Annotated in this window: 52 protein-coding genes (2 of these 52 cut by a window edge); 46 read left to right on the top strand and 6 right to left on the bottom strand. The window is 47.7% G+C overall.

The genetic code is table 11. From position 1 onward, the window contains the following. The 4 genes from ACAN54_RS20290 to ACAN54_RS20305 all read left to right on the top strand — a co-directional run. Positions 1 to 664, top strand: partial view of a SagB/ThcOx family dehydrogenase gene (locus ACAN54_RS20290; RefSeq protein ID WP_379159485.1) — the 3' portion only. It extends 98 nt beyond the left edge of the window; only the last 664 of its 762 coding nucleotides appear in the window; its start codon lies beyond the left edge, outside the window; it ends in the stop codon at positions 662 to 664. Positions 665 to 920: 256 nt separating this feature from the next. Then, entirely contained in the window at positions 921 to 1544 is a 624-nt protein-coding gene (locus ACAN54_RS20295; protein ID WP_379159488.1) for a hypothetical protein, read from the top strand. 70 nt (positions 1545 to 1614) lie between these two features. Continuing rightward, a complete protein-coding gene (gene lepB, locus ACAN54_RS20300; protein WP_379159491.1) occupies positions 1615 to 2067 on the top strand; it encodes a signal peptidase I in 453 nt (150 codons plus the stop codon). Positions 2068 to 2128: 61 nt separating this feature from the next. Next, positions 2129 to 2896, top strand: coding sequence for a hypothetical protein (locus ACAN54_RS20305; RefSeq protein ID WP_379159494.1), 768 nt, complete (start codon positions 2129 to 2131; stop codon positions 2894 to 2896). A gap of 177 nt (positions 2897 to 3073) precedes the next feature. On the opposite strand, the gene ACAN54_RS20310 is transcribed toward ACAN54_RS20305, so the two are convergent. Further along, complete coding sequence (locus ACAN54_RS20310; protein WP_379159497.1) at positions 3074 to 3949, bottom strand: MORN repeat-containing protein; 876 nt, start codon at positions 3947 to 3949, stop codon at positions 3074 to 3076. A gap of 379 nt (positions 3950 to 4328) precedes the next feature. On the opposite strand from ACAN54_RS20310, the gene ACAN54_RS20315 reads away from it, so the two are divergent. From ACAN54_RS20315 to ACAN54_RS20360, 10 genes are all read left to right on the top strand, one after another. After that, the gene (locus tag ACAN54_RS20315; RefSeq protein ID WP_379159500.1) at positions 4329 to 4880 is read left to right on the top strand and encodes a hypothetical protein; all 552 of its coding nucleotides are present in this window, start codon (positions 4329 to 4331) and stop codon (positions 4878 to 4880) included. Further along, positions 4881 to 5288, top strand: coding sequence for a hypothetical protein (locus ACAN54_RS20320; RefSeq protein ID WP_379159504.1), 408 nt, complete (start codon positions 4881 to 4883; stop codon positions 5286 to 5288). A gap of 125 nt (positions 5289 to 5413) precedes the next feature. Next, positions 5414 to 5962, top strand: a complete 549-nt coding sequence (locus ACAN54_RS20325; protein WP_379159507.1) for a GNAT family N-acetyltransferase — start codon at positions 5414 to 5416, stop codon at positions 5960 to 5962. A gap of 40 nt (positions 5963 to 6002) precedes the next feature. Beyond that, a complete protein-coding gene (locus ACAN54_RS20330) occupies positions 6003 to 6797 on the top strand; it encodes an aminoglycoside phosphotransferase family protein (RefSeq protein WP_379159510.1) in 795 nt (264 codons plus the stop codon). Between the two features lie 135 nt (positions 6798 to 6932). Next, entirely contained in the window at positions 6933 to 7349 is a 417-nt protein-coding gene (locus ACAN54_RS20335; RefSeq protein ID WP_379159514.1) for a hypothetical protein, read from the top strand. Between the two features lie 45 nt (positions 7350 to 7394). After that, a complete protein-coding gene (locus ACAN54_RS20340) occupies positions 7395 to 7847 on the top strand; it encodes a GNAT family N-acetyltransferase (protein WP_379159883.1) in 453 nt (150 codons plus the stop codon). A 420-nt stretch (positions 7848 to 8267) separates the two neighbouring features. Next, a complete protein-coding gene (locus tag ACAN54_RS20345; RefSeq protein WP_379159517.1) occupies positions 8268 to 8771 on the top strand; it encodes an SF0329 family protein in 504 nt (167 codons plus the stop codon). A 28-nt stretch (positions 8772 to 8799) separates the two neighbouring features. Then, positions 8800 to 9297: an AAA family ATPase gene (locus ACAN54_RS20350; RefSeq protein ID WP_379159520.1), complete on the top strand. Its 498-nt coding sequence runs from the start codon at positions 8800 to 8802 to the stop codon at positions 9295 to 9297. A gap of 219 nt (positions 9298 to 9516) precedes the next feature. Then, on the top strand, positions 9517 to 10284 hold the full coding sequence (locus ACAN54_RS20355) for an SPL family radical SAM protein (protein WP_379159524.1): 768 nt from the start codon (positions 9517 to 9519) through the stop codon (positions 10282 to 10284). A 65-nt stretch (positions 10285 to 10349) separates the two neighbouring features. Next, positions 10350 to 11006: a DUF4085 family protein gene (locus tag ACAN54_RS20360; protein ID WP_379159527.1), complete on the top strand. Its 657-nt coding sequence runs from the start codon at positions 10350 to 10352 to the stop codon at positions 11004 to 11006. Positions 11007 to 11081: 75 nt separating this feature from the next. Here ACAN54_RS20360 and ACAN54_RS20365 read toward each other — a convergent pair whose 3' ends face one another. Further along, complete coding sequence (locus ACAN54_RS20365) at positions 11082 to 14408, bottom strand: S-layer homology domain-containing protein (RefSeq protein ID WP_379159530.1); 3327 nt, start codon at positions 14406 to 14408, stop codon at positions 11082 to 11084. A gap of 226 nt (positions 14409 to 14634) precedes the next feature. Between ACAN54_RS20365 and ACAN54_RS20370 the strand changes: the two genes are divergently transcribed. Both ACAN54_RS20370 and ACAN54_RS20375 read left to right on the top strand, forming a co-directional pair. Continuing rightward, entirely contained in the window at positions 14635 to 16959 is a 2325-nt protein-coding gene (locus tag ACAN54_RS20370; RefSeq protein WP_379159534.1) for a helix-turn-helix domain-containing protein, read from the top strand. A 12-nt stretch (positions 16960 to 16971) separates the two neighbouring features. Continuing rightward, positions 16972 to 18576 (top strand): extracellular solute-binding protein, encoded by a 1605-nt coding sequence (locus ACAN54_RS20375; RefSeq protein ID WP_379159537.1) that lies wholly within the window; start codon positions 16972 to 16974, stop codon positions 18574 to 18576. A gap of 103 nt (positions 18577 to 18679) precedes the next feature. Here the strand turns inward: ACAN54_RS20375 and ACAN54_RS20380 are convergent, their stop codons facing one another. Continuing rightward, positions 18680 to 18865, bottom strand: coding sequence for a hypothetical protein (locus ACAN54_RS20380; protein ID WP_379159540.1), 186 nt, complete (start codon positions 18863 to 18865; stop codon positions 18680 to 18682). Positions 18866 to 19243: 378 nt separating this feature from the next. Here ACAN54_RS20380 and ACAN54_RS20385 point away from each other — a divergent pair, with 378 nt between their 5' ends. The 11 genes from ACAN54_RS20385 to ACAN54_RS20435 all read left to right on the top strand — a co-directional run bounded on the left by ACAN54_RS20385 (position 19244) and on the right by ACAN54_RS20435 (position 32520). Next, positions 19244 to 20959, top strand: a complete 1716-nt coding sequence (locus ACAN54_RS20385) for a cellulase family glycosylhydrolase (protein WP_379159543.1) — start codon at positions 19244 to 19246, stop codon at positions 20957 to 20959. A gap of 140 nt (positions 20960 to 21099) precedes the next feature. Beyond that, positions 21100 to 22521 carry a spore germination protein gene (locus ACAN54_RS20390; protein ID WP_379159546.1) on the top strand — a complete coding sequence of 474 codons (1422 nt, stop codon included), beginning with the start codon at positions 21100 to 21102 and terminating at the stop codon, positions 22519 to 22521. 21 nt (positions 22522 to 22542) lie between these two features. Continuing rightward, the gene (locus ACAN54_RS20395) at positions 22543 to 23619 is read left to right on the top strand and encodes a GerAB/ArcD/ProY family transporter (protein WP_379159549.1); all 1077 of its coding nucleotides are present in this window, start codon (positions 22543 to 22545) and stop codon (positions 23617 to 23619) included. Further along, on the top strand, positions 23612 to 24709 hold the full coding sequence (locus tag ACAN54_RS20400) for a Ger(x)C family spore germination protein (RefSeq protein ID WP_379159552.1): 1098 nt from the start codon (positions 23612 to 23614) through the stop codon (positions 24707 to 24709). Before ACAN54_RS20395 ends, ACAN54_RS20400 begins: the two co-directional genes overlap by 8 nt. Positions 24710 to 24970: 261 nt before the next feature. Then, a complete protein-coding gene (locus ACAN54_RS20405; protein WP_379159555.1) occupies positions 24971 to 25954 on the top strand; it encodes an ABC transporter substrate-binding protein in 984 nt (327 codons plus the stop codon). After that, positions 25935 to 26711: an ABC transporter ATP-binding protein gene (locus ACAN54_RS20410; protein ID WP_379159558.1), complete on the top strand. Its 777-nt coding sequence runs from the start codon at positions 25935 to 25937 to the stop codon at positions 26709 to 26711. Before ACAN54_RS20405 ends, ACAN54_RS20410 begins: the two co-directional genes overlap by 20 nt. A gap of 50 nt (positions 26712 to 26761) precedes the next feature. Next, entirely contained in the window at positions 26762 to 27457 is a 696-nt protein-coding gene (locus ACAN54_RS20415) for an ABC transporter permease (RefSeq protein ID WP_379159561.1), read from the top strand. A gap of 124 nt (positions 27458 to 27581) precedes the next feature. Next, a complete protein-coding gene (locus ACAN54_RS20420; protein WP_379159564.1) occupies positions 27582 to 27833 on the top strand; it encodes an FAD/FMN-containing dehydrogenase in 252 nt (83 codons plus the stop codon). Between the two features lie 105 nt (positions 27834 to 27938). Beyond that, on the top strand, positions 27939 to 28646 hold the full coding sequence (locus ACAN54_RS20425; RefSeq protein WP_379159567.1) for a response regulator transcription factor: 708 nt from the start codon (positions 27939 to 27941) through the stop codon (positions 28644 to 28646). Then, a complete protein-coding gene (locus ACAN54_RS20430) occupies positions 28639 to 29973 on the top strand; it encodes a sensor histidine kinase (RefSeq protein ID WP_379159570.1) in 1335 nt (444 codons plus the stop codon). Before ACAN54_RS20425 ends, ACAN54_RS20430 begins: the two co-directional genes overlap by 8 nt. Before the next feature lie 177 nt (positions 29974 to 30150). Further along, on the top strand, positions 30151 to 32520 hold the full coding sequence (locus ACAN54_RS20435) for an S-layer homology domain-containing protein (RefSeq protein WP_379159573.1): 2370 nt from the start codon (positions 30151 to 30153) through the stop codon (positions 32518 to 32520). A gap of 85 nt (positions 32521 to 32605) precedes the next feature. On the opposite strand, the gene ACAN54_RS20440 is transcribed toward ACAN54_RS20435, so the two are convergent. Continuing rightward, complete coding sequence (locus ACAN54_RS20440) at positions 32606 to 33433, bottom strand: TerC family protein (protein ID WP_379159576.1); 828 nt, start codon at positions 33431 to 33433, stop codon at positions 32606 to 32608. Positions 33434 to 34075: 642 nt separating this feature from the next. Here ACAN54_RS20440 and nifB point away from each other — a divergent pair. The 14 genes from nifB to ACAN54_RS20510 all read left to right on the top strand — a co-directional run bounded on the left by nifB (position 34076) and on the right by ACAN54_RS20510 (position 50296). Next, entirely contained in the window at positions 34076 to 35443 is a 1368-nt protein-coding gene (nifB, locus tag ACAN54_RS20445) for a nitrogenase cofactor biosynthesis protein NifB (RefSeq protein ID WP_379159579.1), read from the top strand. Positions 35444 to 35449: 6 nt separating this feature from the next. Then, positions 35450 to 36316 (top strand): nitrogenase iron protein, encoded by an 867-nt coding sequence (gene nifH, locus ACAN54_RS20450; RefSeq protein WP_074084154.1) that lies wholly within the window; start codon positions 35450 to 35452, stop codon positions 36314 to 36316. A gap of 134 nt (positions 36317 to 36450) precedes the next feature. Beyond that, positions 36451 to 37908 carry a nitrogenase molybdenum-iron protein alpha chain gene (gene nifD / locus ACAN54_RS20455; protein ID WP_379159583.1) on the top strand — a complete coding sequence of 486 codons (1458 nt, stop codon included), beginning with the start codon at positions 36451 to 36453 and terminating at the stop codon, positions 37906 to 37908. Further along, on the top strand, positions 37905 to 39464 hold the full coding sequence (gene nifK, locus ACAN54_RS20460; protein WP_379159587.1) for a nitrogenase molybdenum-iron protein subunit beta: 1560 nt from the start codon (positions 37905 to 37907) through the stop codon (positions 39462 to 39464). Before nifD ends, nifK begins: the two co-directional genes overlap by 4 nt. A 179-nt stretch (positions 39465 to 39643) precedes the next feature. Continuing rightward, on the top strand, positions 39644 to 41008 hold the full coding sequence (nifE, locus tag ACAN54_RS20465; RefSeq protein ID WP_379159590.1) for a nitrogenase iron-molybdenum cofactor biosynthesis protein NifE: 1365 nt from the start codon (positions 39644 to 39646) through the stop codon (positions 41006 to 41008). Then, complete coding sequence (gene nifN / locus ACAN54_RS20470) at positions 40998 to 42326, top strand: nitrogenase iron-molybdenum cofactor biosynthesis protein NifN (protein WP_379159593.1); 1329 nt, start codon at positions 40998 to 41000, stop codon at positions 42324 to 42326. The genes nifE and nifN overlap by 11 nt, the downstream gene beginning before the upstream one ends. Beyond that, entirely contained in the window at positions 42301 to 42711 is a 411-nt protein-coding gene (gene nifX, locus ACAN54_RS20475; RefSeq protein ID WP_379159596.1) for a nitrogen fixation protein NifX, read from the top strand. Before nifN ends, nifX begins: the two co-directional genes overlap by 26 nt. Then, the gene (locus ACAN54_RS20480; protein WP_379159599.1) at positions 42695 to 43270 is read left to right on the top strand and encodes a DUF269 domain-containing protein; all 576 of its coding nucleotides are present in this window, start codon (positions 42695 to 42697) and stop codon (positions 43268 to 43270) included. The genes nifX and ACAN54_RS20480 overlap by 17 nt, the downstream gene beginning before the upstream one ends. 39 nt (positions 43271 to 43309) lie before the next feature. Beyond that, positions 43310 to 44062 (top strand): HesA/MoeB/ThiF family protein, encoded by a 753-nt coding sequence (locus ACAN54_RS20485; RefSeq protein WP_379159602.1) that lies wholly within the window; start codon positions 43310 to 43312, stop codon positions 44060 to 44062. Beyond that, positions 44059 to 45201, top strand: a complete 1143-nt coding sequence (locus ACAN54_RS20490) for a homocitrate synthase/isopropylmalate synthase family protein (protein ID WP_379159605.1) — start codon at positions 44059 to 44061, stop codon at positions 45199 to 45201. Before ACAN54_RS20485 ends, ACAN54_RS20490 begins: the two co-directional genes overlap by 4 nt. Before the next feature lie 219 nt (positions 45202 to 45420). After that, positions 45421 to 46194, top strand: coding sequence for a Cof-type HAD-IIB family hydrolase (locus tag ACAN54_RS20495; RefSeq protein ID WP_379159607.1), 774 nt, complete (start codon positions 45421 to 45423; stop codon positions 46192 to 46194). A gap of 190 nt (positions 46195 to 46384) precedes the next feature. Next, on the top strand, positions 46385 to 48109 hold the full coding sequence (locus tag ACAN54_RS20500; protein ID WP_379159610.1) for a glycoside hydrolase family 13 protein: 1725 nt from the start codon (positions 46385 to 46387) through the stop codon (positions 48107 to 48109). Between the two features lie 268 nt (positions 48110 to 48377). Then, the gene (locus ACAN54_RS20505; RefSeq protein WP_379159614.1) at positions 48378 to 49124 is read left to right on the top strand and encodes a class I SAM-dependent methyltransferase; all 747 of its coding nucleotides are present in this window, start codon (positions 48378 to 48380) and stop codon (positions 49122 to 49124) included. Then, positions 49121 to 50296, top strand: a complete 1176-nt coding sequence (locus tag ACAN54_RS20510; protein ID WP_379159617.1) for an MBL fold metallo-hydrolase — start codon at positions 49121 to 49123, stop codon at positions 50294 to 50296. The genes ACAN54_RS20505 and ACAN54_RS20510 overlap by 4 nt, the downstream gene beginning before the upstream one ends. 192 nt (positions 50297 to 50488) lie before the next feature. Here ACAN54_RS20510 and ACAN54_RS20515 read toward each other — a convergent pair whose 3' ends face one another. After that, positions 50489 to 51292: a hypothetical protein gene (locus ACAN54_RS20515; RefSeq protein ID WP_379159886.1), complete on the bottom strand. Its 804-nt coding sequence runs from the start codon at positions 51290 to 51292 to the stop codon at positions 50489 to 50491. 94 nt (positions 51293 to 51386) lie between these two features. Beyond that, positions 51387 to 51992, bottom strand: a complete 606-nt coding sequence (locus ACAN54_RS20520) for a phosphatidylglycerophosphatase A family protein (protein ID WP_379159620.1) — start codon at positions 51990 to 51992, stop codon at positions 51387 to 51389. Between the two features lie 175 nt (positions 51993 to 52167). Between ACAN54_RS20520 and ACAN54_RS20525 the strand changes: the two genes are divergently transcribed. The 5 genes from ACAN54_RS20525 to ACAN54_RS20545 all read left to right on the top strand — a co-directional run. After that, positions 52168 to 53292 carry a GerMN domain-containing protein gene (locus ACAN54_RS20525; protein WP_379159623.1) on the top strand — a complete coding sequence of 375 codons (1125 nt, stop codon included), beginning with the start codon at positions 52168 to 52170 and terminating at the stop codon, positions 53290 to 53292. Positions 53293 to 53603: 311 nt separating this feature from the next. Next, the gene (rph, locus tag ACAN54_RS20530) at positions 53604 to 54362 is read left to right on the top strand and encodes a ribonuclease PH (protein WP_379159626.1); all 759 of its coding nucleotides are present in this window, start codon (positions 53604 to 53606) and stop codon (positions 54360 to 54362) included. Position 54363: 1 nt separating this feature from the next. Further along, the gene (locus tag ACAN54_RS20535; RefSeq protein ID WP_379159629.1) at positions 54364 to 55008 is read left to right on the top strand and encodes an XTP/dITP diphosphatase; all 645 of its coding nucleotides are present in this window, start codon (positions 54364 to 54366) and stop codon (positions 55006 to 55008) included. Positions 55009 to 55515: 507 nt separating this feature from the next. Further along, positions 55516 to 57174, top strand: a complete 1659-nt coding sequence (locus tag ACAN54_RS20540) for a glycosyl hydrolase family 18 protein (RefSeq protein WP_379159632.1) — start codon at positions 55516 to 55518, stop codon at positions 57172 to 57174. Between the two features lie 292 nt (positions 57175 to 57466). Next, a protein-coding gene (locus ACAN54_RS20545) for an NfeD family protein (protein ID WP_379159635.1) crosses the window boundary here: on the top strand, positions 57467 to 57671 show its 5' portion. Its footprint extends 218 nt past the window's final position; only the first 205 of its 423 coding nucleotides appear in the window; it begins with the start codon at positions 57467 to 57469; its stop codon lies beyond the right edge, outside the window.

Genomic DNA, 57671 nt, shown 5'->3' on the forward strand with positions numbered 1-57671 from the left:
CATTGTTAAGCCTTATGATTCGGAATCCCTAATTATTGATTTGCCTAAGGTCAGCAAAGACGTTGTGTCTAAACAGAACATTTTTGATGTTATAGATCAAAGAAGAAGTACAAGATTTTATTCGGCGGAAACGTTGAGTTTGGATGAATTATCCTATTTGTTATGGGCTACCCAAGGAATTACAGGTATGAATAAGAACGGACTTACGCTGCGTACGGTACCCTGTAGTGGGGCGACACACACATTTGAAACCTATTTAGTGATTATGCGGGTAGAAGGCATTGAGCAAGGGATCTACAGATACCTTCCTGTAGAGCATAAGCTATTATTTATGTTTGAGTTAGATGAACTTGAACAGAAGGTGGATGCGATTACATTAGATCAGCCATTTGTCCCTAACTTTGCCAAAAAAGCTTCTGTACTGTTTGCATGGAGTACCACACCTTATCGCTCTGAATGGAAGTATGATATTTCCGCTCATAAAAAAATCCTCATCGATGTTGGACATGTATGCCAGAACCTGTATTTATCCAGTGAATCGATCGGTGCAGGCGCTTGCGCCATTGGAATCTATGATCAAAAGCTGATTGACGAAATATTACAATTAGATGGTGATGAAGAATTTGTGATCTATCTTGGTGCGGTTGGGAAGAAACGGGATTAGTTGAGCTGTTCAAGCTTGTTTAATATATTTTCTCAATACAATGACAGCATTATAGATGCTTCCAAAAGCATTGGAGCCCTTGAGGTTAACAACCCTGAGGGCTCCTTTTTAATTTCCATTATTTTGAATGGCTGATATACTGGAGGAGAAAGTGTGGAAAGTCTTTTAAAAGGGTAGTCATAAGGTTCAGAGACATCCGTTATGAAGTTGGTATACGAGCTCGTAAAAACAATCGTGGATATGAGGTTATATGAAAATGCCGGCAAAAGATAAAAACCTCCATAGTAAGGTGTTTGTGAAGAATATATGGTCATACAGTTTTATCCTGTTGCTCTTACCAACCATATTGTTGTTAGTGTCATTAATCTACCTTTTTCCCTATACAGGATTAGGAAGAATTGTATCGATTCCAAGTACAATAATTATCAATTCATTAGTTATTCTACTCTGTTTATTTATTTCTAATAAAGTCCTTTGGATTAATATCTCAAAGACTTTAATAACGAACTTAATAACGATATGGATAACAATTGCTGGTTATCCGCAAGAATCTGACCCACCCGTATTAGTACAGAGCAAGAACGCAATTCATGCTATTCAAGAAATTGATAACATTACAAAAGAAGATCTAAATGTTAACGGAGATGTTAGTCCAAGATATGTAGTGGCCTTGTACAAATATAGAGATGAAATACTCAGTGATGGCACATATCAGCTTTATCAGCGAGATAATGAATATTTTTATGATTACAGTATAAATGATGTACATGAAATCGGTTCAAAGTTGATCGGATACCATAAGGTCATGTGGTGGTATTTAAACCATATAGCCCTTGGGTCCGCGAGGAGCATTTTCAAAGAAGCATATCCGTTTCACTGAGCAGAATACTCCATACCGCAAAATTCGGCTGTGTGAAATTGTTTAAGAAACTCAAGAAAGGGCGGTAAATATGAAAAAATATATATTAGCGTTATTTGTTTTTATGATCATTAGCGCTTGTAATGGCAGTACAAACTATAAAAAAATGGAGATCATGGGTCCTTCGATGGAACCGACATTTAAAGATGGTCAGATTGTTAAGGTAGACACAGATTATTATAATCAGCATGAAGTAGAACGTAATGAGCTTGTTTGCTTTTATACAGATCAGAAAAATAAAATGTATGTCAAACGAGTTGTAGGCTTACCTAACGAAAAGATAAAAGTGATGAAAGACAGGATACTAATTAATGATGTTCCAATTGATTTACCCGTTAAAATGGTCGATAACTCCAGAGTTGGTGAATACAAGACAGGAGCAGATGATTTTTTTATCATTGGCGATAATTATAACGACAGCTTGGATAGTAGAACTATCGGCACGATTAGAAAAGAACAAATTGTTGGGAAGGTCATAGATTAATTTGACTGTAAATTGAAGCGGGGGCGATCCCTCGCATAACAAAGGGGAGTAATCTGACTCCATGAAGAAATTAATTTTAACTTCTATTGGTGTTGCTGCACTTTTAAGTTGCATAGTGGGGTGTAATGAAAATCCACACATTCAAACAATTGAACAGGAAGCAACTCCATCCAATACACCAGCGGCCAGTATATCTCCAAGCACAAACAAAGAAACAATAGAAGTGGAAACTCCACAGCAAAGCAATGAGCAGAGGGAAACTAACATCAATGCATTGATTCCAGAAGGATGGCACATTTTAGAACTTATCAAAGGAGAGTCAGTTATCGCAGAAGGCGATTTAAATAAAGATGGTATCTCAGACATTGCAACAGTAATTGAGAAGGAGGTGGTTGATCAAACGGCGTCTCCGAGATCACTATTCATTGCATTTGGCGGTAAAAACAACACATATTCCGTATCCATCATAGCCGATAATGTCATTTTGAAAGCTGATGAGGGTGGAGTATGGGGCGACCCTTTTGATAGCCTAATCACTGATCGGGGTTCTGTCCTTGTTAGCGATTACGGGGGAAGCAATTGGAGATGGTACAATAAATATAGATTTAGATATCAAGATAATGACTGGTTTTTAATAGGAGCAACGATGGGAAGTTACAATACAGGGATAACGACAATTGATAAGTCTGACGAAGATGATATCAATCTATTGACCGGAGAATTCATCCAGCGAAGAACTGACGAACAAGGAAATACAACAACGAAAAAAGGAAATCGGGGTAAAAAAGCATTGATCAGGCTGAAGGAATTCAACTTAGAAAACATGTAAGGTTGTACATTTTAAAGAAATGATTTTATTGATCGAAGCTATTGTAATTGAGGTGAGTTTCGGCAGAAGGGGCCAGTTCAGCAAGGTATTTTGAAAGGACGTAAAGGAAAGTAAATCTCGATCAAAATCGAATCGGAGTTACAGTTTGCCTACACGTCCTAAGTTCTTTTGCAATAATTAAAGTTCCCTCATGGCATTTGAGAACCCTTTTAAATAGGGCTTCATTTCTTTTAATTTATTTTTTAGGTTTTTATCAAGAGTAGCATAGTACTCATCAGGTTGGTAAATGGATTTTTTCTTGACAATTATTCCATCCTTGTATGTTTCTTGTGTATAAAAATCATCCCCATCACTACCTGAATTATGAACTCCAGATCTTAATACAAAGGAAGTTGATCCATTTTCAGTTATCTTTTCATACGTACCTATAGAATAGTTAGAACCGGAAGACTCTGGCTCATATGCAAACGAGTATCCTTCATAATACTTACCAGTCTTCTTGTAAATATGAATATTAGAAGCTTGCTCTCCACTAAAGTTCCCACTTAATAATTTTCTAGCTAGTTCTTTACTGTTAGTACCGAAACCGACTGCCTGTTTCTGGTCAATATAATCAAAATCGTAGTACCCTAAAAAAAATCGTGTTTCATAACCATTTATAAACTGATTATTGTTAAATATACCTTGTTGAACTAGCGATGGGCCATATTCGCCCGATGTAATTTCCTTTAACAGGCCCTTACCATGTTTTTTATCATTTTTCCAAGAACCGTTATAAGTTATTGTTCTCGTTGTATCAGTATCAACAATTTCGTTGAACTTATAGTATCCTTGACCTGACCTTTTTCCATCTATCCAGTCACCCGAATAACTTTTGCCCCCCCAGTCCATGGACCCTTTTCCGTTGGGTTTTCCATTCTTTACTTCGCCATAGTATGTAACGCCTTTCGATAATTCTAAATAAACTTTTGTATTCGTAGCTTGAACCTGTTTAGTGCTCAACATTGGTAATAAGATAACGATACAAATTAAAAACAAAATTTTGTTTTTCATTTTTTTCATCCTTTATATTTTATTGAGTTCGGTTGTTAGTCCGCTGCCGCACTCCTGAGAAAAACTCCTCAACGACCTCTTATGCAGCTCTTTATGGCCCAATACCGTTAATAATAAATTCTGCACTCATTGACGATCTCTCCCTTATAAGATTGTATTCATGTAGTAAATATACCAGATGCAGATCAAATAGGGTTAAGCCTTCTTTTCCCCAGGGTGAAGGAAGGTTTTTGTTGTGAAAATAAATCCGCTAAATAAATATTCTATTTCAGAGTTACCTCCATGAAATATTGAATCGCTTGAGGTTTTCTTTTAATTCCCAATATTTAGAATGACTGATATACTGGAGGAATATGTGGACTCCGAAAGGATGAGTGACATGAACAAAGCAATTATTGAGAATATAAGTGAAATGATATTTATTAGTAGAAAACACCTATTTGTTTCGTCTGATGTAGTCATATATCATCCGGGTCATTTTCCCGAACTGAATATGAAGATATTGGAACTCTATAAAAATGAGGGTTTCAAGAGACTATTAATCCCTGATATATACAACAAATTTTTAGAAGCTAACGAGTTTGAATTTCATAAGCTCCAGTTAATTCAATTAGGCTTACCAGAGAGTATTATTTTCCCGATTACAGGTGCTCGTAATGCCCATGATGTCGTAAAAACTGCGATAACCATGATCATGCCTGAAGAAAGAAATATATTACTTGCGGGTAAGGCTTTTTTCTGTAGAAGATTTATTTTGCTTGCGGGTTTATTTGGAGACGATCATATGAATTTTGATATATTGCCACTCCATGATGATCGAGGAATTAATAAAGATAATTGGAATCAGACGGAAAAGGGAAGAACAAGAGTACTCAACGAAATGAATGTAATCAATGATTTATTGAACCAGGCGAAAGAAAGGGGATTATAAATGGATATTGATGTAAGTAAACTTGCGTATACCTTTTCTTCAAAACCGCTCTTAATCGGGGGAAGAGCAATGGAATACTATGGCCTTAGAAAATCGGGAGCAGATATAGATTTTGTTATTTCTAGTGAAGATCACAATAGATTAGCTGAGATATATCCTAACAATATAAAAGACTTATATGGGGATATTGGGATATGTGAGTTTGAATTTGAAATATGGAATCGTATAGCTACATTTAACTATGATTATCTAAAAGAGGGTGCAATAGAAGAAGAGGAATATCTCGTTGTCTCTCTGGAAAAGCTTTTATTCCTCAAAGCACTTGCAATGAAGGTTCCTAAATACTTGAAAGATTTAGAGCTTGTTGTTGAAAGGATATTGAAAAATGCGTACAACACAGAAATATGAAAGATGAAATTCAAAGAGCAAATTGAGTAACCACTACCGATGAAATAAGGTGCTATGTGTTGAGTTTACGGATAAAGCAGAATATTTGAGGTGACGTTAGATTAAGCACCTGAAGGGAGAAGAAAATGTCCCAATTTCCTATATTAGAAACAGAAAGATTAATACTAAGACAACTTAACCAAGACGACGCCAGGGATGTTTTTCGATATTTCTCTTTGGATGAAGTTACGAAATTTTATGATTTGGAGAGTTTTACTACTATTAATCAAGCAGAAGAATTAATTGGACGATGGAATCAAAAATTTGAAGAAAATCAAGGCTTCCGGTGGGGAATTACTTTGAAGTCGGATCACAGAGTTATTGGAACCTGTGGATTTCATGGTTGGATGAAGAAACATTATAAAGCTGAAATTGGATATGAACTTATTCCAGAATATTGGCGTAAAGGTATTATGTCCGAGGCGGCTCAAAAGATAATTGAATTCGGATTTAATGAACTTGGATTGAACCGAATCGAAGCATTCCTAGAGCCGGAGAATGTAGGTTCAAGGAAGGTGCTTGAGAACATAGGATTCGGTGAAGAAGGGGTATTGAAGGAACATTACTTTTGGAAAAACCGGTTTGTTGATGTTGCGGTATATGCCTTGCTTAAGAAAGACTATAAAGTGCAGTAACTAGTGGACTTAATCAAGAAAGTGGTAAGGAGGAATAGACTTGTCAGAATCCGAGGAAATTCTTACTGGTGGCAATATAAATCAGGTCGTAAAAGTAGGGAACACAGTTCGTCGGGGGGCTCCTTCTAATCCGTATGTGCATGAATTGCTGCTACATCTTGAAAAGACAGGTTATCCCTATTCTCCTAGATATATAGGATTAGATGAAAAGAATAGAGAGACTCTATCTTACCTTGAAGGAGTAGCTCCGGGGAATCTATACCCTGAATTAGAAGGATATATGTGGTCGGATGAGGTTTTATCTGAACTTGCCAAGCTCTTAAGGAGCTATCATGACGCAACTGTAGGATTTACACCCACTACGAATTCTACAAATGAGTATCCTGAGAGAACTTTGCATGAGGTCGTGTGCCATAATGATGCTGCCCTGTATAACGTTGTGTTTAAAGACAGACTTCCTGTGGGGATTATTGATTTTGACATGGCAGGTCCAGGTCCACGGATGTGGGATATTGTGTACACTTTATATACATCTGTTCCACTTGCAGAGTTTGCGCCAAGTCCAAATGATTACCTGGTTGAGAAATATAATAGAGAGAATCATGCATCAGTGAGGAAAAGACGTGTGGAAATATTCTTTAATTCTTATGGACTAGATATTCCAACGGATCTTAAGGAATGGGTGATTTCCCGTATTCAATTCATGTGTACTACATTATCTGAACGTGCCGCAGCCGGAGATCCAGCGTTTGTGAAATTAGTCGAAGAAGGTCATCTTGCTCATTATGAGAAAGAAATTGAGTTTCTTGAAGAACATTTCGATGATTGGATGTAATCGAGGGGTCAGTCAGACAACCACGCAAGTCTAAGTCGTCCTGGCGGATATCTAGTTGCTACACTTCTCCAATAATCTCAGGTTCGTGAATACAACAACGTTAGGTGAAATTAATGCGGAAATTAAGGAGAAAACGTGAAAATATATAAAATACAAGATTGCTTTTCAACCAATTCTTATTTGGAGTTATTCAACGATATTATTTATGGTATGACGAAGGTTGGTGATCAGGTAGTATATAGTTTTGAAGAATATGTACCTATTCAATATATACAGGATCTACTGAAATATAGTGAACATTATCCAATAATTTCAGACAAGTATAATAATTTATGGAAAGTGATAGATAATAGAGAAGACTTGAAGGACGCATTTCAGCAAGGTTTTTTAGTAGAGTATAGAATAATTGGGGATTTGAATATCAATGAATGGAAGTATAAGTTTCAAGTAGTCGAGGAGATAGATGGTACAGTTTTAGAAATTGTAGCTAATAGCAGCTATGAGCTAGAAGTAGAAGCAATTGAAGAAATTTTGAGAAGATATAATGTATGATAATCCATTAGTTATTTATCGGGCCAAAGGGGGAAATATATGGAAATTAAGATCCGACCACAAAATTCAAACGAAGAAACCCCCTTTGATCTATTACTTCTTGCTGATCCGTCGAAGGAAATAGTTAAGGAATACTTGGGAAGAGGACAATGCTTAGTAGCTCTAATAAACGAAGAAATAATTGGAGTTATGGTTTTGATTAGGACCCGGCCTGAAACCATAGAAATTGTAAATATCGCGGTACAGGAAGACTATCAAGGAATGGGGATAGGGAAGCAATTGATTGGTTATTCAATAGTAAAAGCTAGAGAGGAAAAGGTCAAAACCATAGAAATCGGAACCGGAAACTCAAGTGTAAATCAGCTAATGCTGTATCAAAGATGCGGTTTTCGAATAACAGGAGTAGATCGGGATTTCTTTGTAAGGCATTATGAGGAAGAGATTTATGAAAACGGAATACAATGTAGGGATATGATTCGATTAAGTCTTGATATCTAGCTAAGCTAAGTGACGGAGTCAACCAGGGACCCTCCAAGTTCCGGTAAAACCAAGGAGGATGAAACGGTGAGCAGAAGAGAGACTCTAGCTGAAATCGCTGAAGAATTAACTTCAAGACCGTTGATAGGAAATGAAGATAAGTGATCTATCGTTCATCCCAGATCAAGGGGATCTTGTCGTATTTGATAATATTTTGGGGAATGGACCGAATGATCATATCGGAGTGGTATTAAGAATAGAACAGGATAAAATAATAACAGCAGAAGGGAATTATTATAATAAATCAGGAGTATTTCAAAGGACGCGGGAACAAAAACGAGGGTGATTTCATTGAAGATTACACTGCCTTAAGCTTGAGAAGGTTTGTGAATATTACTAAAACGATATGCGAGGTTAGAACCATGAAAGGAATGAATACTCATGGATTGGTCTAAGCTAAGAGTCATGATAAGAGCCTTCATTGCTCCAGAAATCAGAAAGAGATTAGATATTCATGAAACAAGATATCATGAGGCACATGATGGATACGGTGAAGTATGGATTACTTTAGATGGAAAGAAAATCTTTGGAGGAGGATATTATCATTGGTATATGAATCCTTTGCCCGAAGATATTACGTTATTCGAGTTACAACACGGGTATCATGAAGATTTTTACAAGTCCAAAATAGAATCCGAACAGATTGAAAGGATTATGAATTTAGGATTGCATGAAACAAGTCATATTACCCAAAACTTAAGAAATTATCTTAACACGCCATTTATAGAAGTTATTAATTCAAATAATCCCATATATAAGGCTTTTGGAATAATTGATAAAAGACTAGGCAAAAGGAGATTTGAAAAGATCAAATTACTCGAAAATGAACACCTACTAGTAAAAATATTTTATGAACTACGTAAAGATCTATTCGAGAGAAGATAATTAAGGAGTAGTGAGGAAGTATTTTTCAATGAAGAAATTTATAGTGATAAACGGTACCATGGGAGTGGGGAAAACCACAATCAGCAAAGAACTACTTAAGTCACTGAATAATGCAGTATGGCTAGATGGGGATTGGTGCTGGATGATGAATCCTTGGGTAGTAAATGAAGAAAGTATAAGAATGGTAGAGAATAATATTACATATATGCTTAGGAATTTTATCATAAACTCAAATTTTGAATATGTAATTTTCAGTTGGGTTTTACATCGTGAGGAGATCTTGAATGGTTTGCTTGAGCGAATGAGTGATTTAGAATTTGAGCTGGTTAAGGTAAGTCTAATTTGTTCAGAAGAAGTATTAAGACAGAGGATGGAAATGGATCATAGGACGCAAGAACAAATAACCTTGAGCATCAATCGCTTAAGATTATATGAGAATATGGATACAGCTAAAATTGATACGACTGAAGCTACCATTAAAGCTCTTATCGATAGAATAAAAGGGATAATAAACAATAATAAGTAAGCAAATTCAGAAAAGAAACGAACATCGTGAACAAGGAAGTATTAGGAATAATCAACCGGCAACAAAAAAACCTGCGATTATTATAACCGCAGGCTGTGTATGACTATTTTTTTTAAGACCTTATTCAACATCATAACAGAACGGATATTATAAGTCTATATTTTTTTGGGGGGTTCATGTACCATCGTCTTATCAACGGACGAATGGAGATGGCCCGGAATGCTTAAAGAAATACAAGTCAGTACTGCAATGACTTATGAATATCCCCCTGACGGTGCAACGTTGCCAATTATTGATCCGTACGATGGATGTACAATCGGGTGCCCTTATTGTTTCCAGCTAGAAGATGAAAATTGGAATAAGAACTTAAATGTTAAACTCAATATTGCGGATATTTTAGGTGAAGAATTAATTCACTGGAATCAAGAAAATATCGTATATTTGGGAAGTAAGTGTGATCCTTATATGGAAATTGAACGGAAATATCAATTAACCAGGAAATGTCTAATCGAATTAAGTAAGTTAAACGTGAAGTGTATGGTCACAACGAAAGCCGGGTCAAAACTAATTTATCGAGATCTCGATGTGGTTAAACCTATGGGAGACAAGTTCACTTTGCTGCTAGGATTATCTAATCTGGGACAGTTGAAGAAGATCGATGATTATACACTGATGAGCAATATCCAGACAGCCAATGAGCTCTATAGAATGGGAGTTAAGGTATGGGTATTTATTACTCCGATTTTACCGGGAATAACAGATGTTGATCTAATGATTAAGGCTCTGGATAAGGACATACCCGTATTTTTAGATAAAGTTAGAATTGGGAAAAACACAGGGCCTACAGTGGAAAAGTTTATTGGACGGAACTATCCTCAATTAGCTGGCACTTATAAAGATATAATTAATGATAATGTAGATGACTACTATGATGAGATCAGAGAAAAGTGGTATGGAGACCAACGGGTGAAGTTTGTTTTTGAATAAAGAGTCTATGGAAGTATTAAGAAAACGGTTTAACCATCTCAGTCCAGGAATAAGGAGAATATAGAATGAAATATTTCACTCGGGAATGGCATGAGGAAATGCAAATATCAGGCTTTTTGGTATTCCCTGAGACGAAACAGGATTGGGAACAAGATGTGGCTTGGTATCATTCAGAAGGTATGGACTTTGAAGAAATACGTAGGTACGATTTAGAGCATAGAAAAAATGACTTGTTAAAATTCCTCCCAGAGTCCTTTCACCCCTATATTCAAGACGGAACAATAAACTCCCAGTTTCCCTCAATTAAACTTAGAACAATGGCTGAACAGTGGCGAAGTGAGCACGATAAGCGAATGAGCATGATATGGAATGAATACCGCCGCGGCTATTTGTCAATAAAAGACTCACTCCCGGAGAAGGCTGTACAATTGTGTGAAAAGTCATTACATGATGCAAAAGTAACTTCAATTGAAATGCCTTCTGCGGATATTTTCATCATGAGCCTGGATTGTAGAGGAAGCTATCATTATCAAACCGATATCAAAGTAACATTTACAGGAGTCAAGAGTCTGCAACCTCCAGACTTAAGTGTAGGCAGTTACTGGCTGTACGATGAAGTATATTCCACTGATTCTGGATTTGAGCTTAACGTGTTATTTGACAGTCCGTTAGTGGAATTCACGGTCATAGCGGATAACGTTATGATCGAGATTTCTTCATGAATAGAGGAGCTGAACCAACAACAAGCCTCCATCCGTTATCCAGGATGGAGGCTTGTCTGATTGACAATCTGTATTCTATTGAATCATTCCCTGTAGAAGCACTGTCATGATTTTAGCGGCCTCGGCTCTGGTAGCACCGCCTTTGGGATCAAAGGTATTATTGCCTTTGCCGGACAGGATTCCTGCCTTCTGCAAGGCAGTTACCGCATCTACGGCCCAGGCACTAACGCTGCTGCTGTCTGCAAAGCTTGCATTGCTGACGTTGTCAGGCAACGAGTATCCTGCAAGATCGGCATACCGCCCGATCATGACGCTGATTTCCTCGCGGCTGATGGCTGCATTTGGATTGAACTGATGGTTGCCTGCTCCATTCACAATGTTATTCCCGGCAGCCCATGCCACATAAGGCAGGTACCAGTCACCGGCTTTGATGTCGGTAAACGTGGAGGAGGAATACCCTGAGACATCCGCATTGGCGAGTCCCGCGAGCATTTTGGCGAATTCTGCACGGGTAATATTCGTATTAGGTGCAAACGTATTGGCGCTTGTACCGGAAATAATGTGGTGTGCAGCCAGGTAGGTAATATAGCTGCTGCCCCAATGACCGGAAGTGTCGCTAAAGCTGATTTTGTGATAACCCACAGCGTATTTGCTGAGGTGATTGGTTAACAAAGTTACGGTTCCTGCACTCTGGTTATATCCTGACTTGGCGACTGCATTAGGCTTGCCGCTATTGTCAATGTAATAGGCGGCAATGGCGTTGGCGTCCTCCCCTTGAGCAAGCGTGAACGGAATGCTGATCTTGAGGCTTCCGTTACCGAAGCTTGTCAGGTTCAAGGCGCCAGACTGAACGGTGAACTCCAGCACGGGCCGTGTGCCCACCAGACTTGCAGCTTCTGAAGAAAGACCTGCAGTACCTGCCGGAGCGATTCCAATGCGGATACTGTCTCCTGAAGCGTTCTTCAGCGACTCCAAGGCTGCTTTGTTAAAAGTCATGCTTCCGAACTGGGTTACAAGTTCCACTTCAGCAGCTTTGCTCCCGAACAGCTTGCTGACGGCGTCCTTAGAGAGTGTAACTCCCAGAGACTTAGCGTTGTCTACCGTTTGTACGTTCAGTTGTACTGAGATTTTGGCGGCGGCAGAAGAGCTGATCTTAGTCAACAGGTCAGTGATTTGGGAATCACTAAGGGTTGCCTCTGCTTTCCCGCTGGAATCTGCAGTTGCCGTTACCGATAGGCTCTGCTTCCCATTATCTGTTCCCGGACTGGACACGGGACTTGGAGAAGCCGATGGTACTGGTGAAGGAGCTGGTGTTGCTACGGGTCCAATCCCGCCAGGAGAAGAGCTGGAAATGGTGCTCAAGGATGCTTTTAAAGGACTGCTTGAGTTATCCGTAAGGTCATAAGCTACTACCGAGAAAGAATAGGTTGTGCCTTGCGTTAATCCGGTTACCTTATAGGAGTAGGTAGCACCGGATACGGTGCCCAGCAGTGTGCTGTCACGATATACGCTGTAGCTGACTACTCCTTCTTTGTCTACCGCCGCCGGCCAGTTCAAGGTAAGATCCGACGAGGTAATGCTTGAACCGGTCAGTTTGGCATCTGCTGGCCATCTTGGTGCATCTGTATCTACAGCCAGCTGGATGCTGTTGGCATTATAGATCACATTCATTTTGTACTGGCTGGGAAGGCCCTCTGTCTCAACGGAAGAAAATTCTCCGCTCCGCTGATCCTTACCATGGGTGATGAGTGTAATCACACCGTCAGGTACATAATTGTTCAAAAAGTTCAGACGAAGTGTACCACCGGCCTGTACTTTTCCCTTAATATCGAGCAGATCACTTACGCTGCTCAGGCCCAGTTCAAGTGTGCCGCTGGCAGACTGGCTGAAATTCCCGCCGATGGTCAGCGGTCCAGGAACATTGTGAATCAGGGTTCCTCCGTTGTTAGCCACATCACCGGTTCCGAACGCTGTATTCGAATTCCCCTCAAGCGTACCTTCGTTCAGCAGTGTGCCTCCGGAATAGCTATTGTTTCCCTGGAGCTTAAGCGTCCCCGTTCCTTCTTTGGTCAGACTGCCTGTGCCGGAAATGTCATTCCGCCAGCGGTCCAGGGCATTGAAGCCGCCTTGATTGGCGTCCATGGTCACTGTAACATCACTTGCAAAAGCACCATAGCCGTCTGCTGCGGCAAAAAGATTAAGCCGCCCCCATCCTTCCGGATCATCCAGTACAGGATAGCCTGATGGAAGCTCTGTTGTCGCTAATACCCAGCGGCGCTGCGTGTCGTCTAGATACGGCAGGCGTGTTTCGAGCAGGACTTCCGCACCTTTTGGAACGACCGCTGGCTCCGTGGTGGAGTGTATCGGGCTGAATCCATAGGTCAGGCGCTCGGTATAGTCTTGTTTGTTCTTGGTGTAATTGCTGAACCTGTCTTCAGCAGTACCGGTTTGTGTCAACAACAGACTATGCGCATCGTTATATGCAGTCTTTTTCAGCAGGCTGTTGTCCGGATCAGACAGGATCGCAGCCGACAGCGCAGTTGCCGTGACGCGGCCTCCCATGACATCAAGCGGAGAGTGCATACCTGAAAGGATGCGGTTGTTTCCAAGTTCCGAGGCCCGGGTAAGTAGTTCCTGAAACCGCTCTGGTATAGCATAAGCCATCGCTATCGCGCTTAGATAGCCAGCATTAGTATGGCCGCTTGGGAATCCGCCATCGGATTGCGGCGTGGTGCTGATTGCAGGCACAAGAGCCGGTACAATGATCGAAGGGCTGCTCCAACGATACGGGCGTTTATAACTGTAATAATTTTTAGCCGGGGTCGTTGAAGAGTAGTTACCGCGTATAGTCTTTACCAGACTGACGATGCTGCCAAGACTGGAGCTTGTGCTGCCTGCATCGGTTCCTCCATCATCATATTTAACGGTAGTGGCATCGGCCGGGATCTCATTGATCGTTGTCACCGCTCCCGCATTCGTGCGGTAGACATCGGTTAGGGAACCCAGACCATCGATTATGCTGTAGCTCTGTTTTCTCCGGTCATCGAAGTAAGCCGCATTGGCTTCAGCAGGAGTCCGGCTTGCAGCAAGGTCTATTACTTTTTGAATGTTGGCATCCAGCACGCTGCTGTTAAGTTTGGTACCTGTGTCCCAGGTAGTGCCTGGCGTCCACAATTGACTGAATCCGGACAGGATTCCGATGGTCGGATTGGAGTATACCGCCATGTTAACCGTGGAATTATTCTTGTAATTGTCTACAAAATGCCCCCAGGCCGGTGCTGCCGGCGGAGCCACTGTTGCGGGATTGGAGGCCGCGCTCACACTTGCAGCCATTCCGCCCATGGAACTAATAAGTAATGACAGACTCAAAGCCGCTGATACTTGCTTTTTCCTAAATCCCATTATCAAAACGTATCACTCCTCTGTTTTGGTTCGACATCACTGTAGCATCCGGGTGGATCGGGCCTCAATACAACAATTTCCCTATTATATAAAAATCGTATGTTGTCTTTGAAATCAAGCTTCTTTACACAAATAAGGTCCATTTCTGACGCTCTGTGAACATACTTCCAATAAGATTAGGAGTGGTTAAGATGCTTAGACACTTTCGAATGTGGAGACAACAACGATGAGAAAAAACGGGAACTCTGCTTTTGCCAACCTCGCTATTTCCTATGTAACAGTCGTGATGGTCATGGTTCTTTTGCTTTGCTCCATCTTTTATATGTATTTTCCTAAGCACTATAATGAAGAAATCCAGAAAAAGAATCAGATTATCCTGGAGAGTACGGCCAACTATATCGAGTCTTCCGTGCTTCAGCGGGTGCAGCAAATCTATCTGGATCTTTCCCTGGGTGAGCCGGTTAGTATTGATATATTTGCCAAAGCTACTCTGCAGGGCAATCACGGGAGTGTTCTGGATCTGCAGGACCTGCTTAAGAACGAAGTCGCGGATTATGCGGACATTGTATCTGCAGTTCATTTGTTCTATCCCGGGCCTAATATCATGATCTCGTCGGACGCCGGGCTGAGATATCTTGATCACGAGCGCGAAAGTGCTGCCACAGCATGGAGCTGGGTGGATCGTCTGCAGAAAAGCGGTTCAAGCTTTGTATGGACGGAAGCAAGCAAGACAGCACAAGATATGTATACAAATCTATCGGACGATAAGCTGGTGAGTCCTGTGATTTCATACGCACACAGCTATCCTTTTCACTCCACCGGTGCCGATTGCGACCTGATGATTGCTATCGATATGAAGGAGGAGGCGATCAGCGGAATCATCCGGCATATTATGCCTTCCGATTATAAGAACACTTTTGTGATAGGGCCAAGCGGGACCATCATCTCTGCGGCTGATAAAGAAATACTCGGCCATAGTGCTGGCAGCGGATATATCAACAAAATTCTGTCTTCCACTGCGGTGGCTGCAAGCTTCACAGATAAGATGAACCAGGGGTCCAATGAGGTTTCTTTTCACACCTTCCCATCGAATAACTGGAAAATATACAACATCACGTCTACAGACAACTACTATCAGAAATCAATTCTATTGCAGCGGACGGTGCTTCTGATTTGTCTGCTCGCTGTTATTGTGGGCATGGTTCTGTCGGGTGTTTTTACCGTAGCTATATATAATCCTCTGAAACGCTTGAGAGACAAAATGAAAGGCATGTTCGACCATACACCGGAACCCGGGCTGAACGAATACACACTGATTGATACCGCCATCAACAAGCTGACCCGCAAGGTTAGTAGCCTCGAAGAAACCCTGCAGGCCAATAGTCCGGTAATTAAGCATAATATTGTACTTAATCTCCTGAATAACAGTTACAGTGATGAGGAGCTAGTGGAGCAGCTGCAATCCATTCATATTCCCATGACCTATGCCCACTACTGCTGCATGCTTATAGATCCGGTAAGTCCTGGTTTCAAAACGCTCAATTCCCAAACCATGCAGTATGTTCTCTACCGGATGATTAATCAATTGGAAGCGGCGGATTATGCTGGAAGCCACATCATAGCGGAAGAGCTTCCGGATAAAAAGGTAGCGGTTATTGTATGTACAGATCTAGCGGAGGATGAGCTGCTGGAGCAGATTTCAGGCTTCATTCTTTCGGAGGTGAAACACAGCTTTGACCTGGAGTTTAGAATCTCCCTGGGCTGCTGGGTGCAGCGGTTTATGGATGTGCATAGAAGCTTTGATGAAGCGAAGATCCTCGCTAAGTATGGATTTCTCCTGCCTGAAGTTTCTATTATCAAAGATGCAAGGCTGCTGGAGAGGGAGAGCAGCACTAACGAAATTCCACAGGCGGTTCTGCTGAAATTTAAAGAAAAACTTCAAGCAAGAAATATTGAGGAAATTACGGAAGCTATTGAACAACTGCTAGGTCAAATGCGGGAAGGAATGTATTCTGCGGATTACTGCCGCTATATAATGCTGAATACGGTATCTGTGTACTCGGATTATCTGATAAGTGTCCGGTATACCCCATCGGATCATGTCAAAATCAACTTATACAATGAGTACACTTCCATTCATGATATCAACGGTTACCGGAAATGGCTGACGGACTCCATTGCAGTGTGTATGGTCCATATGGAGAAGCGCAGCGACAACCGGACGAGTGAGAGCATTGAGGCGGTGAAGCACTATATCAGCACACATCTTTCGGAGGAGCTGTCGCTGGATACGGTGGCCGGCAAGGTTTTTCTAAGCCCCAAATATCTCAGCAAGATTTTCAAGGAAGAAACCGGGATGAACTACATCGAATATGTGACCGAGAAAAGGATGGAGAAAGCGCTGGAACTGATGGCTAAACACGATATGACTATTGAACAAATCGCGAATACCGTTGGATACGGCACAACAGCCTATTTTATCAAAAAATTCAAAGAGAAAAATGGCTATACCCCGAAACATTATATCAGGCAATTAATGGAGCAATCATAGGAGGCCGTTGCCGTGAAAATAAACCGTTGTCAGTTACTCTTGTGTGTGGCGGTGCTGATCATAGCTGCTGTCAGCGGATGTGAAGCTCCTAAGAATACCGGGGAAATTGCCCAAGCGGCCTCCTCGCATGACAGTACCTACACTATCTCCTGGACCATGCATCAGAATGAGCCGGTACCCGAGGATGCGCCAATGCTTGAATATATCGAGGACAAATTCAAGGTGGATCTGGATGTCTGGAATCTCGAAAATAATAAATATGAAGCGCTGCTGAACCTCAGGCTCGCACAAGGCCAGATCCCGGACCTGTTTCGGATCAGGCAGCCGCAGGATCTTTTGAAATACGAGTCACAGGGAGCCCTTGCCGAAATTCCAAGGGACATTCTCCTCCACAATGCACCAAATCTTATGAAGATCATCAATCAAAATGCTCCCGGGTACCTTAGCTATGGCGAAATCGGCGGGAAGCTCTATGGAATCCCTGTGGTGAATCCGACGAATATCTATAGAATCCCGATAGTGTACAGAAAGGACTGGCTGGATAAGCTTGGCCTTGAGGTTCCCGAGACCCTGGAGGAGTTTGAGAAAGTGATGTATGGCTTTGCGAACAATGACCCGGACGGCAACGGCAAGAAGGACACCTATGGGCTTTCCAGTGAAGGAATGAATGTTGTTTTTGGGGCGTTCGGACAGATTGTATTTGCCGACCAGCTTTATTTCAATATTAAGGGTCAGGATCTGGTGATTGGAGCTCTGGAGCCGGAGATGAAGGAAGCCCTGGAGCTTCTGCAAAAGTGGTACAAAGACGGTATTATTGATCCTGAATTCATCACCGGAGAGAATAAGGGCGGCTACAAACACCTATCTCATGCTTTTATCAATGGCAGAATCGGGATGACTTCTATGGGGAACTACTATCACTGGATTCAAGCCGGAGATTACATGGAACTGGATGGAAAAGGTGAAGAGGTACCCGTCGAGGCCACATTCAACGCACGGGAACTAGCGGACAATAACAAGGACGCCAGAATCATTTTCGGGCAGCCGGTGACAGGGCCTCAGGGAAAAAGCGGCTCGAAGGCTTATGACATGCTGATGAGCTTCACAGCGATTGGTGCCGATGCCGTCAAAGAGCCGGGGAAGTTCGAGAAGATTCTGCAAATTCTGGATGATGTCAGCGCGAACCCGGATGAGGATGAGTCCATGTCCATGCTGAACGGAGTTCAAGGGGTACACTGGGAATGGTCGGACAAGTCCACTGGTGATTATAGGATCCTTCCCCCATTTGATTCAAGCCCTAATTATACCAACAAGATTGGTGCAGGAATCGGAATGACCGTTCCGCGTAAGCCAATGGGACGCAGAGAGCATTGGGCTTCAACCTTGGGTTTGGAGAAGAATGGAATATATAACGCGATGAAGGTTTCCACACCTTCGCTGATGAAATACAGCCCTGAGCTGATCAAAATTAAAAACAAAGCCTATATTTCCATCATTACGGGGGATCAGCCCATAGATTATTTCGATTCCTTCGTCAAGGAATTTATGGGAACGGGTGGAGAACAAGTGTTGCAAGAGGCAAATGACTGGTATCATAAGCAGCCGACAAAAGGTTAGGCGAGAATGGACATAAAAAACCGCGTAAGCCGGAATCTCTTCCGGTTACGCGGTTTTATATTCTGAGCCATCATTTATGTCATTGGTGGTTAGTTAGTTGAAGTTAGTGGTATTTCACCGATTTGATCCGTGCCTCTTCATGGTACGAAAGCGGGCGTGGCGATGGTGGCGTATGCAAATGACGTTCTGCCGAATATTCGATTTTCCAGTAGTCTTCTTCTTCCGAGGCCATCCATGGCTGCCACATTCCCGATACCCAATTCTTAAGCTCTTTAAGTCCTGCCAGCATTTCTTCCATCCTCCTTGGGCTATGAAATCTAAGGTTCAAAGCTCCTTTTGGTTACGCTTTCATTATAACACGAAAAAACGAAATTGAAAGATGTGTCCACGTGAAAAAGACAAAAATATGTGAACTATTTGCGTACATAAAGGGTTTTGTATCCCTTCGGGAGATAAATGTCCTCTCAGTGGAGACAATGTGAATTCTACCTGAATCGTGCGCTAAAAGTGGCTGCAGCAGTTCATCTATCAAAAAAAACGGATAATAGGAACCTCTAATTTTGACTGGTTTTTGCACTAATTATTGGGATATTTTCCATTTGCCAAAGATGCTATATTGATTTTCGTAAGCGCTTGCAAATAAGAATGAGGGAGGAAACAACTTTTTATGGCTAAAAAGAAATCATTCCTGTCACTTGCATTCATCGCTGTTCTATTGCTAGCTATGGTTACACCTGCAGTATCCGCTGCTTCATCGGAAAAGGCGCCGAAGGCCAAAGCAGCAGCCGCAAGTATGCAATCCTATGTAAATGCGATGCAGCCGGGCTGGAACCTGGGGAATACGCTGGATGCAACGGGGGCTGACGAAACTTCTTGGGGCAATCCTGCGGTCACTAAGGAACTTATCAAGAAGATTGCCGCGCAGGGTTACAAGAGCATCCGTATTCCAGTAACCTGGGATACTCATATTGGAGCCGCTCCGGACTATGCGATTGATCCGGCTTATCTGGCCCGGGTTCAGCAGGTCGTTGACTGGGCAATTGGTGAAAAACTGTATGTCATGATCAACCTCCATCATGACTCCTGGCTATGGATCAGTAAGATGGAGCAGCAGCATGATCAGGTGCTGGCCCGCTACAATGCGGTATGGACTCAAATCGCGAATAAGTTCAAGAACCACTCCAGCAAGCTGATGTTTGAGAGTGTCAATGAGCCCCGCTTCACCGATGGGGGCACTACCGATGAGAATAAAGCGCTCCAGATGCTGGACGAGCTGAATGTATCCTTCCACAGTATTGTCAGAAACTCCGGTGGAATGAATGCTACACGTCCGCTCGTGCTCCCTTCTTTGGGAGCGTCTCCAACACAGCCCCGCATGGATTCACTTTATAACATGATCACTAAGCTGAATGACTCCAACCTGATCGCGACGGTGCATTACTATGGGTTCTGGCCGTTTAGTGTCAACATTGCTGGCTATACCAAATTTGATACAGATACCCAGAACGACATCGATACTACCTTCACTAATGTATACAATACCTTTACTGCCAAAGGGATTCCGGTTATCGTAGGCGAATACGGCCTGCTTGGCTTTGACAAGAACACAGGTGTGATAGAACAAGGCGAGAAATTGAAATTTTTCGAATATCTGGCTTACTATCTGAAGTCCAAACAAATTACGCCGATGCTCTGGGATAATGGCCAGCACTTTGGCCGTACGACCTATCAGTGGTCAGATCCCCAGCTTTACAAGTTGATGAAAGCCAGCTGGAGCGGACGTTCGTCTTCTGCTGAAAGCGATCTTATTCATTTGAAAAAAGGCGAAGCTGCCAAAGATGTGACTGTTAAGCTGAACCTGAATGGAAATAAGCTGACCAACATCTTTTACGGAAGTAAGCAACTGGTCAAAGGAACCGATTATACTCTAAGCGGCGACCAGCTGACCTTCAAGGCTGCCCGGCTCGCGAGTCTTACTTCTTCCGGCAAGCTCGGTGTAAATGCAGTTTTGACTGCACGCTTCAACAAAGGCGTAGACTGGAACTTTAACGTCATTCTTTATAACACGCCGTTGCTAAGCAATGTTCAAGGGACTACCAGTTCATTTAAAATTCCTACAGCATTTAACGGGACCACCCTGGCTACGATGGAAGCGGTGTATTCCACAGGCGGTAATGCCGGTCCGCAAAACTGGACACCGTATAAGGAATTTGCTTCTGCATTCACTCCTTCCTACACCACGAATGAAATCAGCCTGCTGCCGGACTTCTTTAATGAAGTCAACGACGGCGATGTGATTCTGAAGTTCCATTTTTGGAATGGGGAGATCATAAGCTACAAAATTACGAAGAACGGAACGAGTGTTACCGGGGTAACGATGTAGTAAGTGGAACAGATTGAAGCCTTCTTGCATCCTTCGGGGTGAGAGAGGGCTTTTTTGCTGTCTAACCGGCAGGTCTGCAAATATCCCTGGGAATTGTGGGGATACTATCACAATCTTATGGCGAAGGCGTGGTTAACCTTATGAATTTCAACTCGCAGAATGATCTTACGCTGCAGCATATTCTAGAGGAATTTGACCAATGTGCGGATCTCATCCAGCGGTCCTTTCCGGAAATACGAACCGAAATTGTTTATTTCCCCACCCTTGTAGATCACAAATTGTTAAAGGATGAAATTCTGGAGCGATTTGCTCATATTCAGCTTAATGAGGTTAAGCAGTTATTGCAGCAATCCCAATTTATACGGGTTACTGATTCCAAAACAGTGGTTATAGGCATACTGGAAGGCAATGTCGCTATTTTTCACAATGAATATGTTTATATCATCCATGCCTATGGCCCGGAAACACGTGGGGTACAGCAATCTGAGACCGAGACGATTATAGCCGGTCCCCACGACGCTTTTGTGGAATCTGCGATCATCAATATCTCGCTAATACGTCAAAGAATTAAGAGCTCGCATCTGAAAGTTATTGAACATTCTGTCGGAGAGGTCTCAAAGACCAGTGTGTATATTCTTTACATAAAAAATATTGCTAATATGAAATATGTCGAGGAACTGGAGCAGAGGATTAAGCGGATTCAGACTGATGCCATTAATGATGGCGGGATGCTGACCCAGCATCTGGAGGATAAGCCGAATTCGGTGTTCCCGCAATTTTTGCTTACAGAAAGGCCTGATGTGGCTGTATCCAAACTGGTAGCCGGCCGGATTATTACATTGATTGATAATAGTCCGACTGTGATATCCGCTCCGTCCGCTTTTTTTGAATTCTTCTCATCACCTGATGACTATTATCAGCGTTGGGCACTGGGAACGGCCCTCCGATTGTTAAGATTTCTCGCCTTGCTGATTACCATTACGTTCACAGCAATGTATGTGTCTGTGACAACTTTTCATTACGAAATGATCCCTGAAGCGCTGCTCCGCACACTGGCGGAGTCGAGAAACAGAGTGCCTTTTCCACCAGTTTATGAGGCGCTGCTTATGGAAACCATGATTGAATTGCTGCGTGAAGCGGGAGCCCGTCTTCCTACCAAGATCGGCCAGACTATCGGGATCGTAGGGGGGATTGTCATCGGACAAGCAGCGGTTCAGGCGGGCCTGACCAGTAATGTCCTGATTATTGCAGTGGCTTCTTCCGCCATCGCCTCCTTTGTGATTCCCAGCTATATGATGAGCGCCTCCATCCGGCTGGTCCGCTTTGGGATTATTATAATGACCGGTATTTGGGGGAATATGGGGTTAGCCATGGGTATTGCTCTGATAGTGATTCATTTATCCAGTCTGACCAGTCTGGGTTCCTCTTATATAGCTCCGGTTGCGCCGATGAATCTGGGGGATTGGAAGGATGTCTTTATCCGTGCACCCTTCTCGTTGTTAAACCGCCGGCCCTCACAGACGAAAACACCTAATCCTATCAGGCAAATCAAAAGGAAGTAGAAGTCAGAAAGGGAATGAATTATGGAGAAGCTTAGCCCTTTTCATGTAGCCATCCTGGTGTATATGAGCCAAATCGGAATTGTCATCTTTACCTTGCCGCGCCAGCTGGCAGACTACTTCGGCACCAACGGTTGGCTTGTGCTGCTGCCGGGTCTGATGCTGACCACTTTTAATATCTATTTGATCACATTGGTTCACAAGTTAGGTGGGGGACGATCGATATTTGAAATTCTGGAACGATCCATTCCCAAGGCTTTGTTGTACCCTGCCTATCTTGGGCTCGCTTCTGTCTGGTTGATATTCGGCTGCATGATCGGTAAAAAATATGTGCTTTTATTTCAAATGATTGCTTTCCCGACGACGAGTCCTATGCTATTCAAGCTGGCAGTGGACATCCTTCTTTTCCTACTGCTCATTAAAGGGATATATACGATATCCAAAGCAGCTACCCTGTTCTTCTGGATGACATTCTGGATGTATTTTCTCCTGCTGTGGTTTATCCCGTCCTTCAGTTGGGTGCGATTCACACCCTTTATTTTACAGGGGGGTCATGATCAGATCAAAGGAGCAATGGAGATGTATTCGGCATATCTGGGCTACGAACTATCAATTCTATTGTTCCCTTATATGGAAAAAAGTAAAAAGTCGCTGGTTGCCATCTATGTGGGAAATGCGTATCTATCTCTGATCTATATCAGCCTGGCCCTGATCTGTTTTGGCTTTTTTAGCTTTGGGCAGTTGAAAAAATTGCTGTTTCCACTAATCGATTTGTTGGCCTATATCCAGTTTCCATTTATCGAGCGTCTGGAGAATTTGCTCTACGGATTCTTCCTCTTTCTGGTTCTGATTACAGTCGTTATGTATTGGTGGGGAGCCATGGAGGCCTTGAGAAGAATGGTTCCCAGGTTGAAGATTCCGGTACTGGGTTTTCTGGTGATCGTAATCTCCTACAGCATCTCTTTTGTTCCAAAGACCCTGGATCAGGTGAATGTCTGGATCACCAATCTGGGATTCGCTACAACTGCGATCGCTTTTGGTCTGCCTATAGTGTTAATTGCACTACTGATCCTTCAGAAAAGGAGGGTGTCCCATGTATAAACTGTTGTCTGCTCTTGTGATGTTGCTGCTCTTGACCGGCTGCAAAAGTGATGAAAGAATCCTTGAAAAGCTGGGACTGGTGCAAAGCGCAAGCTATGACCAAGCGAAGAATGATCAACTGAAGGTGACCTACTGTCTTCCCGTTATTGATTCGGAATCCACAGAACGCAGACAACTGCTGACGGCGGTAACGGACAGTCTGAAAGAAGCGAGAATTCTTTTATCCAGACAGATTGATCTCCGGCTGGTCAGTGGGCAGGTCAGAAGTGTTCTGTTCGGATTAAGTCTGGCAAAGTCGGGGCTCGCCGACCATATCGATACACTTCTGCGTGATCCGTCGATTGCGCTTGGAGTCAAAGTGAGTGTAGTGGATGGCGATGCCGGTGAATTACTATCCAAAACATTTAAGCCCAATAAGGACACAGGCCGATATCTGAATCATTTGCTGGAGAAAGAGAGCTCTTCCAACAGCATACCACCGGTTACATTATATGAGTTCACCCGGGATTATCACGACGACGGAATCGATCCAGTTGCGCCGATCGTGAAGGATGAAGGCGATAAGGCTGTCATTTCGGGGATTGCTTTTTTTCAGGATGACCGCTACGTTATGGAGGTTCCAGCTAGAGACGGGATATTTTTTGCACTTCTCCGGGGGAATATCAAACAAGGTGAGCTGTCGCTGAATTTAGGTGAAAGGCAAGGCAGAAAAGTGATGGTGATGTTCAGCTCTATCCTGAACAAACACCAATTGAAGGTGCAGCATAGTGGAGATAATAACTTCAAGGTGACTATCTATGCATCCCTTCAGGGTTCTGTGCTTGAATATACTGGCCATGAGGATCTTACCCAAAGCCAGAAGCGTCATGAGTTAGAAGGGGATATCGCCAGTTATATTAAGGACAAGGGACAAGAAATGGTGAAGCAATTGCAGCGGAACAATGTGGACAGCATTGGTATCGGACAATATGTAAGAAATAGCCTTACCTATAAGGAATGGAAAAACCTCGATTGGAGAAAGGTTTATCCCCAGATTGAAGTGGAATGCCGTGTTAAAGTGACTATTAAGGACTATGGAAAATACATGTAAGCGGGTAGGCTTTTTGCAGTGGAGAGAATATAGGTAAATTATTTAAATTTATAAATATACAAAATAGGGCAATGGGTGTAAAATTGCTTTACTTGAGTTTTTTTCAGAAAACGGACAGGGTATATATCATCTCGCACTTGTTACAGGTCCTTATGTGAATAAATTCGCATTTGCAGATCCTATATCGCCAGCACGGACCCGAAGAAGAAAGAGAAACTCAGAAACCAATCAACAAAAGAAGATGGAGGTTACCCGAGAAACATGAAGAGAACGAAATGGAAACACCTGATGATGCTGTTAATGCTGGTCGCTGCGGTTAGTATGGTGGCGGCGGGCTGCGGCTCCAATACGAACAATACAGGCACGGCTAATACAGGAAATACTTCTGGAGATGCGGTTGAACTTACACTGGGACTTTTACCTTCGATTGATGCGATTCCGTTCATTATGGCCCACGAACAGGGCTTCGACAAAGAGCACAATGTGAATCTCAAGATTCAGACCTTCAAGAGCGCCAAGGATCGTGATGTGGCTTTTCAGGCCGGTAAAGTGGATGGCATCAGTGCCGATCTGGTAGCGATCTCGATTTATAACGAAGCGGGTCTCGATGTGAAGATTACGAGCACCACCACGGGTGAATTCGATCTGCTGACCGGTAATGACGAGATTCAGGATGTGAAGGATCTTAAGGGGAAGACAGTGATTTTATCCAAAAACACCTCAACTGAGTATACGGTGGCTACTATGCTGAAGCAGGCAGGTTTGACTGAAGCGGATATTACGGTAACCGAAGTGCCGCAAATTCCAACCCGTCTGGAGCTGCTGAAGAATCACAAAGCCGATGCGGCTGTATTGCCGGAGCCTTTTGTCACTATGGGCAAAACAGCGGGTCTTCGCGTGTTAAGTTCGACCAAAACCGCAGGCGTGAATCCGTTTGTGCTGGCCTTTCCGCAAAGCGCGATTGATGCCAAGGGACAAGCCATTCAGGATATGTACGCTGCCTATGACGAAGCAGTGGCCTATATGAAATCACATGACCAATCAGATTATATCGATCTGATTATCAAGGAGGTCGGTTACCCGGATACCTTGAAGGATCAGATTAAAGTTCCGGAATATCAGCCGGCGAACCAGGTGGATGTGAAGGAAGTGGAAGCTGCATTTGCCTGGGCGCGGGAAAAAGGCCTGCTCACCCGAAATATATCGGCTGAAGAAGTGATCTCCGATGTCCAGTTTAAGAAATAGCGGACTCTGTATCAAGGAGCTTCATGTGGAATATACAAGTGGACAACCGGCGCTCGGACAAGTGAATTTATCGTTGCCTGAGCATGGAATCTTCACGATTATTGGGCCATCCGGAAGCGGCAAATCGACGCTGCTGCGCGCGGTAGCAGGATTACTTCCGGGCTATGAGGGTGAGCTGCTGTTCAACGGAAAGTCCGTACATGACAAAGAAACACTAATCGGACTTGTCCCTCAGAATTATGGGCTACTGCCCTGGAAAACCGTTCGCGACAACATTAAGGTAGCTATGCGGATTACACGCCCAGACGGCGGGAGCAAGGGTACCATGGAAGCGGAGATTTCCCATTGGCTGAAGTCGATGGGGATTGCCGAACTCGCTGGACGGTATCCGCTCTCTCTTAGCGGAGGACAGCAGCAGCGGGTAGCTATTGCCAGAGCGTTTGCCATCCAGCCGGCCATTCTGCTGCTTGATGAACCGTTCTCCGCGCTGGACGCCATTACCCGTGAAGCACTGCAGCAGATTTTTCTGGACAACTGGCTGGCGCATCCGGCAACTACACTGTTTGTTACTCATGATGTGGAGGAAGCCATTCTGCTCGGGCAGAAAGTTATCATAATGCCGTCTGCCAAGCAGGATATTCCTGAAATTCTCGACAATACCTCTGTATTTGCCATGAAGCATGAAGAAAAACGGGACAGCAATGAATTCTTTGAGCAGAGCAAACGGATCAGAAAGGTAATGCTGGAGAAATGGTGAACAAACGGCGTCTTCCACACTTGCTGCGGCTGTTATTTGTCTTTTTGTGCATGAACATACTTTGGTACTTGGCCTATCTGCTGATGAATCACCCGATTCTGCCCAGCCCCGGCGCGGTCTATGAAGCTATGTTCCACCTGGGAGCCAAGGATGTGGCGCTGAATGTCGGGTACAGCCTGCTGCGTATATTCGAAGGGGTGCTCCTGGCGCTGATGATCGGCCTGCTGCTGGGTCTGTTGATGGGCCGCTCCCCCCTATGGAACCGGCTTCTGGACCCGGTAGTATACCTGACTTATCCGATTCCCAAAATTGCGCTCCTGCCGGTGGTCATGCTGTTCTTCGGTCTTGGCGAAATCTCCAAAGTGCTGATGATTATGCTGATCCTGCTGTTCCAGGTCATAATCTCCGTTCGTGACGGTGTCAAGGCGATTCCCGAAAGCACTTATGATGTCTTGTCCAGCATCGGAGCAAGCACAGGGCAGAAATTCTGGAATGTGACGCTCCCGGGTGCCTTGTCAGTCATTCTCTCTACGATCCGGATTTCGCTCGGAACTGCGATTTCCGTCTTATTCTTCACTGAAATTTACGGAACAGAGCACGGCATGGGATTCTTTATCATGGATGCTTGGCTGCGGCTGGATTACCCGGAGATGTACGCAGGGATTATGCTGTTCAGTCTGGTCGGCTTTGTGCTGTTCCTGCTGGTGGATGTTCTGGATTACAAGTTTATGAAATGGCGGCGTTAAGGAAGGCGGCTCAGAGATGAGCCGTCTTTTGCTTGGCACAAATATTATTCAGCCTGTCCCAAAAAACAAATAAGTTCTTCACAACTATAGGTTATGCTAAATACATAAGAAGGAGGGAGACAAAATGAAAAAAATCGGGTTAGGTATTATAGCATTGGTATTGCTTATGGGAATCGGCACGAGCGTGTATGCGGCTGGCACTGACAACGGACAAAGCTGGATTGAGAACATGCTTCCTTTTGCCAAGCAGATGCATCCAGATCTGACTGACGGCCAAGTCAAAGCGATGGTGAACAATTGCCGGAACGGACAGGGGACCCATACAGGCGGCATGATGAATAATGCATCCGGACGCGGCGGTATGATGAATTTCTAATGTAATGAGGATAAAGATGGACCTTCGGCCTGTTAGGGCGGGGTCCGTCTTTGTATAATTATAAGAATATATATGCTTCACGTAATATTGGAGGGACGCTTGTGTATGAATACTTCAACCATTTTGCTTGTGGACGATGAGACGGATATTCTTCAGGTCATCAGGGCTTATCTGGAGAAGAGCGATTATATCGTATATGAAGCCGGAGACGGCCACGCTGCGCTGCAGCTTTTTGAGCGTGTGAAGCCTGATCTGGTGGTTCTTGATCTTATGCTGCCGGATATATCTGGTGAAGAGATTTGCCGCATCATCCGCAGCACCTCAAGTACTCCCATTCTTATGCTTACCGCGAAAAGCAGTGAGGATGATCTGGTGAACGGTCTGCTGACAGGTGCAGATGACTACATGACGAAGCCCTTCAGTCCACGTGAGCTGCTGGCCCGGATAACCAGCCTGCTCAGGAGAGCACATCCTCACCAGAATCAGGAGCAGGGGAGTGCGGCGAACTTTGGCGGGGGCAGTCTCTCCATTGATGCTGAACGGCACGAGGTCAGAGTAGAAGGTGTACCAGTTGCAGTAACTCCTCTTGAATTCAAGGTGCTGGAGTGCCTGACAAGAAGCCCCAAGCGGGCATTCAGCCGTTACGAGCTGGTAAATCTTGTCCAGGGTGATGACTTCGACGGTTTTGAGCGGACTATTGATGTGCATATCAAGAATCTGCGGCAAAAAATCGGTGATGACCCCAGGCATCCCCGTTATATCGGGACAGTATTCGGCGTTGGCTATAAATTTTTGGTGAACCGGGATGAATAGAGGGGGACTGCGGACCAGACTGCTGCTGTCGCATTTGGGGGTTGCCTTGTGTTCTCTGCTGGTTATTATGTTTCTGGTCAATATGGTCATGAGCTTCTCCTTCGGAAGGTATGTCGAGAGCCGTCAGCGTACGGAGGCGGGTTTCCTCCTTGCCGATCTGGAGCAGGCCTATGACTCCTCAAATTCCTGGAGTATGGAGACGTTGATGTCGTTGTCGCATCAGGCCATGCAGCGGGATTATTTGATACGTCTCTATAATGCTGCCGGAGAACTCGTCTGGGATACGGGGAATATGGGGATGTCGGCGGTTGCTTCGGATGAGGCTGCCAGCCGTTATGCAGTGCTGAAGAATGGAATAAATATAGGCACACTCGAAATTCAGGGGAATGGCGGAGCGGAAGAGACGCAGAACCGGGATTTTTTGCGGATGTTCAATCGTCTGTCATGGGGAGCAATGCTGCTGGTGCTGAGTGGAGCCTATCTGTACAGCAGATACATGGCGAAGGACCTCAGCCGGCCGCTCGTACGGATCAAGGGGATTGCGGTGAAGATGCGGGAAGGGAATTTGACGGAGAGGGTTATACTGCCTGCCAGTAGACGGACGGAAATTGATGAGGTGGGTCAGGCACTTAATTATCTGGCAGATACGCTGCAGCAGCAAGAAAAGCTCAGGAAGAATCTCACGGCGGATGTAGCCCATGAATTACGCACACCCCTGACCACTGTCCAGAGCTATATTGAGGCTTTTGAGGATGGAGTGTGGGAAGCCACGCCTGAGAGGCTTCAGATCTGCCATGGACAAATTCAGCGACTGGTACAGCTTATTAACGATTTGGAAAAGCTGAATGCTGCAGAGAACCCGATGCTTCAGCTGCGGCATGAGCGCTTGTGTCTGAATGAGGTGCTCAGGGATTCAATTCAATCCGTTGCCGGCAGACCGGAGCTGGATAACGTAGTCTTGACGCTGAAGGAGGAGGAAGAGCACTTTGTCAGTGGGGACTATGAGCGGCTGGTGCAGGTATTCGTCAATTTGTTGAATAACGCGCTGAAGTTTACCAAAGAAGGGCAAGTGGACATCAGCTTGGTGGAGAAGCCCTCTGAGGTTATAGTAATGGTTGCCGATACCGGACCGGGAATCGCTGCGGACGAGCTGCCGAATATTTTCGAGCGGTTTTACCGGGGAGAGAAATCACGGAGCCGTAGAACCGGTGGGGCAGGCATTGGGCTAGCGATTGTAAAAGCAATTGTCGAAGCCCATGGAGGGTATGTAACAGTCTCAAGTACTTTGGGTTCAGGCTCAGAGTTCTATGTCCATCTGCCAAAATAAATATCCGCTGAAGGTCATTCGTGGGAATACAATGCAGGCTTCCGCTGTCGAAAAGACAGTTGGGGGCTTTTTCTGCATCCGCTGTAATTTCCTGTCGCAAATAAAATATGGAAAAAATATGCACCTTTCTTTATACTTAGGTAGAATAATGGAAGCATATTGAGGAGGATGAATTTTTTGGATAGACTTGCAGGCAGAAGAAACAGCACACCCTTTATTCAACAAACAGCTAAAACCGTACTGATCACCACAGTGGCCCTTGCCCTGTTATCGTCCGGCGGACTGGCCGTAGCGGATTCAATCCATACCACCATTTCAGGGGCCGCGGTTACGGCCGCTCAAGGACAGGCCTCCCCTCCGGACTCTTCCAAAGCCAAGATCACTCAGGAGCAGGCAGTGGCGAAAGTGAGAGAGCTGTTTCCTGTGCTGAAGGAGGCGAATCTATCGAATGTCCGTTTTGGAGGGGACGGGTCCTACCCGACCAGCGGCAATCAAATGATGTGGAATATTTCATGGAATATGGAGTTCGGCAATACAAGTTTTGGTTTCTCCAGCCAAGTCGATGCGATCACAGGTGACTTGATTAATGCGTACCTGCCGGTTCCTTTTACGCAAGATGATGCTTATTATCCGCCCAAATTAACGCGTGCCGAGGCTCTGGGTCAAGTGCAGAAATTTATTGCCAAAGCTGCACCTTCTCTGGGGGCAGGTGATATTCAGCTCGATGATAATGAGGCTACGAATACTGCAGGGAGCAGCCTGTTCGGAGCGGTTCAATATAACTTCTCCTTCAAGCTCCTCAAAAATGGTCTGCCTACCGCTTCGGATGTCCTATGGATCACTGCAGATGGAAATGGAAATATCATTCAATTTAACAGACCGTTCCCCGGATTGGAGTATCCTTCGGCCAAGCCTGCCGTTTCTCTGGAATCCGCCCAGAAGAATTATACGGACAGCTTTGCCTTGGGCCTCTACTATATTCCGGTCTACAAAGATGGTGCTGTAGAACGCTGGATACTGGGCTGGCGTCCGCAGGAACAGTCGCTGTATTCAATAGATGCCCAGACCGGTAAAAGGATTGACATCGAAGGCACGGAAGTCTCCGCTTTGCCGTTCACCTACGAGGCTGTCCCTCAGACAAAGGACCGGTTCCAGGCGTTGAGTACCGGCAAAGAGCTTACCGCAGCGGAAGCTGCCAAGCTTGTTCAGCAGAGAATTCCGATTCCCGCAGGACGCAAACTTGAGGACCAAATGCAGGGTAACGTCTATCCGAATACGAAGCAGAAGGTCTGGAGACTCTCCTGGCGTGAGAACCGCAGCGCACCAATGTCTGGATTTCCGGCTACCACTTACGCTGAGGTGGATGCGGCAACCGGCCAGAGCTATCAATTCCAGCTGGAGCAATTTACCGGCAGCACGGATGTGAAGCCGCAGCCTGCACCAGCCGGGGGGAAGAAGCTGACTCAGGCGGAAGCCAAGCAGCAGGCGATAACACTTGTGAACCGTTTGTACGATCAGGCCAGCGGCGTACTCAAGCTGGAGGAACATGGCGGGACGTGGAGTGTGCTTCCGGATGGCAAAGGCTTCCGGTTTGTATTTGTCCGTTATTATAAGGGCATCCCGCTAAGCGATTCAGGCATTTCGCTGGTCATGGATAAGTACGGCAGACTCGAAAGCTATACCGCAATGAGCCGTAGTGATCTCGGAACGATAAAGGAGTCCGCCCCGGCAATATCCCAAAGTGAGGCACTGAAAAGCTATAAAGACCGGTACGTAGTAAAGCTTCAATATAGCCGTATAGGCGGAATGTACAGCAATAATGTGTTCGTAGAACCGCGGGTGAAGCTTGTCTATAGTCCACTGCCGGTTAACGAACAAGATCAGACGGCAGTCCTCGATGCCACGACGGGTAAATGGGTGCAGGTTAATACCTATTACAACCAGAATATAGTTCCGTCTGCTCCGGTGGACCTCAAGGGCCATCCTGCGGAAAAAGCGTTAACCGAATTGGTGAAGTATGGTGTCCTTATCCCGGATGAAGACAATAAAATAAACCCGGATCAGGAAATCACCGTGGGAGATTGGTTTAACATCATCGCCAAAGCCTCAACTCCATACTATTCAGGATATTCGAATGGAACAGAACCGAAGGCCGTAGCCGGTGTAAGCCCGGACAATGAGTATTATAAAGCCATAAGCTTTGCCGTTAATTACGGCTGGATCAGCAAGGACACAGTGCTGCAGCCGGGCGATAAGCTGAGCCGCGAACAGCTCGCCGTGCTGCTGGCCTCCTTTTTGAAATACAATAAGCTCGCTGCGTTCCTGGAAAATGACATCGCTGTGAGCAGCTTCAGCGACAGTGCCTCGATCAAGGACAAAGGTGCGGTGGCGCTGGCTGTGAAGCTCGGTCTACTTGAGGGAGACAACGGCAAATTCAATCCGCAGCAAAATGTAACCAAAGCCGGCATTGCAAATGTCGTGATGAAGCTTGTAGAATTGCAGGGCAGAGTGGACCAGAACATCGGCAAGAATATTCGCCAGTACTGATTCTTCTAGTAAAGATACAGCAAAAGCCTGTTCCCGCTTGATGGCGGAGACAGGCTTTTATGTTTTTGGCTATGAAGGCCGGTGTTTATTTACCGAGTTGCTTATCTACTTCGCGAACCGGATTCTCACCTTCATTCTCTTCAATGGTGTGACTGCTCATGAACCAGCCGGTGGCTGCAATGATTACAAGCACTACATAGAAGGTAGCCTTCCACCAGGTGCTGTGGGCGAAGTCTTCGGACAGCACACCCAGCGAGGGATGGGCCAGAGTGATGACGGCCAGTTTGACACCTACCCAGCCGACAATAAAGAATGCGGCAACTTCAAGACCGGGACGGGAGTGGAGCAGCTTGACGAAGAAGGAGGCTGCAAACCGCATAATGACCAGTCCGATGAATCCACCGGCAAAGATGACAAGGAACTGTCCACCGTCAAGGCCTCCGATATTTCGGATCCCGCTCGCCGGAAGCGCAACAGCAAGGGCAACAGCCGCCAGGATAGAGTCAACGGCAAAGGCGATATCTGCGACTTCGACTTTAAAAACGGTAAACCAGAAGCTGGACTTCTTCTTTTCTACGGCTTTCTCACTGCCGCTTTCGGCAGCCTCTTCGGTAACCGGCTTCTTGAACAGTACTTTTCGGAAGATGTGGTTACCTGCGATGAATAGCAAGTAGATTGCTCCAATAGCTTGTACCTGCCAAATGTCCACCAGATAAGAGATGATGAAAAGCGATCCAAATCGGAACACAAACGCCCCGGCTAACCCATAGAACAATGCTTTTTTGCGTTCCTCATCAGGAAGATGTTTAACCATGATTGCCAGTACTAGTGCGTTATCTGCGGCGAGCAACCCTTCCAGTGCTACGAGAACAAGCAATACCCATCCGTATTCTAATAATAATCCCCAATCCATTGCTGCTTCCTCCTCATTTGGATGTAAATACAACCAGTAAATACCTGTATTACCATTATCTTTGCCAAAACTATATAAAAAAGACCTTTACCAAGCAGATCAGCCTTTGGAATAAAGGACTAACCTGATTGGTAAAGGTCTCGCTAACAATAGTTCATTGCCGATAAAACCGGAGAACATCCTCACGTTCTCGTATTGACGATTTTATCTAACAGCTACTCCCCTTTACGGGATATATTAAATTTTATTGGTTGCGTGTTTGACTTAAAAGTATCATATACGACTTGAGAGGCATTGTCAATGCTGGTGAGAATAAATATCAATAGAAAACGATTGTAATGGAAACGGACACATGATACATATAAGTTAGATAAGCTAACATACGGTATGACGAAACTGCAAACATAAGGAAAATAAGGGCTTTTTAAGCCTAAACCTAATTGACGATGTATAGGAATGAAAATATGATGAGACTAATTAAAGCAGTCAAGCGAGTTCGGGTCAGGAAACATAACATAAATTCATTTAACTCAGCCGGCCAAACTCTCTACTAGTACTTAAGCAGATGCTTACGAAGCGAGTTTTACTCGAAGCCAAATCAGTGAAGACAATGCTCGTAAAACTTTTAGGAGGTGGGAAATGATGCTGCCGTCGTCGTGCATATCAAAGGAAGCAGAGGAGGAGATTAGCCGCCACCCTTGCTACAGCGAGGAAGCCCATCGGTTTTACGCCAGGATGCATATTCCGGTAGCTCCCGCCTGTAACATCCAGTGCAATTACTGCAACCGCAAGTTTGACTGCGTGAATGAGAGCAGGCCTGGAGTGGTCAGTGAGGTGCTTACCCCGGAACAGGCAGAACGCAAAGTAAAGGGAGTAGCGGCTCAGCTCATGCAGCTTTCGGTTGTCGGCATCGCCGGGCCGGGTGATCCGCTGGCGAATCCTGAGCAGACGTTCGATACTTTTGCCCGGGTTAAGGAGTACGTGCCGGATGTTTCCCTTTGCCTCAGCACCAACGGATTGACGCTGTACCGGCATATCGATGAGATTATGGAGCTTGGCATCCGCCATGTCACTATCACCATTAATGCCATTGACCCTGATGTCGCACAAGAGATTTATTCTTGGGTATTCGACGAAGGCGTGCGTTACGAAGGAAGGGCGGCAGCGGAGCTGCTGATCAGCCGTCAGCTGATGGGTCTTGAACTGCTGGCTCAGCTGGGGATTCTCGTCAAAGTTAATTCCATTATGATTCCTGGGGTCAACGATCATCATTTACCCGCAGTGTCCCAAAGAGTAAAAGAGCTCGGGGCTACACTGCACAACGTTACACCGCTTATTATCGCACCGGGCAGCCAGTACGAATTGGATGGCCGCAAAGCGCCCCGTCCGAAGGAGCTGCACAATCTGCAGGAGCTTCTTGGCCGTGATGGCATGAAGGTGATGCGCCACTGCCGGCAATGCCGTGCCGATGCTATCGGGCTGCTGGGCCAGGACCGCAATCAGGATTTCCCCCTTGAAGGGATGGAAGCTGATCCGGTGATCAACCAGGAGGCCAGAGCGTTGTTCCAAGGAGAGCTTGATGCGAAGATCCGCGAGCGGGTCCAGGCCAAACAGGCCAGACGTCTGCAGCAGAATGCTCCGAAGATCAGGGTCGCAGTTGCTACCAGAGGCGGCGACAAGGTCAATCAGCATTTTGGGCATGCGACGGAGTTCCTAGTCTACGATACCGACGGAGCAGATATACAGCTGCTCGGTGTACGCAAGATACAGGCGTACTGCCAAGGCACAGCAGACTGCAACGGTGATAAAGCCGCCACGCTGCAAGAAATCATATCCATTCTAAGGGATTGCCGCATACTTCTCTGCTCCGGCATCGGTGATGGCCCTCGTGCCAGACTGAACCAAATCGGAGTCTTGCCGCTCGTCCGCAAAGGTGGAATACAGGAAGCGATTCTCGAAAGTGTGAAGTACAGCTCTTATTTTGAAAATATAAACATTTCGAAGGGATGATGAATGATGAGACAAATAGCTTTTTACGGTAAAGGCGGTATCGGTAAATCCACAACTTCCCAAAATACTTTGGCCCAATTGGCAACCAAATTCAAACAAAGAATTATGATTGTAGGCTGTGACCCTAAGGCAGACTCCACCCGCCTGATTCTGAACACCAAAGCACAGAACTCCGTACTGGAACTGGCAGCTGAACTGGGTTCGGTAGAAGATCTGGAACTCGAAGATGTGCTGCAGACCGGCTTTGGCGACATCATTAACGTAGAGTGCGGCGGACCTGAACCGGGTGTAGGCTGCGCAGGACGCGGTATTATTACCGCCATCAACTTCCTGGAGCAGGAAGGCGCGTATCAGGATCTGGACTTTGTATCCTATGACGTACTTGGCGACGTGGTATGCGGCGGTTTCGCAATGCCAATCCGCGAAGGCAAGGCACAAGAGATCTACATCGTGTGTTCCGGTGAGATGATGGCTATGTACGCTGCCAACAACATTGCACGCGGTATCCTCAAATATGCAACTAGCGGCGGTGTGAGACTGGGCGGACTGATCTGCAACAGCCGCAACACTGACCGTGAAGATGAACTGATCATGGAGCTTGCCCGTCGCCTGAACACGCAAATGATTCACTTCGTTCCCCGTGATAACATCGTTCAACATGCCGAACTGCGCAGAATGACAGTAGCCCAATACAACCCTGCTCATCAACAAGCCAAAGAATATGAGATCCTGGCTGAAAAAATCCTCAACAACAAAATGCTGACGATCCCTACTCCAATTTCCATGGAAGAGCTGGAAGAACTGCTGATGGAATTCGGTATCATCGAAGATGAAGAAGCAGCAATCAAGAAGCTGCAAGCTTCCGGTCAATAAGACTGCCAAGCCGTGAATACCCGGTCATCCGGTGAACGGGAGTGGAGAGACGGCCTTCACCGGATGAACTTTCAGTGGCTAATGGCCACGCAGGCGGCTTAAGCGTCCTGCACCACGAAAAGGAGGGTCAATAAATGGGACTGAATATCGAAGAGAATAAGCAAATCGTAGAAGAGGTTCTGGAAGCCTATCCCAAAAAGGCGAAGAAAGACCGCGAAAAGCATTTTCAGATTAATACCGAAGAAGCGCAATCCTGTGGCACCTGTGCCCTGAAATCTAATATTAAATCCCGTCCGGGTGTAATGACGCCCCGCGGATGCTCCTATGCTGGCTCCAAAGGTGTGGTATGGGGCCCTATCAAGGATATGGTGCATATCAGCCACGGTCCCATCGGCTGCGGACAGTACAGCTGGGGTACACGCCGCAACTATGCCAACGGGACGCTGGGAATCGATAATTTTACGGCTATGCAGATCACTAGTGATTTCCAGGAGACGGATATCGTCTTCGGCGGTGATAAGAAACTGGAAGTCATTATGCGCGAGATCACGGAAATGTTCCCTCTTGCCAAAGGGATCTCCGTACAATCCGAATGTCCAGTGGGTCTGATCGGTGACGATATTGAAGCAGTATCCAAAAAAATGTCCAAAGAGCTGGAGATGCCGATTGTTCCGGTGCGCTGTGAAGGATTCCGCGGCGTCAGCCAATCGCTGGGTCATCATATTGCCAATGATGCCATCCGCGATTTCGTACTCGGCAAAGCCGAACTGGCAGAAACCGGCCCATACGATGTTAATATTATCGGCGATTATAATATCGGCGGTGATGCATGGGCTTCCCGGATTCTACTGGAGGAAATGGGCCTGCGCGTTATTGCCCAGTGGTCTGGCGACGGTACTCTGAATGAACTGGAAATTGCCCATAAGGCTAAGCTGAACCTGATCCACTGCCACCGCTCGATGAACTATATGGTAGAGCATATGGAGAAGGCCTACGATATTCCGTGGATGGAGTACAATTTCTTCGGTCCAACCAAGACGTATGAGAGCCTTCGTGCGATCGCAGCCCGGTTCGATGAGACGATCCAGGAAAATTGCGAGAAGATGATCGCCAGACACCAACCGGAAATGGATAAAATCATCAAGAAATTCAGACCGCGGCTGGAGAGTAAAAAGGTTCTGCTGATGATCGGCGGCCTGCGTTCCCGCCATACGATAGGCGCTTATGAAGATCTGGGCATGGATATTGTAGCTTCCGGTTATGAGTTTGCCCATAAGGACGACTATGAAAAGACTTTCCCGATGATGAAGGAAGGAACCATCATTATGGATGACCCGACTGCATATGAGCTGGAAGAGCTCGCTCAGAAACTGAATGTCGATCTGGTAGGCTCGGGCGTCAAGGAAAAGTATGTGTATCACAAGATGGGCGTACCCTTCCGCCAAATGCATTCCTGGGATTACAGCGGCCCGTATCATGGATTTGACGGGTTTAAGATTTTTGCCAAAGATATGGATATGACGGTGAACAGTCCAGTATGGAATCTGATCACCAAGAAGGAAAAAGTGCAAAAAGAGGGGGCGGGCGTATGAGTAAGGACAGACTGATTCTCCCGGACTATAACTCCTTGTTCTCGGAAGAACGCTACGTGCAGCAGCGGGAAAACAAAAAACAATTCGAGGCTCCCTGCAGCGACCAGGATACGGCAGAAGCACTCGCCTATTCCAAATCCGCTGAATATATGGAAAAGAACTTTGACCGCAAAGCTGTGGTCATCAATCCGCATAAAGCCTGCCAGCCGCTAGGTTCAGTAATGGCCGCACTCGGATTCGAGAAGACACTGCCTTTCGTTCATGGATCGCAGGGCTGCAACTCGTATTTCCGCAGCCATCTCAGCCGCCACTTCAAGGAACCTACGCCTGCGGTTTCTTCTTCGATGACTGAGGACGCCGCAGTGTTCGGCGGTATGAACAATCTGATCGACGGATTGGAGAACAGTATTGCCCTTTACAAACCGGAGATGGTAGCCCTCTGTACAACTTGTATGGCTGAAGTCATCGGAGATGATCTTTCCTCTTTTATCGGCAATGCCCGCATTAAAGGGGTGATCACGGAAGAATTCCCTGTAGCCTTTTGTAATACACCGAGCTTTGTGGGCTCGCATATCACGGGCTATGATTCCATGCTGAAGGGGATATTGAGCTACCTGTATGAACGCTCCGGAATGAAGGCTAACCCTGGAAGCGGGGAAGAGTCAGGGGAGAAGCTGAATGTAATGCTGGGTTTTGAGCCTTACACCGGCAACTTTGCGGAAATCCGCAAAATCCTTGATGCCTTCGATACCAAATATACGATCCTTGGAGATCACAGCGGTAACTATGACTCTCCTGCAACTGGCGAGTATGAATATTATTACGGGGGTACAAAGCTTGCTGATGTGCCTTTAGCAGCCAATGCACTAGGCTCGCTGTCTCTTCAGAAATATACACTGAAGAAGACCCAGGACTTCATCAGCGGAACCTGGAACCAGCAGATCACGGCAATGTCTACGCCTCTGGGAATCACCGGTACCGATAAGCTGCTGGAAGCAATCAGCGAACTGACAGGTCTTCCGATTCCGGCTTCACTTACCGAAGAACGGGGCCGTGTGGTAGATGCCTTGACGGACAGTCATCCTTACCTGCATGGCAAACGGGTTGCACTCGTAGGCGATCCTGATCTGTTGATCGGACTGATTGGATTCTGCCTCGAAGTGGGCATGGAACCCGTGCATATCGTGTGCTCGAACGGTGATGTGGATTTCAATGAAGTGAAGTTCAAGGACGAAGTCCAGGCGCTTCTGGATTCAAGCCCCTATGGTTCGGAAGCTACCCTGTACATCGGCAATGACCTCTGGCATATGCGCTCACTGCTCTTGAATGATCCGGTTGATCTGGCTATCGGCAGCTCGCATCTGAAGTTTGCCGCCAAGGATGCAGGTGTGCCGCTAATCCGGGTAGGATTCCCGATTCTCGACCGTCATCACATGCACCGTTATCCGATTATCGGTTATCAGGGGACTCTGAACCTGCTTAGCCTGATTGTGAATACTGTACTGGATGAGCTTGACCGTAACAACTCCGGCTTTAACTATGATCTGGTCCGGTAATCCATTCTTATAAAATAAACGTACAGATAATTCCACCCGGCGTTCCCTGGTTCCTGGCATTTGGCGAAGAGATTATTTCAGCCATCTATGGGGGCGGGGCAGGCCGGGAATTTTGCAATAATGTACAACAGCCGGGGTTTACGTGAAGCCAGCGACTTTAGCGAAGGAGATGAAGAGCCATGGAACCTGTTCGAAAAAACGAATTTGACTCCGAGGCTTGCGGGAGCCTAGCCCCGAAAGTAAAGCCCTGTCCACGGCCCAAACCGGGTGAAGCGGCTGGAGGCTGCTCCTTTGACGGGGCCCAAATTACTTTGCTGCCGATAATGGACGCCGCACATCTTGTTCATGGTCCGATTGCTTGCGCCGGGAACAGCTGGGAGAGCAGGGGAACCCTGTCCAGCGGACCCTCAATGTCTCAATATGGCTTTGCTACGGATCTAACCGATTCCGATATTATTTTTGGCGGAGAAAAGAAACTGAAGGATAGTATTGACTATATTGCCGGGCGCTTTGCGCCTCCGGCAATATTTGTATATTCAACCTGTGTGACTGCTCTGACCGGTGAAGACATGGATGCCGTCTGCAAGGCGGCTTCAGAACGGCTCGGTATACCGGTCATCCCTGTGAACAGTCCAGGGTTTGTCGGCAGCAAGAATCTCGGCAACCGTCTCGCCGGAGATGCGCTGCTGCAGTACGTGATCGGCAACGGGGAACCGGACCCTGGAATGTCTATGGGCATTAATCTTATAGGGGAGTACAATATCGCAGGCGAGATGTGGGATATCGAGAAGCTGATGAGCAGTGCCGGTATTTCGGTAACCTCACGTATTACAGGAGATGCCCGCTATAAGGAGATTACCTGGGCGCATCGGGCGAAGGTGAACATGGTTGTCTGCAGCCGCGCCTTGCTGGGACTCGCCAAGGAGATGGAGTCGAGATACGATATTCCTTATTTCGAGGGCTCCTTCTATGGTGCCAAGGAAACGACCTATTCGCTAAGGCAAATGGCTTATTTGATGAATGACCGCGAAATGGAACGCCGGGTAGACCGCCTGACCGAACGTGAAGAGGCCCGTCTCATCCAGGAATTGCGTCCTTACCGTAAGATCTTGAAAGGAAAAAAGGCGGTGCTCTATACCGGCGGCGTTAAAAGCTGGTCGGTTATTTCTGCACTAAAAGAGCTTGGTGTTCAAGTAGTAGGCGTGGGTACGAACAAAAGCACGGAGGATGACGTCCGGCGGATTGCCGATCGTGTGGGGGATGATACCGAATATATTCCGGAAGGCGGAGCCAGCCGCATCCTCAAAACGGTTCGGGAACGCAAAGCGGATATTATGATCGCAGGCGGCCGCAACATGTATGTAGCCATGAAGGAACAGATTCCGTTCATTGATATTAATCAGGAGAGACATAAGGCATATGCGGGATATGAAGGACTCCTGCGGCTTGCCAAGGAGCTGGCTTATTCCCTGGCTAATCCGATCTGGAAGCTGGCAGCAAGTCCGGCTCCATGGGATAAGGAGGCGCCTCCCTATGACTGTTAACAGAAGAAAGAAACCGGCTTCGGTCAATCCGATCAAGATCGGCCAGTCGCTCGGTGCCGTGCTGGCACTGCAGGGCTGTTACCGCGCCATGCCGATAATACACGGTTCGCAAGGCTGCTCTGCTTTTCCGAAGGCGCTGCTGACCCGCCACTTTCGCGAACCGATCGCCGTGCAGACCTCCGCGCTGCAGGAGATGGATGTGATCTTTGACGCCAACCGCAACCTGGAGGAGGCTCTGAACTTGGTGCTTAGCAAGCACCGGCCTGACATTGTCGGGATCATCGGAACAGAATTGACCGATGTCGCCGGAGTGGATTATCAGAGCATGCTCAAGTCTTACAAACGGGAACGGAATATGCGCGGTGGGCTTGCTTTCTCCGTGGTATTGCCTGATTTCCGCGGTTCACTTGAATCCGGCTTCAGCGCTACCGTGGAATCCATGATCGATGAGATGATCCAGCAGGTAGGGCATAAGGTCCCGCGGAGCGTTAATACCCGGCAGATTACCCTGCTGCCCGGCTCATTTTTGACCCCTGCAGATGTAATGGAACTGAAGGAGATGATATCTTCCTTCGGGTTCGAGGTTATTGCGCTACCCGATATCTCAACCTCCTTGTCAGGGCATTTGCTGACCGGGTTCTCCCCGCTGACCCGTGGCGGTGTACCACTGGATTCCATGCTGCAGAGCCTGCAGTCCGGGCTAACGATCGCTATTGGCGGCAGTATGGAGCGACCGGCAAGGAGACTCCATAATGCGCTCGGTACGCCGTACAAGGTATTCGAACGCGCTATGGGGCTTAAGGCTTCTGATGAACTGCTGCATTTTCTGCATCAGATCAGCGGAGAACCGGTACCGCTACGGTATTGCTGGCAGCGGGAGAATCTGCTCGATAGTATGCTTGACGCGCATTTCCAGTTCGCTGGAATGTCCGCTGTGGCTTCGCTGGAGCCAGACCACCTGTACTCAATCTCCGGATGGCTTGAGGAGCTGGGTGTGGAGCAGAAAGCACGGATTGCCTCTTATGAAACCCCGCTGATTGCAGGGATGGAGTGTGAGGTATGGGTAGGGGATCTGGACGATGCTGAGGTGCTGGGCAAAGGTGCTGATCTATGGATCAGCAATTCGCACGGCATTGCCGGAGCACAGCGGATCGGTGCTGCATTTATGCCGGCAGGGTTTCCGGTATGGAACGAGCTGGGTGCCTATATGTCAGTCTCTGTAGGATACAGGGGTGCCATGGAGTGGAGTAATAAAGCAGGGAATCTGTTAATGCAGAGGGAGGCTGAACACCGTGAAAGTAGCATTCGCCACAGATGATGGTACCCGAGTCAATGCCCATTTCGGGCAAAGTCCTATGTTCGCCGTATATAATGTGACCAAAAATGGTGGTGCACTGGTAGAGCTCCGCAAGGTGCCGGTTCTTCTCAATCAGGATGAAGCCGGCAAAATTGACAGCCGCCTGGTGACGATAGAAGATTGTACCTTGATTTTCATGATGCAGATTGGTGCCTCGGCCGCCGCGCGGGTGACCCGCCGCAAGATTATGCCGGTCAAGGTTCCATTCGGCAGCCCGATTGACGAGCAGGTGAAACGTCTGGTTGAGATGCTTCAGGGTAAGCCACCGATGTGGCTGGCCAAAGTCCTGCGTTCCGAAGAGGAAGGCATAGGGGAAGGGGAGGAAGCAAATGGAACCGCTGGCTAATAAGGAGATGCCGTCTCAAGCTGGGCTATTCCGTGAAGAGAGAGGGCTGGCTACGGTTAAACCCCGCCGCCGCAAGGCTGTAAAAGAACTGGATCAGGAGATGGCGGATGCTTTTGTCCGCCGGTTATGTCATCTTTTGGATACAGCCGACTTCTTCGGCCGTCATGCTTCACTGTCCCCGCAGGAGAAGATCACCAAGCTGTTTCTGGCTTCGGCCGAGGACAGGGATAAATCCGAATTCAACTGTGCGGTATCGCCGAAGGTGCGCCAGCAGGTTCCGGTTCTGTTCCAGGCGATCGCCGGGGTCATGGAAGAGAAGAGCGGAGCCATGGTACAAAGTACTGCAGAGATTAATGTGGAAGGCTTTGGGCGAGGGCTCCTGTATACCGGGCGTGTGATTCTGGTGCTCAAAAGTCTCCGGGCCGGTGCTCCGTTCCCTTTCACCTCCGAGGAGAAGACTATCCGCTATGGAGTGGAATGTATCGAGGAGGGGCTTGCATTTCTGGAGAAATATAATGAAATGACTGCATTCCACGGTTTGCTGAGTCTGGAAGGCTAGCAAACGTAAATTCATGTTCAGTCACAGGGGGAATCAGGAATGGAGCAGCTTGCCGGTGGTTTGGAGATGGAACGTTATGCCCGCCAGCTTAAGCTGCTGGGAGAAGACGGGCAGAAGGCGCTGAAGGAAGCGGCAGTCATGGTGGCGGGAATTGGCGGACTTGGAGGAACGGCTGCCATGTATTTGGCTGCAGCAGGCGTCGGTAAGCTTATTTTGGCCCATGAAGGAATGATTGTGCCGCCTGATCTCAACCGGCAAATTCTGATGGACACGGATCATCTGGGGATGGAGCGGATGAGTACAGCTATAGCCCATTTGAAGCGGCTGAACCCGCATGTCGAGATTGAAGGCTACAATGCGAGAATTGAATATGACCATGCCAAACCTTGGGTCCATGATGCGGATATTGTGATCGACGCGCGTTATGATTTTCCGGAGAGATATGCTCTGAACCGCCTGTGTGTAGATACCGGCACACCTATGGTGGAAGCTGCAATGTACGGCTTTGAAATTTCGCTTACCACCGTTATTCCTGGAGTTACGCCTTGCCTCGAGTGCTTGTACCCAGATGTGAAGCCTCAGTGGGAGCCGCTTGGGTTTCCAGTTTTGGGTGCTACTTCCGGAATTGCGGGTTGTATGGCTGCGCTGGAAGCCGTAAAATGGATTACAGGGGTAGGGACAACTTATGCGGGCGTGATGCATCGCTTCAGCTCACTCGACTTCGCCTGTTACAGCGTCCATATTTCCCGTAATCCGAATTGCGCTTGCTGCGGAGAAGGAGGTACACCGTGAAAAGTCTCAAGCTATGTGACACGACACTGCGGGATGGGGAACAGGCGGCTGGAGTTTCATTCACGAGGGCAGAAAAGCTGGAAATCGCAAAGTTGCTGTCGGAGAGCGGAGTTGAACAGGCAGAGGTCGGAATTCCTGCCATGGGTATACGGGAACAGGAGGATATTGCGGCGATTGCCGAATTGAATCTTCCCATGAAGCTGATGACTTGGAACCGCTCGGTGCGGGGAGATATCGACAAGGCACGGACCACTGGAGTCAACTGGAGCCATGTGTCGATCCCCGTCTCCGAGATTCAGCTTCAAGGCAAGCTGGGGCTAACGCCGGCGGAGGGGCTGAACAAGCTGCTGGGCGCAGCGGAATACGCCCTGTCGCTGGGGATGACGGTGTCGGTGGGGATGGAGGACTCCTCCAGGGCGAATATGGGTTTTCTGGTTGAGCTGGTGAATTCCCTTTACAAGGAAGGTATCCGCAGGTTCCGTTATGCGGATACAGTGTCAGCGCATCATCCGGGACAGATTGCCGAGCGGGTAAGCTCGCTGCTTGCTCAGGTTCCTGCCGATGTCGAGCTGGAGGTGCACTGCCATAACGATTTCGGCCTGGCATGCGCGAATACGCTCAGCGGCGTAGCCGCAGGGGCGGTCTGGGCCAGCACCACAGTGGCTGGAATTGGTGAACGGACCGGCAACGCAGCCATGGAGGAGGTCGCTATGGCCTGGCACCATCTGTATGGCGGAGAGAGCCGTATCAGATTTGATATGCTCAAAGGCCTGGCCGACAAGGTGATAGCGGCTTCCGGACGAAGTGTGGGCGATGCCAAACCGATTGTCGGGCAGCTGGCTTTTACCCATGAGTCGGGAATTCATGTGGACGGGCTAATGAAGGAAAGGGCTACGTACCAGACGTTTGATCCTGCGGAAGTGGGCCGAAGTCACCAATTTGTACTGGGCAAGCATTCCGGCACCGGTGGCGTATCCCATGTGCTGGACCAGTGGGGCCTCGTGATTACACCGGATACTGCCGGGCATTTGCTGGAACGGGTACGCGAATACGCGGAGTCCCATAAAGGCACAGTTCCGGAATATATGCTGGTGCAGTGGCTGATGGAGGAACAGCAGCGGGCTCAGAATGCTGTATAAGCGTGAGGAGTATTGCCTGGTACGGCTATAGATAAACAAAGAATGATTACGAGGTTTGAAGAAGGGGTAGTGCAAGCAGTGGTTGTCTTCTTGGAGGAGACGAGTGCTGCTTTTTTTCTGCTTCGCAGATTTCTATATTGAAATACACACGGCAAGCATCTACAATCTTGAGCAGGAATGCTAAGCAGAGAGAGCAAGGATAAGGAGAATGGAGCAGCCATGACTAAGAAAACAATCTTTTTTGATATTGACGGCACAATCTATGATGAGGAGAAGAGAATTCCCGCGTCCACGAAGGAAGCCATTGCTGAACTGAAAAGACGGGGCCATCATGTAGCGATTGCCACAGGCAGAGCTGCGTACATGTTCGAGGATCTGCGCGAAGAGCTGGACATTGATTCTTATGTGTCGCTTAACGGGCAGTATGTTGTTTTTGAAGGAGAAGTGATGTACCGGAATCCCCTGGATACCCCTTCACTGCAGGATCTAACCTTGTTCGCCGAAAAAAATGATCATCCGGTGGCATATATCGATGCCTTGGGCATGAAGGTGAATGTTGCGGAGCATGAGTATATCAGAACCAGCATCGGCTCGCTGAAGCTGGCATTTCCGGCACATGATGCGGAATATTTTTTGCAGCACGAGATCTATCAGGCGCTGGTTTTTTGCCCGGAAGAGAATCAGGCGTTATACGAAGAGGCGTACCCGCAATTTCATTTTATACGCTGGCATCCGGTGTGTATGGATGTGCTGCCGGGAAATGGTTCGAAGGCGGGAGGGATAGCACAAATGATGAAATCGCTCGGGGTCCGTAAGGAAGACATCTATGCGTTTGGTGATGGGCTGAATGATCTGGAGATGCTGGGCTTTGTCGGTCATGGTATCGCGATGGGCAATGCGGAAGAGGAAGTGAAGGCTGCTGCACGCTATGTTACCAAGCCTGTCAGTGAGAACGGGATTCTTGAGGGTCTGAGAATGGTGGGGCTATTGTAGTCAGAAAAGTATGAAGTGAGATGTCCGGCGAAAAATGATGTGCTGAAGCGAAGGTTTTATCAGAAATTTGTTATTCCCTTCCTCTGGAGTGGTTAAGATATATAAATATGTCCGCAATGGGCCGGGAAGGCCTTGATGTCGGAACAAATTTCTTATCCAAGCAGGAATCGCAGAAGCGGAGGGAATCCTTGTGAACCCAAAATGGTGGAAAGAAAGTGTAGTGTACCAGATTTATCCAATAAGCTTCATGGACAGCAATGGTGACGGAATTGGTGATTTGCGCGGAATTATGTCCAAGCTGGATTATCTGCAGGATCTCGGTGTAGATGTCATCTGGATCTGTCCGATTTATAAATCGCCGAACCATGACAACGGATATGATATCAGTGATTATTGCGATATTATGAAGGAATTTGGGACAATGGACGATTTTGACCTGCTGCTGCGGGAGATGCACTCCAGGGGGATGAAGCTGATGATGGATCTGGTGCTGAACCATACTTCCCATCAGCATCCCTGGTTCATTGAATCCAGAAGCTCGAAGGATAACCCCAAGCGGGATTATTACATCTGGAGAAAAGGCAAAAACGGCGGTCCGCCGAACAACTGGGAGTCCTACTTCAGCGGTTCGGTCTGGGAGCTTGATCCCAAAACGGATGAATATTATCTGCATCTGTATTCCAAATTCCAGCCGGATTTGAATTGGGAGAACCCCGCAGTAATAGACAAGCTTCATGAAATGGTACAGTGGTGGCTGAAGAAGGGAATTGACGGGTTCCGTTTTGATGCAATCGCCCATATTGTGAAGAAGGAAGGCTTTCCCGATGCTTTGAATCCGGGAGGGACGGCGACTGTGCGGGCGTATGATATGTTCTCCAATCTGGAGCATGTCCACACACTGCTGCGTAATTTGAACGAGAAGGTGCTCTACTACTACGATATTATGACGGTCGGTGAAACTTCGGGGCTTGGTCCGGAACAGGCGCTGGATTATGTCGGGGATGGACGCCGCGAGCTGAATATGACCTTTCAATTTGAGCATATGAATCTGGATTGCGCCGCTCCGGGCGGTGGAAAATGGGATACGATTCCATGGAGTCTCCTGGAACTCAAGAAGATCATCAGCAATTGGCAGACCGTCCTGCATAATAGAGGCTGGAACGCCAATTATTTGTGCAACCATGACCAGCCGCGTTCGGTATCGCGGTTCGGCAACGATATGTATTACCGCGTCCCTTCGGCCAAAATGCTGGCTACCTTTATTCATATGCTGGAGGGTACTCCATATATCTACCAGGGTGAAGAGATCGGTATGACCAATGCGGGCTTTGAGTCGATTGATGATTACCGTGATGTGGAGACTCTCAATTATTATGAGGAAAAACGCACGAATGGCGTTCCCGAAGCTGACATCATGGCTGCTATCCATAAAAAAAGCCGGGACAACGCCCGCACACCGATGCAATGGGATGATGGAGAGGACGGCGGATTCACGAAAGGTGTGCCATGGATCCGGGTGAACTCCAATTCTCGGGAGATTAATGCAGCCCGTGCGGTCAAGGACCCGGACTCGATCTATCATTATTACAAGAAGCTGATTCAGCTGCGAAAAAAGCATCCGGTCATTGTCTACGGTGAATATGCTCTGCTGCTGGAAGAGCACCCGGAAATCTATGCGTATACCCGCACGCTGGAGGATCAGCGGCTGCTGGTGGTATTGAACTTCTTTGAGCGGGAGCCCGTGTTTGAGCTGCCGGAGGAATTCCGGCAACAGAAGCTGGAGCTGCTGATCTCCAACTATACACCGACCAAAGAGGAAGATCTGATGAATCTGAAGCTTCGGCCCTATGAAGCAAGAGTCTATTTGCAGCGGCAGATGATCAAAACGGAACAGAGTGCAAATATTCGAAGTTAGGGCCAACTCGTAAGGAAATAAAAGTTCAACTTATATAAAATGGCTAAGGAGTTGCCATGACGCGGGAAGTATGGCGAAGTGGCGACTCTTTTTTGAGTTTAGCTATAAAGGGCGGTACAATTGCGTTACATGAGGCGATGTATTTAGACCCTGTGAGTATGAGGAGCAGCAAAGGTATGAACATAAGGACTACCAAATAATGGATAGAAAACACGCAAAGCATACATAGAGAGGTTTGTACAGGTGCTGCTGCGGGAGGAGAAGGAACATGGGTGAGTGGTATGAGGAGAGCTTTGGTGAGGATTACTTAATTGTCTACAGACACAGGGATTTCGGTGGAGCGCGGCGCGAGGTGGAGCGGATGATCGGATGGCTGGGGCTGCCGCAGGGGGCCAGGGTGCTTGATCTGTGCTGCGGGATGGGCCGCCATTCCCTGGCTCTTGCAGAGGCGGGATATAAGGTTACCGGTGTGGATCTGTCTGAGTCGCTGCTGCGCGAAGCACGGGCGCAGACCGGAGCCGAAGCTGTGACTTGGATACGTTCAGATATGCGGAAGCTGCCGCTTGAGGGTGGTTTTGAAGCTGTGGTGAATTTGTTCACTTCATTTGGCTACTTTGAAGAAGATGAGGAGCAGGTGGAGGTACTGCGGGAAATCCACCGTATGCTTGTGCCGGGCGGCAAATTCATTATAGATTTTCTGAATCCGGCTCATGTCATCCGTCATCTGATTCCACATTCCGTCCGTGAGGACGGGGATACTCTGATTGATGAGTCGCGGCGGATTGAGGATGGCTATGTCAAAAAGGATATCATCCTGACCTCGAAATCCGGTGGAGCCCCCCGTGAGTACCATGAGCGTGTCAAGCTGTACCCGCTGGATAAATTCCGCGAGATGATTGCAGCCGCAGGTCTTCAACTGGAGGCTGTCCATGGCAGCTATGAGGAAGATGAATATGTGGCGGAGAGCTCGGGGCGGATGATATTTACGGGTGTACGTCCGGTGACGGCATCGTGAAGCAGACAGACCGAACCCCAGGGGAAGGCGGCGATGAGAGCATGAAGAAGACAGGCCTGACCCGAAGAGAAGGTGGCGACGATAGCGTGAGGAAGACAGAGCTAACCCCAGGGAAGGGTGGCGATGACAGCATGCGAAAAGCGGTCTTGACTCAAGGGGAAGGAGACAACGAAAGTATGCCAAAGGCGGTCCTGACCTCATGGGACGGTGGGATTATTCAAGTATCGGTTCCGATGGACCCGCCTCTGCGCCAGGTGAACAGCTATATTCTTCCTGACTGGAACGGACAGCTTACGGTTATCGACCCTGGGCCGCATACAATGGAGGCAGAAGCAGCCTGGGAATATGTGTTGAAGGAGCTGGGCTATTCATGGGGCAGAATTCGGGATATTGTGGTCACGCATCATCATCCGGACCATTACGGTCTTTCCGGATGGTTGCAGTCCCGCAGCGGGGGGAAGGTATGGATGTCGGAACGGGCCCATACCGAAGCCCGGCTGACCTGGGGAGAGGCGGCTACTCTGAATGACACACTGCCGCAGTTCTTCCTCAGCAATGGCATGCCTGGGGAATGGGTACAGGGGGTTAGGGAGCATTTGGAACGCTTCCTGCCCCAGGTCACCCCTCAGCCTGAGGTGACATATCTCAATACCCTGGAGCCGTTCCACATGGGGAATCGCGAGTGGCAGCCGCTAGTGACCGGCGGGCATGCGCCGGGGCACCTGTCTTTTTACCACGGCGGCAGCGGGCAGATTCTGTGCGGCGACACCGTGCTGCCGCAGATTTCGCCCAATGTCAGCCTGCAGCCGGGCAGCGATCCGCAGCCGCTGCTGACCTTCATGGAGGGGCTGCGCGAGCTGCGCAGTCTCCGGGTGACCCAGGCGTTTCCGGGCCACAGGAAACCGTTTGCGGGTTTCACGGAGCGGGCGGACAGCCTGCTGCGCCATCATGAGGAGCGGCTGGATACGACTGCCGCTCTGCTCGAAGGTGGCCCGCTCAGCGGCTTCGCGGTATGCGAAGCGCTGTTCCGCAGTCGCGTGTCGAACGCGCACCAGATGCGGTTTGCCATGAGCGAGGCGTTGGCCCATCTGGCCGAGCTGGTGCGCCGGGAGCGGGCGGAGGTCATCCAGCCGGTGTCCGGCGGTGTAACCACGTTCGCGGCAGTGAAGTAAGCTGCGCGTAGACGAGCAGCAGAAGATGAACAAGGCCAGGCCACGTATGGACAGGGGGGAACCCCATGTATACGTGGTCTGGCCTTTTTGAGAAACAACGGCAGAAGTGCCGTTGTTGAGTCGCCCGAGGCGGTTACTTTGTTGCCGAGGCGCTCTTGGCTGAACCACCTGAACCACCCGGCACCTTAACGTTCAGCCTAGTTTTTTCATCTTGGAAGGGTTGTTGATTTTGTACTTAACTGGATGCTGCGTGAGCTTCTTGGCTACGACCTTTGCTTCAAAGGATACGGTATCGCCGACAGCCAGCTCCAGTTTTTTTAGCGTTGCGCTGTGGCTGGACCAGACTTCTTCGATTGCAAGATCGTGACCCTCCACAGACACCCCCTCGTAAATGATTACCTCATCATCGTTATCGGAGAAATGATTGGGTACGGTTGTGAATTCTTTGACGACAGCCGTCATCTGCAGCTTCTCTTCAGGTAGAACTAGGGCCGCCTTCTTTGAGGATTTGGCCTGCTTTTTCTTTGGAGCTTCTGGCATATCGTCGGCTATAGCCCCCGCATCTTCTTCAGCCCCCGAGCTCACAGCCATTGAAGGTGTGACCTCTGCTTCTCCGATTTCTTCCGGACCGGCTGCTGAATCTGCTGCCCGCTCTTCCACCATGGCCTCTTCAGGATCAGTTCCGGAGTCCTCCGTCTTCGCTGCTTCGGATACAGCGCCTGCTCTTGAGCCGAACGAGGCAGTCTGCATTTCTTTTAGATAAGCAGGGTGAATACAGTGCTGCTGCTTGTTCTCGAATTGAATTACAACGGTCTGAGGATCCACATAACCTACAATTTCACAGGGCAAAGAAAGCCCTTGCCGCTTATACAGATAGGTTTTGACCCTGGTCGCTGTGGTGGATAATAGATTCCACTCCTTGCAGCGCTCGATCAGCTCATCTTCACTCTCAAAATCCTGTACCAGCACAGGGCTGATCACAAAGGAATAGGTCATCCTGTCCTCACCTTCCTTACCCGCAATTATTCGGAGCAGACCAGCCATATGTGGTGGTCTGTCCGAAGTCGGCAGATCCAATATCGGCAATCCGCTATTCCGGCTGCGTTCCCTCTTGCGCTGTCTTCCGTGACGCGGCTTCAAGATCTTCAGGCTCATGCGGTAGGCCAAGCTCCTGCTCGCGTTCGGCCTGCTTCCGGTGCGCGATGCGCGAGCTAGCTGCAGCAGCCACAGCCCCCACAATGTCGTCCAGATAAGTGTGGATTTGGCCGGTAGTTTTGTCGTTCAGCCGTTCAAGCACACCGGGTTTCAGCTTATCCACATAGCCGTAGTTGGTGAAGCCGATACTCCCGTATACGTTCACAATGGAAAATGCCAGGATCTCATCGACGCCATATAAGCTCTCATCATTTTCGATCATATCCTGCAGTGGGGAGAATAGCTTGCCCTCTTCAGCCAGAACATCCAGCTGGATACCTGTGAGAACGGCGTTCTGGACTTCACGTTTGCTGAGCACCATCTCTACGTTATGCACACATTCCTCCATCGTGAGGTTCGGATAATATTTCTTCTGCAGCAGCATCACCAGCTCAGCGATCTCTTCCAAAGATACTCCGCGTTTTTGCAGCCAGAACCTGGTTGCTTCCGCGACTTTTTTGCTGTTTAGACTGTAAGGTATTTTTGCATTAGCATCAGCCATGATCAGTCACCCCATAAATGTGTCTTAGTTTGGATAGCTTAGAAAATTGTACCCTGCCTGCGCTGTAATTGTCCAGAAACCGGGAATTCAGGATAAGCTGTTGTTATTTTTTGAGCAGAGGGCTCGTATACATAGCAGTACAACTGATCTCAAGCGTTGAAAGGGGTAATCATTCATGAAACATATGAAACACATCCGCGGGCTCTCCGCAGCATGTCTGCTCGCAGTTCCGTTAACCTTGTCCGGCTGCAGTCTGTTCGGCTCGGAATCGGCAGCGGTGGATCCGCCGCCAAGTGAGGTCGAAGCGCAGATGCTGCAAGTCAGCGGTGATGGGACACTGGATACAGGAGTGCTCGGACCTGTAGCGCTGGAGGGGGCTGACCTGTCGGCCGGGGTAAATACGGATAATTCTAAGGCTGCTGCAGCCGGAGAGCGGACAACCGTCTTTCTGGAAGATGGAAATGGCCTGCTAGCCCCTGTGTCCCTGAGCCTGCCGGAAGGCAAGGATGCCGCCATGCTGAAGGATTCGCTCACTGCACTGGTCAGCAAAGGGAAGTATGCATCAGCATTGCCTGAGGGCTTCAAGGGTGTGCTTCCTGCCGGAACGGAAGTGAAGAACATCACCGTGGATAAGGATAAGCTGGCCGTGGTTGAGTTCAACTCCAAGTTTAATGATTACGAACCGGCAGATGAACGCAAAATACTTGAAGCGGTCACCTGGACACTGACCGGACAGGACGGAATTCAGGGCGTGCAGCTGTGGGTGGACGGGAAGAAGCTTACGGAGATGCCGCTGCTCGGCACACCGCTGGACCGCCCGTTAACCCGGACCTTCGGAATCAACCTGCCCCAAAATGGACCGTTGCTGATGAATTCGAGCGCGGTCACGGTATACTTTTCTGCAGCTTCGTCTGACGGCAGTTATCAGTATTATGTACCTGTTACCCGCTTTGTACCCGCAGGACAGGAACCATTGAAGGCGGCGCTGAATGAGCTGATTGCCGGTCCGGAGACGCAGAAGGGGCTGGAGATGGTAATGACCCAGGAGACAGTGCTGGACTCGGTTGAAGCCGGGCAAAACGGGGTGGTCACCGTTTCCCTGAAGGATGATATGTTCGCGGACGGCAAGGGAGTTCCGGCGGAAATGCTGGAATCCGTTGTGCTTACCGTTGCGCAGAACGCCGACGATGCCCTGGTGCAGATCCGCATGAACGGGCAAAAAACAGTAACCGGCACCAATAACGTTGACTACGGACAGCCGGTATCGGCCCCTGAATATGTGAATGTGCTGCCGCTATAGAATCGAAGGTAAGTGCAAAAGATGCTTTTGTGCCTGCTCTTTGGTAGAATAAACTTGCTAAGAAGAAACGGCTGCTACAGGGAGTCAGAAATCTACTGAACCGGCTACCGTAAGCGTTACAGGTATCTATGCCTGGCTTTTCCGAATCTTATAGATGGAATTTCAAGGCGATGCCGTCCTGATTCTTATGGGGATGGCATCCCTTTCTGCTTAGAATGTAAGAGGGCAGACGCTGAGGCTAATGGAGTGTTATTTTCCTGTAAATGCAATTCACAACAAACTTAGAGCTAGAGATGTAGGAGGCAGAAAAGATGAGATCAAACGGGCGCAATGCAGATCAGCTAAGGCCGCTGACAATAACGACTCAAACCAATAAATACGCGGAAGGTTCCGTGATCATTGAAATGGGGGACACCAAGGTCATTTGTACCGCTACGGTGGACGAGAAGGTACCTCCATTCCTGAAAGGACAGGGTAAAGGCTGGGTAACCGCCGAGTATTCCATGCTCCCCCGTGCGACGCAGACGCGCAATCAGCGTGAAGCGGCACGCGGCAAGCTGACCGGGCGTACGATGGAAATTCAGCGTCTGATCGGCCGCGCACTGCGTTCTGTAGTGAACCTGCATGCTCTCGGCGAGCGCAGCATTACGCTGGACTGCGATGTTATCCAAGCGGATGGCGGAACACGGACAGCTTCGATTACGGGTGCTTTTGTCGCTATGGCCTTTGCGATCAACAAGATTGCGCTCCAGCATAAACTGAGCGTGTTTCCAATCACAGACTATCTGGCAGCGATCAGTGTCGGGGTTGTCGGTGATGAGACTCTGCTTGATCTGAACTATGAAGAGGATTCCAAAGCGAAGGTCGATATGAATGTAGTCATGACCGGCGGCGGAGCTTTTGTTGAAGTTCAGGGTACCGGCGAAGAGCGTCCTTTTACCCGCCAGGAGCTGGATCAGCTGCTGGGTCTGGGTGAGAAGGGAATCCACGAATTGATTGCCGTACAGAAGGAAGTGCTTGGAGCGATAGCACTCAAAATCCCCTCCGGCCAGCCCGGCCAAGAGGTGTAGCATGGATTCCCGCGGCGGTATTCTGATTGTTGCGACGAAGAACAAGGGGAAGGTACGGGAGTTTCAGCATGCATTTGCACCGCTCGGCTTAACCGTTAAGAGCATGTTCGATTACCCGGACTTGCCCGATGTGGTGGAGGATGGGGTTACTTTTGCCGAGAATGCGCTGAAAAAGTCCCAAGCCGTCGGGGATGCTCTTGGCCTACCCGTTCTGGCGGATGACTCCGGGCTCTGTGTGGATGCCTTGGAAGGAAGACCCGGAGTCTACTCCGCCCGTTATGCGGGTGAAGGTGCCAGCGATCATGAGAATAATCTGAAGCTGCTGAATGAGCTGGAAAAGCTGAAACAGGGCGAGGATACAGGCCAGCCCCTGCTTAGTACGGCCCGTTTCGTCTGTGCGTTATCCCTTTACGACCCTTCGACGGGTAAAGAATGGACCGCTGAGGGAACTGCAGAAGGCTGGATTACCTCCGAGCAGGCGGGGGCAGGCGGCTTCGGTTATGATCCCCTCTTTTACTTGGCGGAGTACGACAAAACTATGGCCGAGCTGACGCTGGAAGAAAAGCAGGCCATCAGCCACCGGGGGAAGGCATTGCGGTTGTTAACCGGGAAGCTTACAGCGCACCAGGAACCGCAGGGTCAATAACAAAATACAAATCAGGCGGGGATTTTGATGTATCCCATCTAGTTATAGGCTCGCCTGTGCCCTTCAAAAAGTCTGTCCGCGAGAGTTGCGGCAGGCTTTTTTTATACAGTGATAAATGGAAATTAGATGATATTACCCCCTAAGTATGGAAATTTCCCCCTAGCTTAATGTTATGCATTGTATGAAAATAAGAATTGCCTTCATCCTTTCTTTTGTTATACATCCTCTTCCTCTTATTAGATGTGGACTATCCCTCCTGTACTTCTTATGCACAAGACCAGCCCTTACACTAGACAACATTACAGAGATTGCAGCTATGAAAAGATTACAAGATTAAGAGCACAAATGATCATTTTTCGTGTGCTTTTTTTGTGTACTTAATCTAGCATCTGGATGTCGTGAATTTGATAGAGACGATGGATGAAGGTAAATCCCAATATGGAGGTGACACAAAGAGCTTTGCCTGTGAAGCAGGATTACAAGCTATGTACCGAACCGAGGAGGTAAATGAAAATGAGGTCGACAAACAGCAGATTTCGTAAAACCTTTGCGCTTGGCATGGCCGTTGCTCTTGTGATTGCACTCTTATCAACGATAGGCACCAATATTAAAACGGCAAATGCTGCTGCGGGCTACAAGCTCGTCGGTTATTATGCTTCCTGGGCTGCCTATGGGCGGGCCTACAATGTAACGGATATCGATCCCAGCAAAATGAATGTGATTAACTATGCGTTTGCCGATATTTGCTGGAATGGGGTTCATGGCAATCCCGACCCTACCGGACCGAATCCGGTCACCTGGACCTGTCAAAATGAACAAGGCCAGACGATTAGCGTTCCGAATGGCACGATTGTGCTGGGTGATCCTTGGATTGATGCCCAGAAAAGCTTCGGGGATGACAAGTGGGATGACCCGATTAAAGGCAATCTGAAGCAGCTCTGGAAACTGAAAGAGAAGAACGCCAACCTGAAAACGGTGATATCCGTCGGGGGCTGGACCTGGTCGAACCGCTTCTCTGACGTTGCCGCCACGGCAGCGACCCGTGAAGTATTCGCGGATTCCGCAGTTGATTTCATCCGGAAATATAAAATGGACGGTGTCGATCTGGACTGGGAGTATCCGGTCAGCGGCGGTCTTGCAGGTAACAGCTACCGTCCGGAGGATAAGCAGAATTACGTTCTGCTACTGCAGAAAATCCGTGAAAAGCTGAATGCAGCCGGAACCGCCGATGGTAAAACCTACTTGCTGACCATCGCCTCGGGAGCAGGCCCGGCATACATTCAGAACAATAACCTTAGCGGCATTGCTGCCGTTGTCGACTGGATCAATATTATGACCTATGACTTCAACGGCAGCTGGAACAAGACTACAGGACACAATGCTCCGCTCTACTACGATCCGGCTGCAGCCTCATCAGGTCTGACTGAGCCGGCGAATTACAATATTGACAAAGCCGTCACAAGCTACCTCGCAAGCGGAGTCCCGGCGAATAAGCTCGTACTGGGCATGCCGTTCTATGGACGCGGCTGGGGCGGTGCGCCGGGTACAGGAAACGGACAATATCAGGTATCAGCCGGTATTTCGTCCACAGGCACATGGGAAAAGGGAAGCTATGACTTCTACGATCTCGAAGCCAACTATATTAACAAAAACGGCTATACCCGCTATTGGAACAACACCTCAAAAGTGCCTTATCTCTATAATCCGTCTGCACAAACATTCATCAGCTATGATGACGTAGAGTCCTTCGGCTACAAAACCAGTTATATCAAAACCAAAGGACTGGCAGGAGCGATGTTCTGGGAGACTAGCGGCGACCGTAACAAAACTCTGCAGAACAAGCTGAACACCGATCTGGGCGGTGGAGTGGTGCCAACACCCACGCCAACAGCTACGCCAACAGTGACACCGACATCATTACCAACAGCTACCCCAACGCCAACCGCTACAGTGAAACCGTCAGCTACACCAACGCCAACGCCCACTGCTACAGTTACCCCAACTCCAACGGCGACTCCGGGAGTAAGCGCCTGGGCAGCAGGAGTCGCTTACAAAGTGGGCGACAAAGTGAGCTATGGCGGCAATGTGTACACCTGTCGCCAGGCACATACCTCGCTGCCGGGCTGGGAGCCGGTGTTGACACCTGCTCTCTGGCTGTTGAATTAACAATATTGAATAACCAAAAGCTTGCTGAGAAGGCTGCGCCGACTCTGCAGGCTTTTTGCCGATTGATAATTTCCGGCGGATCAAGTGACGCCGATCCATCTATTTTCGAATTCTCCGCCGCTGCATTTTCAGACAGGAAGAATGTATTGTCATCATAAGCTACCATCGGATGAAATATAATGGTTATGGATGCCTAGATCCATGCCTTCAAAAACTTATTGCAACGCGAGGCCGTTTTTTTCGTTATAGTAGTATATAGCGGAAGGTGGTGGGTTCACCGATGGTGTTCTGGGTGTTTTGGCTAGTTGCAGCCGGTGTCCTGTTTGTAGTCGAAATGATGACGCTTACGTTTTATCTGCTCTGGTTAAGCATCGGTGCTCTGGCAGCATGTCTTGTGTCCCTTTTGCTGCCGGATGCGGTATTACTGCAGGTCTTGGCCGGTTCGATCGTTGCCCTGGGGCTGACGATTTGCTCCAAGCCGCTGGTGGCGAGATTCC

Source organism: Paenibacillus diazotrophicus (genome assembly GCF_042610465.1).

Coding starts and splice junctions, on each gene's coding strand:
- ACAN54_RS20295 (WP_379159488.1), top strand. CDS start 921: ATGCCGGCAAAAGATAAAAACCTCCATAGTAAGGTGTTTGTGAAGAAT.
- lepB (WP_379159491.1), top strand. CDS start 1,615: ATGAAAAAATATATATTAGCGTTATTTGTTTTTATGATCATTAGCGCT.
- ACAN54_RS20305 (WP_379159494.1), top strand. CDS start 2,129: ATGAAGAAATTAATTTTAACTTCTATTGGTGTTGCTGCACTTTTAAGT.
- ACAN54_RS20310 (WP_379159497.1), bottom strand. CDS start 3,949: ATGAAAAACAAAATTTTGTTTTTAATTTGTATCGTTATCTTATTACCA.
- ACAN54_RS20315 (WP_379159500.1), top strand. CDS start 4,329: ATGAACAAAGCAATTATTGAGAATATAAGTGAAATGATATTTATTAGT.
- ACAN54_RS20320 (WP_379159504.1), top strand. CDS start 4,881: ATGGATATTGATGTAAGTAAACTTGCGTATACCTTTTCTTCAAAACCG.
- ACAN54_RS20325 (WP_379159507.1), top strand. CDS start 5,414: ATGTCCCAATTTCCTATATTAGAAACAGAAAGATTAATACTAAGACAA.
- ACAN54_RS20345 (WP_379159517.1), top strand. CDS start 8,268: ATGGATTGGTCTAAGCTAAGAGTCATGATAAGAGCCTTCATTGCTCCA.
- ACAN54_RS20350 (WP_379159520.1), top strand. CDS start 8,800: ATGAAGAAATTTATAGTGATAAACGGTACCATGGGAGTGGGGAAAACC.
- ACAN54_RS20355 (WP_379159524.1), top strand. CDS start 9,517: ATGCTTAAAGAAATACAAGTCAGTACTGCAATGACTTATGAATATCCC.
- ACAN54_RS20360 (WP_379159527.1), top strand. CDS start 10,350: ATGAAATATTTCACTCGGGAATGGCATGAGGAAATGCAAATATCAGGC.
- ACAN54_RS20365 (WP_379159530.1), bottom strand. CDS start 14,408: ATGGGATTTAGGAAAAAGCAAGTATCAGCGGCTTTGAGTCTGTCATTA.
- ACAN54_RS20370 (WP_379159534.1), top strand. CDS start 14,635: ATGAGAAAAAACGGGAACTCTGCTTTTGCCAACCTCGCTATTTCCTAT.
- ACAN54_RS20380 (WP_379159540.1), bottom strand. CDS start 18,865: ATGCTGGCAGGACTTAAAGAGCTTAAGAATTGGGTATCGGGAATGTGG.
- ACAN54_RS20385 (WP_379159543.1), top strand. CDS start 19,244: ATGGCTAAAAAGAAATCATTCCTGTCACTTGCATTCATCGCTGTTCTA.
- ACAN54_RS20390 (WP_379159546.1), top strand. CDS start 21,100: ATGAATTTCAACTCGCAGAATGATCTTACGCTGCAGCATATTCTAGAG.
- ACAN54_RS20395 (WP_379159549.1), top strand. CDS start 22,543: ATGGAGAAGCTTAGCCCTTTTCATGTAGCCATCCTGGTGTATATGAGC.
- ACAN54_RS20400 (WP_379159552.1), top strand. CDS start 23,612: ATGTATAAACTGTTGTCTGCTCTTGTGATGTTGCTGCTCTTGACCGGC.
- ACAN54_RS20405 (WP_379159555.1), top strand. CDS start 24,971: ATGAAGAGAACGAAATGGAAACACCTGATGATGCTGTTAATGCTGGTC.
- ACAN54_RS20410 (WP_379159558.1), top strand. CDS start 25,935: ATGTCCAGTTTAAGAAATAGCGGACTCTGTATCAAGGAGCTTCATGTG.
- ACAN54_RS20415 (WP_379159561.1), top strand. CDS start 26,762: ATGAACATACTTTGGTACTTGGCCTATCTGCTGATGAATCACCCGATT.
- ACAN54_RS20420 (WP_379159564.1), top strand. CDS start 27,582: ATGAAAAAAATCGGGTTAGGTATTATAGCATTGGTATTGCTTATGGGA.
- ACAN54_RS20425 (WP_379159567.1), top strand. CDS start 27,939: ATGAATACTTCAACCATTTTGCTTGTGGACGATGAGACGGATATTCTT.
- ACAN54_RS20430 (WP_379159570.1), top strand. CDS start 28,639: ATGAATAGAGGGGGACTGCGGACCAGACTGCTGCTGTCGCATTTGGGG.
- ACAN54_RS20440 (WP_379159576.1), bottom strand. CDS start 33,433: ATGGATTGGGGATTATTATTAGAATACGGATGGGTATTGCTTGTTCTC.
- nifB (WP_379159579.1), top strand. CDS start 34,076: ATGCTGCCGTCGTCGTGCATATCAAAGGAAGCAGAGGAGGAGATTAGC.
- nifH (WP_074084154.1), top strand. CDS start 35,450: ATGAGACAAATAGCTTTTTACGGTAAAGGCGGTATCGGTAAATCCACA.
- nifD (WP_379159583.1), top strand. CDS start 36,451: ATGGGACTGAATATCGAAGAGAATAAGCAAATCGTAGAAGAGGTTCTG.
- nifK (WP_379159587.1), top strand. CDS start 37,905: ATGAGTAAGGACAGACTGATTCTCCCGGACTATAACTCCTTGTTCTCG.
- nifE (WP_379159590.1), top strand. CDS start 39,644: ATGGAACCTGTTCGAAAAAACGAATTTGACTCCGAGGCTTGCGGGAGC.
- nifN (WP_379159593.1), top strand. CDS start 40,998: ATGACTGTTAACAGAAGAAAGAAACCGGCTTCGGTCAATCCGATCAAG.
- ACAN54_RS20480 (WP_379159599.1), top strand. CDS start 42,695: ATGGAACCGCTGGCTAATAAGGAGATGCCGTCTCAAGCTGGGCTATTC.
- ACAN54_RS20485 (WP_379159602.1), top strand. CDS start 43,310: ATGGAGCAGCTTGCCGGTGGTTTGGAGATGGAACGTTATGCCCGCCAG.
- ACAN54_RS20495 (WP_379159607.1), top strand. CDS start 45,421: ATGACTAAGAAAACAATCTTTTTTGATATTGACGGCACAATCTATGAT.
- ACAN54_RS20505 (WP_379159614.1), top strand. CDS start 48,378: ATGGGTGAGTGGTATGAGGAGAGCTTTGGTGAGGATTACTTAATTGTC.
- ACAN54_RS20515 (WP_379159886.1), bottom strand. CDS start 51,292: ATGACCTATTCCTTTGTGATCAGCCCTGTGCTGGTACAGGATTTTGAG.
- ACAN54_RS20520 (WP_379159620.1), bottom strand. CDS start 51,992: ATGGCTGATGCTAATGCAAAAATACCTTACAGTCTAAACAGCAAAAAA.
- ACAN54_RS20525 (WP_379159623.1), top strand. CDS start 52,168: ATGAAACATATGAAACACATCCGCGGGCTCTCCGCAGCATGTCTGCTC.
- rph (WP_379159626.1), top strand. CDS start 53,604: ATGAGATCAAACGGGCGCAATGCAGATCAGCTAAGGCCGCTGACAATA.
- ACAN54_RS20535 (WP_379159629.1), top strand. CDS start 54,364: ATGGATTCCCGCGGCGGTATTCTGATTGTTGCGACGAAGAACAAGGGG.
- ACAN54_RS20540 (WP_379159632.1), top strand. CDS start 55,516: ATGAAAATGAGGTCGACAAACAGCAGATTTCGTAAAACCTTTGCGCTT.